This is a genomic window from Legionella shakespearei DSM 23087 (assembly GCF_000373765.1).
GTDB classification, from domain to species: Bacteria; Pseudomonadota; Gammaproteobacteria; order Legionellales; family Legionellaceae; genus Legionella; species Legionella shakespearei.
On record NZ_KB892415.1, the window covers coordinates 115,343 to 173,013 of the forward strand.

Here is a 57,671-nt window from a genome sequence, read left to right on the forward strand (position 1 = left end):
ATTAGCAGTCGCAACAGTTATGCGTGAGAAATTTCCCGAGTTAACTCTTATTCTTTGTGCAGATGATGATTTTAAGGTAGATGGTAATCCTGGGCTTACTAGAGCGACTGAAGCTGCGCAGCATGTTAACGGTTTATTAGCAGTGCCAACGTTTGATACTAACAGGCCAGATAATAAAACAGATTTTAATGACATGGCTGAATTATATGGTCTTGAAACTGTACAGAGCGCAATAGCGAATGCAATTGAACCCATGATCAACGACACCTTAAAGAACAAAGTTTTTAATATCTGGCCAGATCCACAGCCAATAAAATCGAGTATTGCAGCGGAACCATACCCCTTGGATGCCTTGCCTGACACTATAAGAAAAGCTGTTATAGAGGTACAGAGTTTCACAAAGGCACCCATTCCACTTGTTGCAGCATCTGCAATTACTGCACTCTCATTGGTCGGTCAAACTTACGTTGATATAAAACGTGCTGAAAAACTATCTGGGCCTACCGGACTGTTTTTAATCACTATTGCTGATTCAGGAGAAAGAAAATCAACTTGCGATGGTTTCTTTACCCGAGCAATTCATGATTACGTGAAAAACAAAGAAGATACCGCCAAACCATTAATCAAAGAACATAGCGCAAAATTGACGGCCTGGCAGTCTAAAGTGGATGGTGTCAAAACCAAAATACGTCAATTAGCTGGAGCAGGTGATGATACTTCTATCCAAGAAAAAGAGTTACTCAATCTTGAATTTATTAAACCAACGTTGCTTAAAGTTCCCAAGCTTGTTTATAGCGATATTACACCAGAAGCATTAAAACTTAATTTAGGTACTACTTGGCCATCTGCCAGCATTGTATCAAGCGAGGGTGGTATTGTATTTGGTGCTCACGGTATGAATAAAGACTCAGTAATGAGGAATCTTGCAACATATAATCAATGCTGGGATGGTAAAAGCGTTCCCACTGATCGCATATCCTCTGCGTCATTAGGTACACAAGAAGTCCGACTGACTATGGGTATTCAGGTTCAGGAGGCAACAATTAGAGAATTTACATCACAATTAGGCAATTTAGCTCGTGGTACGGGATTCTTTGCCCGAGTATTATTTTCTTGGCCTGAATCAACCCAAGGCAGTCGGTTCTATACTGATCCACCAGATAATTGGCCATGTTTGGTGGAATTTAATCAGAGGCTCTCCAGAATATTAAATACATCGCCCCCCATTGATAGTGAAGGAATTTTAACGCCTAAATTAATGACATTAGCAGCTTTAGCAAAATTAGCATGGGTAAGATTTCATGACGGCCTTGAAAGTGAGTTACATAAAGGAGGGGAATTATATGATGTTCGTGATGTAGCCAGCAAAGCTGCTGACAATGCAGCACGATTGGCGTGTCTATTTCATCTACTTGAGCATGGGTTTAATGGGGAAGTAGGTGACGATTCTTTTGACAGAGCCAGTCTGATTATATTGTGGCACTTAGGAGAAGCTCAACGATTCTTTGGAGAATTGACATTGCCTCCTGAGTTAGCAAATGCATTACTTCTCGAGGAGTGGTTAATTGCGTATTGCCAGAAAGAAAAGATTAAGCAAATTCCTTTTTCTAAAGTACTACAATTGGGCCCAAACCGTCTTAGAAAATCATTAATATTAAAAGCGGCATTACAAGAGCTTGAAGATCTTGACCGTGCCAGATTAATTACTAGTCAGAAATATAATTATATTGAAATTAATCCGGCATTGCTTATTGGTTCGGTGAGGAATAAAGATGACTATTGACTCTCTACGAAAAGAAATTAGAACACGAACTGCTATTGCTAATTCTGCTAAAATTGCTAAGGAATTTATAGTAAGCCCTTCCTCCTTAGCAGAATTAGCAGTTTTAGCAGTAGTTCCACCTTCAGAACTAATACCAAAAATAGGATCACAGAATTCGGTTTCAGTTGGAGAGCAACCCGATTTGCAAATGGTAACTTGCAATACTTGTGAACTATTTACACCTGATAAAATTGGTGATGGTGCGGGTATTGGTAATTGTGAATTAGGTATAAAATGGACTCAAGAGTTTACAGGACGCATGCCTTTATATCGTTATTCTGAAAGGCACTGCAAGCAATTCAGTAAAAGTTAATGGATTAATTTCAAGCTAAACAAGGAGTATAAAATGACTGAATTATCAGTGAAAAAAGGTAGACCAACGAAATATAACGATACTTTGGCAAATGAGATTTGCGATACTATTGCTTCCTCAAGTAAAGGTACAAAGAAGTTATGTTTGGAGCACTCACATTGGCCTTGTCAAGATACGTTATTCACTTGGTTAAAAGCATATCCTGAATTTTCCGAGCAATACGCGCAAGCCAAAATATGCCAGATTGAGTTGCTGGTTGATGAAATTTTAGAAATTTCTGATGATGAATCCCAGGATCAGTATGTGAATGAGCTAGGGGCATTAGTCCCTAATCCATCGGCTATAAATAGAGCAAGGTTAAAAGTAGATGTACGTAAGTGGTTGGCATGCAAGCTAGTGCCGAGGGTATATGGTAATAAAATTGACATTGAAAGCGATAGCCGAATGTCTGAGGAACTACGGCAGTTAAGTGCTGATCTTGATGTTAAATATACCCGCGACTATTAGACTCAGCGGTTAGGTAACTAAAGGTGAAACTGATTTAATTTGAATTACAGTTTTCTGTTTTCATGCAGTGACAATAATTTTTATCTTGGTTTATGTTGCTCTCTCTATTAGCGGGATGTAATGTAAACCAGATGTTACTTAATAAAGACATAATGGATAAAAATATTAACAGCCAAAGTTTTCTATTCAGGGATCGCGATGACTTCTTCATATCAATCAAATCGTTGCTCATAATGACCTCATAAAACTAATTTTAATTATACAAGATATAAGTTATACAACGACGAATAGCTATTTTTGTTAAATGTTCTTAAAACTTTCGATGGGTGGAAATAGCTCGCCTACTTCCACATTAAGAGCTTGAGCAATTTTAATTAAATTAAGAGCAGCTATATTCCTTTCGCCACGTTCTACACTACCCATATAACTGCGGTCTACCCCTGATTCAGAGGCAAAAGCTTCTTGAGAGAACCCATGTGCTTTACGCATTTCTCGAATTTTATTACCTAATTTTAGGAGCTGTGGGTCTTTTTTCATGTTTGATAATTTAAGACAAAGGTGATAATGTCACCACGGACTATGAGCACCATTTTTGTGTGCTAGTCTTTGGTGGAAGGTTTTTATTATCGTTTTGTCTCAATTTGCAGGGATTCAAATAAGCACTACACAGGATGAGATTTAACCAGTCATTGGTTATATGAGGCCGTTGATATACTGAAAATCCTTCAATTAGTTAAATTAATTATTAATTACTAAGTGAAGTATGAAAATGAATTCATTAGCAGAAAAAGCTCCTCATTTAATAGAGGAATGGCATAAAAATAAAAATACCATGACACCTTATGAGGTTTCATATTCGTCGAACAAAAAGTTCTGGTGGATATGTAGAAAAGGTCACGAATGGGAGGCTGCTGTAGGGAATCGATACCGAGGAACCGGGTGTCCAGTTTGCAGTGGCAGGAAATTGTCTCAGGAGAATAATTTAGCAGTTAAATGTCCTCATTTGCTCAAAGAATGGCACCCAACTAAGAATGAGCCTTTAACTCCATTTGATGTAACCCCCAGAGGGAAAAACATAATATGGTGGCAGTGTGAGAAAGGTCATGAGTGGCAGGCTACAACAGGGAACAGATATATGGGTACAGGGTGCCCTCAATGCGATGGAAGAGTGGCTACATCAGAATATAATCTTGCTGTTAAAAGCAACCAATTAGCCCAGGAATGGCACGTAGAGAAAAACAACCCTTTAACACCTTTTGAGGTTACACCAAACAGTCAAAGAAGAGTTTGGTGGCAGTGTGAAAAAGGGCATGAATGGAAAACTAATATTGCCGCTAGGTTTAAAGGAACTAATTGCCCTTACTGTATGGGTAAAAGGCCTTCTGCAGAATATAACCTTGCAGTAAAGCACCCTCATTTAATTTCAGAATGGCATGCAGAGAAGAATAAGCCTCTTACCCCAGACAACATAACCCCCGGCTCAAAAAAAGTAGTGTGGTGGCAATGCAAGTGGAATCATGAGTGGCCAGCCGTTGTTCATACGAGAGCTAATGGCCATAATTGTCCAAAGTGCAACATCAGAACCTCTCGTCTTGAAGTTAGACTTTACTGTGAGTTAAAAAGCATCTTTGAAGATGTATTGTGGCAAGAAAAAATTCATACGAGAGAAATCGATGTCTACATTCCCCACCTTACACTAGGGATTGAGGTAGATGGCTTTTATTGGCACCAGAGCGATGAAAGAAAAAAGGCTGATAATGCCAAGCAAATTTTACTTGGTAATAATGGGATTACTTTAATTCGTGTTATGGATGATCGATTGGAAGTAAACGAAAGTAATTCCATTCCTTATGTAAATAACGGAAATCCCCTCGCTGTTATTGTTAATGTCTTAACCTTTATAAGGAGGACATTGGAGCTGACTGAAATTGATGCAAAAAAGATTGATGAGTATATAAGTGCAAATGAATATCAAAGTGAGGGGGAGTACAATGCAATTATATCCGCTCTCCCTAGCCCCTTAATAAAAAGTTCTATTGCAGGGAATCCAGATTTACTTAAAGAATGGCATCCCAATAAAAACAGTTATCAGCCAACACAGTTATCCTATGGTTCAAAAATCAAAGTTTGGTGGCAATGTGGGAAGAAGCATGAATGGGAAGCAACCCCAAATAGCAGAACCCGACCACAAGGCACCGGTTGCCCATATTGTAGTGGGAAACAACCAACTCATGATAATAATTTGGCAGTACAAAGTCCGGAGTTAGTTAAGGAATGGCATCCAGCGAAGAATAATGAACTTAGACCAGAAATGTTTCTACCCAAGAGTAATAAAAAAGTTTGGTGGTTGTGTAAACATTTACATGAATGGCAAGCCACTATTGATAATCGATTCAATGGAACAAATTGTCCAAACTGTTGGAGTGCTAAGAGTAGCTAAGCTATTAGGTCTACATCTCAGTCAAGGTAACCATTTCACCAGATGACACGTGAGTATGTATGAGTTTTAGGGGGGGGTATGTCCCGTGACAAAGCCTACCCCCTTTGTTGAGCATGAGCCTCTCCCTCTTGATAGCCGACGCATTTTTTAGTTATCGGCTCAATTTTAGCATTCTAAAAAAGCTGTCTATAATTTTGCTTTGGGACTAAACGATGATTTTAACTGGGATTTTGATTTGTTGTGTAATGGGCGTGTAAATATCAATATCGGCTTCGCACTCCAAGCTAATGATAAGTGAGTAACGTACTTTTTGTTCTAGCCGGGGATTTTCTTTTGAAGGAAATCCTACTCGATACTTCCACCAACCACCTTGAGGGATTATCGCTAAAATATTTTGATTTGCTAATTCAGCTCCTGTTCCTGTCCATATATCGCTAATTAATGATCCACGGTCGCGTGTTTTTGGTCCAAGTAACCAACTATTTTTACCTCGGCTATTATTTATATTTTCCTGTGAGTCTATTTCTTCTCCTAATGTCAGCTCAGCATTAATCCTCTGTAAAAATGCCTCCGTGGTTTCATTCGCCCTTTTAAGTTTGAAACGGAGCTCATGGGATGCGTATCCATGTTTTGTTTTAGGTGGTAGTTCAGATGGGCTAGGTTCTATGAAATATGACAAAGTAGCTCTTAAAGTTACTTTTTGATCAAATAATTGCTCTAGCTGTTCTTTTGGCCAGGGCAACTCATAAAAATTCATTTCATCATATATGGCATCACTTCCTTTTTTGTGCCCTAATTCATCGATACTTAATTTAAAGGGTTTTAAGTAATCTTGGATAATAAGGCAAGGTTTGTTTTTAAAGCTGTTTAATAAAAACTCTTCATTAGGGACACCATACCCAAACCGCCTTAATAAATTAATTTTTTCCTGCATATTGGCATTATTTATAGGATGGGTTTGAGCTTGGGCAAGCATCGCATCAGTCCATCTTGCACTATGAACAATGAGTCCTCTTACCGTTTCAGGCCAATAATGGGGATATTCTGCCCTTATTATTGCACCTAAACGAGCAGCTTGCGCATTAGCAGCACTTGTATCGGAGCTGTGACAAAATGGCGTTTGTTTCCCAGTAGTTAATACGTGCAAATCAGGGTGGTCTTCTGGAGGAAAATTATCTTTACCAATATGGTTTCCACCTTCCAAAACAACATCAGGTTTAATAGGCCAAGGAGTTTTCCCCCAGCTAACACTTGTGCGTGATCTAGGGGATAACTCACCTGCTTTAGCAATAGGCTCCCAGCTGTCATAATTTGGATCATTTACCCAAATTTTATTTGTATATGCACCAACAGTGATGGCATTCCAGGATTGTGCAGGCTCTTCTATTTCCGACAGATCATTATAATCAAGATAAGTTGTATGTTTTAATTGATCCCTAATATTGCCAGCAGATATAAAGAATAATCGCTTCATTTCATCATCAATTTGCCATTCATTGATATAATCTACAGCAAAAGCCATTTGATCAATTTTTGCTGATAAAGCTGTGGGCTGGCCATTGAGCATAGTTAATGGATACACACCATCTAATTCAAGTGAAATAGTCCAGGATAGGCAAAATACTCTATCGAATTTCGGAGCATTAGTTTCGGCTCTATAAATAGACTGCTCGGTGATAAAGCCAATATGTTCAGGCACATTTTTTCCGTAGGGTGGAAAAACTTTTACTGATTCAAGATAATGTAGAATTTCAATAGTATCATCAGCTTCTAATATGGGTGTTAAGTCACCTAAAAGAGCAAGACCTCCCATTCCGGTACCATGCCCATCATGATCATCAGTTCCCCAATCAGGATGATAAGTATCTATAGTTTCTGGTTTAATAGCTGGCTTAAGTAAGCTATGCTCACTATGTAATCCTGTATCTACTAGACATACGCTGCTGTTTTTCATGTTATAAATAATTCGTTTAGCAAGATTTTCCTGCCATTCCTTTTGCTCACGAGGTTCAAGAGAGTCAAAAAAACTTGATTGTGTACGATTATAACGAAAGCCAGTGAGAGTATTTGTAGCTAATTGTAATTTTTGAAGAAACTTTAGATTACAAGCAATGGTGCATATTTGGCGATCAGGGAAACATAAGTGGTGGGTGGAAATAATAATATCGTCCGCATCTTTTATGAAGGCTCTTACTTGTTCAATACTGCCTTCTCTAAGCCATAATTCCCAACTGCAATATTTATCTTCTATTGGAAAGGGTAAATTATCGGCCCAAAAATCCTTTAATTCTGCAGCAACTATCTTATCAATAGTATTAAAAAGTTCCCGATTCCTTGGGTGTCCATTTTTTGTTTTTTTTGATTCGTCTTGATAGTCCAGAATTTTATTGGGAAGATTATCCTTTTTAGAAGGAGGAATATAAATTACAGCACTACTCGCAACCCCATTCTCATCATACTTTACATTTAATACCTCAATATGTTCTTTGCCTTGTTTATTTTCAAGTCTAATATATTCTAGCCCAATCCCCTCCGGAGCATTAACTTCAATAGCAAATCCTTTATCACCTACGGCATCCTTTATACCATTTTGTTCGCATAAAAGCTGGTAGTTTTGTAACGCTACGGAATAGGCATTTTTTAAGACATTACCATGAATAGCAGGTATTTGATCTGGGATACTATAATCAGATGAACTACCTCCTGCCTTGGGCTTATAAGATTGTGTCTGTTTAATCTCAGGCAGGAGTATGTGAGGAAATTTTTGATGCGTCATTGCTTAATTCTTCTTGTGGCTAGCGGTTTTTCGCTCTTGAATCATAGAGAAAATTTCTTCAGTGGTAATTAAACCATTTTTTTCTAAAACAGCCATTTTTGCTGCATCATCGCATGCTCTTGTTATTTCTGCATGGCTTAATCCACTCGCTTCCCTTTCTATAACAGTCCAATCTATCTCTGGCATTTTGAATTTATAAAGACGATTCTCTATAATTGGTCTGATTTTACTTTTTTCAGGCAGTTCATAGGGAATAACATCATCAAAACGGCGAAAGAGAGCAAAATCAATCGACTCAATATAATTTGTTGCTGCAATAATAAGGCTGTCAGAAGTATCTTCTTCCATAAATGTAAGGAAAGAATTTAAAACACGTCGAATTTCCCCCAAATCATTAGGTGAATGTCTATGGGAGCCTATTGCATCAAACTCATCAAAGAAATAGATCCCTTGTGCAGTACGCATAGAATCAAATACTTGTCGAAGTTTGCTAGCGGTTTCTCCCATATACTTCGTAATTAACCCATCAAGTCTGATGGTGAATAATGGAAGATTTAATTCACTTGATAAAGCAGATGCTGTAACAGTTTTTCCAGTTCCTGGTGGCCCGTATAATAGGAATTTACGTCTTGGATGTAGGCCGTGTTCTCGAAGTTTACTTTGTTGTCTAAATTCTAAAATAATCCGTTTAAAAGTTAATTTAATTTTATCTGAGAAAGTAAGCTCATTTAATTTTATTGTAGGTTCACTTATCGAGAGGAATGCCTCTAACTCATGGGTATGTCTAACAAGGTTGATAACTTTATTTTTACGTTCATTCTTTGATTTGGCTTTATCGATTAATTGTTTTAATTCTTGGGCGAGTTTAGAGTGTCCCATGCGAGCTTCGTGGGCGGCTACTTGCATTGCCACAGTATAAAAGTACTCATCGTTACCTTCTATATGGCTTCTAAGTAATTGAATTAATTGTTCTGCTTTAGCCATTTTGCGCCAATTTAAGTTTAATCTACATTATAGCTATATAATAGTATCCCTGAAGATAATTCACTAGTACTATTTATATCCCACATGAATAAAGAGTCATGTTTGGATAGTTACGTCTACTGTCTAAATACTATGAATTAAGAAAGTAACAATTGATTGAATTCACCCTGGCGTACTTACAATCGAGTATAAGATTTCATCGTTGGGGGCAACTTTGGGGGCAACAAAATTTTTTATAAATTTAAAAGCATTAAATAACAATAGGTTAATCGATTAGTTCAATAGCCGCCGCCACCACTTAACTTGTTAATTATAATAAGTTTATTTAAAAAATGAAAAATTTCTCTCAATTAAAACCATTTATAAAAAAATCTAAAAAAGGATTTAATGGCTATCCTACTGCCTCTATGGCTTTTTATGGTCCAACAAATCACATGGCAACAAAGTTGGTGGTTGGCATTTCCTATAGTGAAGAGAGCGAGCCGATGTTATTCAAGTGGTTTAATGAAGCATTTGATATCAGATCCCATGCCAGGATTCTCGGAGAAGTCACAAAATTATTTGCCAGCCATAAAATCAAATCGATTACTTTAATGGAAAAAATATTTGGTTGCCCACATGAAGAAGGCATTGATTACCCCGAAGAAACACAATGCCCACAATGTACCTATTGGCAAAATAGAGATAGATTTACTCATTTAAAAATTGATAATCCCGCAAATAAGTCCGTCATACTTGCACATTTAGCTGCTTCAATGCATCAAGGTAATGATTGACAGGTATCTTCAGGAAAAATGAAGGTTGTTGGAAAACATTATTTTTCATGAAATTAAAGCTTAACTCAACACAGGATTGCTCTTTATATTGTTGAAGCATGGCATGGTTATTCAATAGCGAACTATAACTTCTGTAATCGAACTAACTGCCCATTTCAATCGATCAGAATTAAATGGAAACGGTAATAGACGATTTCATTTTTGTTATTTTTACGTATTTTTCCATTATATTTTTTACCTCTCTTTAATTTCCACTGGACATTTATTGGTTTTTTTATAAACTCCGAGAGTTAGGATTATAGGGGTATTGGTTCTTGTTAAGACTGTACCGACACAAGGAGAGTGCTAATAAAATAAATAAAAAGAGAAATATAATGAAAGTAACTTGTTTTGATAACAGACCAGAAATCATCCAAATATGTGCTGACTATTGGGAAATTGATAATAATGGGGAGTTTTTGCATAACACCAGCGCAATCGGAAAGAAATACGGGCTCTCTGCCAATAAAATCACTCAAATAGCAAAAGAGTATAGCTGTGCCTATTCAAGCACACTTTATTGCTCTTCTTGTTCGATACCATATCAATATGTAAATAGAACAGATTATCAATCTACGACTGAAATAAACTGTTGGACTTGCAATGATTGCCTGGCCAATGAAAAAATGCTCCTTAATGAAAAGAAACAAATTGTTTTATCGCACGAATTTACTAAACAACAGGAAAACCATCCCCTCTCAATTGAGCGATTAAACGTAAGATTGTCCATACTATTGTTGTCTCTAATTCGTTATGGTGCTAATGAAGATTTAACGTTTATAAATGAATATTTAACAAATAGAACAGATCGTCTTTCTCCTGATGACGATGATGATATCGATTTTATACGAGAGCTCTACAGGGGTGGATGTATATCAATAGCTCCATTTTCTCACCCCGATACACTCACATTAGCAGAAGATAATAATTTTTCTTTTTACCCCAAATCTGTCAAATGGCTTTTACCTTTATCTGAAGGACAGACTTTTAGAGAGTTTATCATGCTCCTAGAAGCTAAATTAGCATCAACAGATTATCTTGAAGCTAGCTACGATGAAGTTTTAGACTTTTGTAAAGATATTTCACTGAAAGAATGTTTAGCCTATTTAAAATATAAAATGGATGAACATAAGCTTCCTTTTACACCTGGAGACAAAACCAGATTAGTGTTGAGTAAGGCTCTTGAAATGTATTCAGTTGCACAAGTCTATGGTTTTATATGGACTGCTGTAAGTAGTACGGCTGCTTATTATATGAGGACTCAAGGGAGTATTAGTAAAAAGCAAGCGGCTAATGCAGTAGTTGGTAACATAGAAAAAAATTTCGAACGTGCATATACCCAAAATTGGGATGTGAAAGGGTATCGAAGAGATCATAATTTGCCCCAATCAATCATTAGTCGAATATTATTTAATGTACTTTTGCATACTGATGATGGCGGATTTTATTTGCCATTAGGGAAAATTATGAATTTAGAAGATACACTCAGCACCTAAAATTGAAATAGCTTATTTGGAAAGACCTTCACGGTATTCCTCGGCAGTAATGACCGTTTCATACAAACCAACGCTTTCATTTTCGTGTCGGTTAATACCCGTGTATATTAGACTTGCGTCCTCATACCGCTTGAATTTGTAAACAACATCATTCATGAGGGCGCTATTAAATACTCCCAGACTAACTAAAAGCTCAAAATCTTTGACGATTAAGCCGGTTACCTTTTTGAAAGCTCTGGTTCAAGTTGGGTAATAACATCCTTAAGGCTTTTCTCTCTATCATCGGTCAAGAGGTAGGGGTCACCCATTAGAAAGTCTTTTGATTGGCGATTTTTTATATATCTAAATTAATTGTAGAATGCTGTATATCAGCCCATAGAAAACACACTGGCATAACCTAAATATTTAACACAATCGACCACTTCATCGTCGATAATATTTCTATTGTGTTGGAATTAAAATACGCTAATCAAAAGATTTGACCCCGTTTCACTTTCAATCGGTGAAAACTTGTTCATAAATTAGGTCGGTACAATTGTTTTGGTATAAATGCAGAATATCGTCTGTTTTAACTATGCTCCAATATTTTTTCTTCATTAAGGTTGAATCTCTGCTATATTTCCATTATTTTCTCTAATTTTCCATAAACAAGAAAAATTAAGTTCATGAAAGATGAGATTATGCTAATCAAAGAATTAGCATAATATTTGCAAAATTGATGAATGATCCCAAATTCCATGAGGTAGCTGCCAGCTATTTAGTAAAGGCCGTGTATGAGCGAGTTCGTAATCAAAAAGGGGTAGAATAATTATGCATGTAGAAGTAAATAGTCGTCCTGCTGATTACTACAAGGATTTGATTAACGAACTTCGTAAACTTCCATCGGAAACAGAGTGGCTTGAATTTAAACATAATAAAGCTGAGCCAGAAGAAATCGGTGAATACTGTTCAGCCTTGGTTAATTCTGCTTTGCTTTTAGATAAACCATGCGCATATCTTGTCTGGGGTATTGATAATAGTACTCATGATATTGTTGGAACTACTTTTAAACCGAATGGAACAAAAGTTGGTAATGAAGCATTATTAAGCTGGCTTGCAAGGTTGTTATCGCCCAAGATAAATTTTCATTTTGTCAGTATCAACATGGATGGTAAAGCACTGGTTATTCTTGAAATAGAAGCAGAAACCAGCCATCCCGTTCAATTTAAAAATCAAAAATTCATCCGTATTGGTTCATATAAAAAGAAACTTAGCGATCACCCGGAAAAAGAGAAGGCGTTATGGCGGGTATTGGATCGCAAACCTTTTGAGGATGGAGTAGCAGAAGAAAAAGTATCTGATGAAACCGTTTTAATGCTAATTGATTATCCAGCATATTTTAATTTGTTAGGATTACCTTTGCCTGATGGGCGTGCTGCTATATTAGATGCACTAAAAACAGAGAAACTGATTACTCCCTGTGAAGCTGGCGGTTGGAACATCACAACCCTTGGAGCAGTATTATTTGCCAAAAATCTTTCAGATTTCCTTAAACTAAGGCGAAAAGCTTTACGCATTATTCATTATAAAGGTAACAATCGAATAGAAACTCAGAGGGAGCATATTGAACACAAAGGCTATGCTGTTGGTTTTGAAGGACTTATTGAATATATTATGGCTTTAATACCGACCAATGAGGTTATTGGAACTGCACTCAGAAAGACCGTCCCCATGTATCCAGAACTGGCAATACGTGAACTTGTTGCCAATGCTTTAACCCATCAAGATTTCAAAGTTACGGGTGCTGGACCAATGATTGAAATTTTTGATAATAGAATGGAAATAACTAATCCCGGGTTACCCCTTGTTTCAACCGAAAGGTTTTTGGATACACCGCCTAAATCACGTAATGAAGCATTGGCAGCATTAATGCGCCGTTTTGGTATTTGCGAGGAACGGGGAAGTGGAATTGATAAAGTAATCTCTGAAATTGAGTACTACCAATTACCAGCGCCTATTTTTGAAGCCGTTGAAGAGCATACCCGTGTAGTATTATTTGCTCATCGAGATCTGAAAGATATGGATAAGCAAGATAGGATATGGGCTTGTTATTTGCATGCCTGTCTTCGATATGTAGAGCGTGACTACATGACTAATTCCACCTTGAGGGATCGTTTTGGTATCGATCCGAAAAACAGTGCTATGGTCTCTCGAATCATCCGAGATGCATTGGGGGCTGGAAAGATCCGATGTTATGATGACTCGGTTGGAAGTAAAGCTAAAAAATATCTGCCATGGTGGGTTGTATAGAGTAGGTTAATTTGTTTGACTGTTGTTTGATTGGTTGGCAACATTTTTACTATATTTTTTGTAAAAAGCCATGATTTACAATATGTTAGTGAATTTAATTTGTTTGACTGTTGTTTGACTGTTGTTTGACTGCCATGACATTGTTAGCCAAATGAAAAAGGCACCATACCGGCACCATCTTCTGACAATTAGAGATAACCAAAGACAACAGACTGCTTTAAACATTGGACAGATAACCCCTTATTTCTTCTTGTTTTTCGTGGTCTTTGGTTGTCTTTTATGATCATCATCAAAATCCTGTGTAGCGGGTTCGATTCCCGCCGCCTCCACCATAAGTTATTGATTTTAAATGGTTTTATTTTGTATTTTCTTCTCAAAGGGTTCAAGCGGGCTTATTCTATTTAATCCAGAGATGTATTTTTCGTTAAAATGGGTTTGTAGTCATAGCAAGCGTGAGCTTCTTCTAAAAATTCTCTTAATTGTTCTTGATTCTTCATGACAGATAAAAATATATCAATTGCATTTGTAAAATTGTGTAACACCAAGGCAAGTGACTTTTTATCTGCCTGAGCAATATACTGCTCTAATAGGGAGAAACCAGCTTCGATAAACACTTGATAACCTCTACCACAAGCATTATCTCGAATCGGACTATCACAGGAATTTTTTAAGTTCTCAATCGTCTTGACTATAAATGCTTCTAAAGCTTTGACTTCAGTAGGGCGGACAAGCTCCTGATCATTAAAAGCGTTGTCCTTCAAATGAAGAGTTTTAAGTCTTTGCAATTCTATTTGAAACTCTTTAAAACGTTGTGCAATAAATTCATTATTCAAAAAGATGGGGAGCCACATTGGATCTAGAATTTTTTTAGAGGTGAAGTCAAATGATTTATCTTTAGGATGTATTGATGATTGTGAAAAAGAAAACCAAAAAACAGCGGCTAGTGCTTGCGGAAGATGTGATGTTAAAGCACAGATACTATCATGTTCTTGGGTGGTGGTGTTAACTAATCGACCTCCCAAGCGCTCTATTAACTCTTGTGTATGTGCTCCTTGGCAAGTTTGACTGCTAGGAAAAGTAAATATAGTTTTTTTGTCGAAAAATTGAGCCGAGAACCCTTCGTAATCAGAGACAATAGTTACCTTATTGGTTACATTAAGCGCGGACCCTCCAACCATCGGATGGATAGGAAAATAGTTATTTGGCAAATGTTTTCTTATTAAATCAACAGATTGAGATTTTCTGGAACCAACGTCGACAACTTCAGTCTTATCACCCACTTTATCTTGTAGATATTTAGCGATATTTTCAAATGAATCAATAGGAGTGCAGATAAATATGACATCATATTCAGAAAGTGAAGCTGAATCGGGCATATTATCATGTAACTTAGAGAAACAACCAAGTTGGGATGCTAGGCCAGAATCTAATGTAGGATTCTCATCATATCCATCAATTTCAATCTTTTTTTCATCTTTATTTAATGCATTTATAGACTTAGCAATACTTCCACCGATACGGCCGCAACCCCAAATTAATACCTTCATAGTAACCCTTACACTCTTGGATGTGTTAATTGTACATTATGAATCATTTTAAGGCAAATTGGGCGGGTATTAGATGTTCTTTGCATTATTGTTGGAGATTAGAACAAATGGCACCAGTAACTTGCTTACATATAATATTTTCCATTTCAATAACTTAACGATAGAATCATACATTGAGCCTTATGAATAAATAAAAAGGGGTTGTTGTGTTAGAAATAGTAATATATACCGCTAAAGATGGGCATATTGAGTTGGATGTCAATCTAGCCAATGAGACCGTTTGGCTAACCTTAAATCAAATGGCTCAGCTATTTGGGCGTGATAAATCCGTTATTTCACGACACTGAATAACATTTTTAAGACCAGCGAATTAGAGCCAGAATCAACTGTTGCAAAATTTGCAACAGTTCAAAAAGAAGGCGATCGTGAAATTGAACGTGCTATAGAATACTATAATCTAGACGCGATTATCTCTGTTGGCTATAGGGTAAACTCTAAAGAAGGTGTTCAATTCAGAAAGTGGGCTAGTCATGTGTTGAAAGAACACTTGGTGCGTGGCTATACAACCAATGAAAGGCGTTTAAGTCAACAAGGCATCCATGAGTTACAACAGGCTGTTGAGCTATTACAAAAAACTTTAATCAATCATGAGTTGGTTAATGATTTAGGACGAGAAGCCATTCAAATCATCGCATATACCAAAGCGTGGGATTTGCTCTTGGCTTATGATGAGGGTGAACTGTCGTTACCAACAAAAGAGAAACAAACAACGCAGACATTAACCTATCAAGTTGCTTTATCGGCAATTGAATCATTGAAACAAGAACTAAGGGTTAGAAAAGAGGCTACTGCTTTATTTGGCAAAGAGCGTGATGGTGGGTTGGATAGCATTTTAAATAATATTGAGCAAACCTTTGGCGGCGAGGCTTTATATCTTAGTCTAAGTAAAGGAAAAATTTGTCATAGCATAACGACAATGCCATCAATATCAATCGGTCAAACTCATCACGGTTTTCAAATTAAAGATCAAAATCAGGCACAGCTAAACTTATTGCTTGGGTGAATGAACTCATTAAATTATATTGTTAAGTATATTGATGAAACTAAGGGTACGATTGAAGGACCTTTAAACGACAAAGGCTTCCGAAGAAGCCTAAAAATGGCGTCAACATGGATTGTCGTCTCCGTTTGTTGGGCCAGCTGCACTGGGCGGACCTTTGTGCAGTCTTGAATGCCTGATTGCCGAGCAGGTAACACTTATATTATATTCATTTTTAGGGAAAATTACAAATAGGGTGTTAATCGGGATAAATTTAATCCATGTAATATACACGTATAAATTTCTTTCAAAAGAAACAGTATTTCTTTAAGCAGTCAGTTCCAAAAGCTCTTTTCCTCATTCCAAAATATGGGAATTGAACCGGTTCCAATTTTGGGACGACACCTCCACCAACGTATTGATTTAAAATAAATTTTCATTAAATATTTTCCTGACAAATAAAATTTGCTCCTAAAGTCAGGATCATTCCCATAAAACTATTTTACCGTTGTATCTAATTATTGATAGAATAGTTCTTGTAGTGTGAAATGACTTTTTATCTTCTCGTTCCCTCCCGGATAAAATATTCTGATGGTCATTTCAGCCGAGGGATACCTTAATAACGATTAATAAAAGGTATCCATATGTCCCAAACTATCCTTGAAAATGATAAAAGTTATCCATCCAATAAAGAATTACTTGATGAGTTTCATTCTCATGGCGTGATTACCCTCGAAGATTATATAAGTGAGACAAGGGTTGATGAAATATTAGAGGAAATACAAACTGTTACTGACAAAGCCCAACAAGACCTGATTAATGATTGGAACAATCAGAAGATTTGTTTTTATTCAGTCCAAAAGCATCATAAAAAATCTCCTGATGAAGACTTTGCAAATAAGCCCTATTTTCTGGAGTCTAAAGATAAATCACATATTTTCTATGAAAAAATTGCCAATACCTATCAGATAAATCGTATCGGTCACGCCTTACATAAAGAAACCAATTATCCTGGCTTAGGTTCTTTAATTAATGACAAAATGATTCAGTTTTTAAAAGCTTTAAACTATCTTAGGCCCGTTTGCCATTTAAGTGTTTATATTCCAAAATATGGTTTTGGCCTCGGAAGCAAAGTAAAACCTCACCAGGAAAATACCTTTGCCTATTCAGAACCCACCAGTGCTCTTGTCCTATGGATTGCGCTTGAAGATGCCACCATCGAAAATGCATGTCTATGGGGGATACCGGGTAGCAACCATTGGCCTTTGAAATATATCTCAAAGCTAGATTCACATCGAAAACAAAGAACTTTCTATCAAATCAATGACGTTGAAATTCCAAACTTTGAAACGGAAATAGAGCGATATAAACCGCTGGAAGTGAAAAAAGGAAGCGCTCTCATTATGCATGGTAACTTTGTGCATGCAAGCCCCGCCAACTTTTCATCTAAAAGCCGACAAAGTATCTCGTTGCAATTTTTGGAAACAGCCAATACACACTATCCAAACTTTAACTGGATATGGCCAGGGCGTACTGATTACCTTTACGACCTGACCAATGATATCAATCAGGAGTTTGAATATGTCAATTTATAATCATCCAAGCTACTTTCAAACATATCTTGAACATGCCAGTGAAAAAAAGGTATTGGCCGACATGCTTCCCTCCCGAATCCTGCGATTATCTCAATTCAACAACTTGTTGGATGTTGGTTGTCATACTGGAGATCTTTTAGATAAGATATTATCTCAAGAAACAATAACAACGCCCTTAGAGCGAATCGTTGGTATCGATCCTGCCAATACTCGAGATGAGTTTTTAGAAAAAATTAGTCATTTGAGTCGTTCAACACGTTTTATACAGATGTCATTAGAAAACTACTTTAAACATCATCAACAAAAATTTGATGTTATTCTGGCGTCTCAATGTTTATATTGGTCTGAAGATTTAGCAAATGATTTGATATCCATTAATAAACATGGCCGTGCCACTTGTATTGTCATAAGAAGCGACACTGGGATTTATCAAATTCAACATGGATTAAAGCGTTATTTAGGTAACAAACAAGAGAAACTGTATTACAGTCGACATATTGAAACAACACTGAATAGAAACAATATCCTCTTTCAAAAAGATGTGATTGAGAGCCCAATTTATATGCCCCAAAAAGGAAGCCAGGAATGGTTATCCATGTTGTCTTTTTTCCTTCAGAATGACCATAGCAATTTTTCAAATGAAGCACTAAATGAAATTAATAACTTTTTGGATAAATTGATAATGCCCAACAATATCATTAAGCATGAAGTAGTATTTTATTGGTTAGGAGAATTTATATGCTAGAAAAAAACAAAGAAATTGTGATGAATTTTTTCGAATTAACATTCAATCAACATCAACCCAGAGAAGCTGCAATTCGATACTTACATGAATCCTATATTCAACACAACCCAAATGCACCTGATGGACGTGAGGCATTTTACACATTATTTGAGAAATACTTTCAAGACTATCCCTTAAGCCATGTAGAAATTAGGCGCATTATTGCTGATGAAAATATGGTCGTACTTCATGTGTTGGCAAAAAAATATCCAGATGATTGTGGGGAGATTGTGGCAGAGTTTTTCCGTATAGAGGATCAAAAAATTATAGAGCATTGGGATGTTATCTCTGCGCTCCCTGAACATTCCATGAATTCAAATGGTGTGATATAAAAAATAGATATCCCCTTGCTGTAGGAGCCCAAACAACGAAATGGTAATATCAGGTAAAGACATTGAAATGAAAAGGCACCATAGCGACTTTAACAGGATATACAACAGTCAATGACTAGTCCTCGCCGTTGACTGGCCAATTGAAAAATAGTCCCAAGTAATTTTCTTGATTGGGTTTTGATTCTAAAGCCTATTTAACCTTTTGGACTCAAACAAAAACCTTTAAATACAATAGGTTGAGGAATTGTTATTTCTTGACTTGCATTTTGTTCCGATGCAAATTAGATTCTAACTTCTTTGAATCTTCATGTTCAAAAGCTGAAGCCATGCGGTCAATCTCCCTTTTTGTCAAACCAAATTGGGTAGCAACAGTTCGCCATTTCCTTACAGCTAGCCCAACCTCTTTTATAATTTCAAGTGCTCTTACTTTCTTTATCCGAAACTCATCAATGACAGAAAGCGCCAAATCAATAGAAGCCGTTGGATCATCATAATCTATCGACGTTGATAACATCCGTGCTTTAATTTCAACCGGTGTAGGATTGATATCATAGGCTGGTGACAATCGCCAACCTTTATGACGTTCATATAAAAAACCATGATTTCTTAAATGATCATCTGTGTTTGAAATCAGTACGGTGAAAATGATACGCCGCCACAGTTCTTCTAAATCACTGTTTGGACTTGCGCCGTGTTGAGTAATGGCATAAGCGATTTCAAGATAGCTGTGCGGGTCATTATCCTTTGCACCTAACATACTCATTGCAGATAAGAATGGAACACGCTGACCTGCGTGACGGTCAAAACGGCGCAGAATCAGAACCGGTTTGTCCATGATTGTTTCCAGACGCCAATCGGTTGTTTTAATTCCCGCTTTTTCTGCAAGAGTCAGCGTAACCGCTTCCCAGACAACCACGTTACATTCATCATCTTTTTTTGGAAATTTAGCAATTGCAAGATGACCATCTTTATCTCTAACTGATGCTTTCGGCCGCGCTCCACCAAGAGATGACCCAGGGGCTAATAATATTTTCAGATCTTCAGCTGTTTCCTCGTCATTAAGATAATGTTCAGTTGCAGAAAGTAATCGAGGCAGATCGATTAAAGGTGGTATGCTTTCTTTATCTTTGGGGGTTAAGTAGGGTCCGCCATCTTTTAGCGAGAAACGTAAAGCGCCCTGACGAGCTTCATCATTAACACCTAACAGATAATCGACTTCTGACAGTGTTCTTGCTGACTCTCCAATCGATTTTGCACGCACACTTTCTGCTCGGCGCATCAAAACACGACCCCAGCGATCAGGAGTCGAATCACCAATAGCACCGAATAATATCTGGTCTGGTGTGGTATGAAATGCGCCAGAGGTTAATTGAAGAGCAGGATCAAGAGCAAATTTTTCTGAATGTTTCAGCCAGTCAGGATCATATTCAAAAGATGCACTTTGCCTGGCGCCACGCTGATGAAACCATAGCTTGCCAACCTTGTGCGTTTTTTCGCCAAGATCAATCGAAACATAAATTTCTTGGCTACTCATGTGCTCCCCCTTTATTGCCTTGTGGCGTTCTGATTCTTTTAGGGAGGCTTTCTTCTTCAAGTTCGCGCCCGACAATATCGTGAGAGGCATCAGCAACACACGCCAAATGATCAGACATGCCTAAAACAAAAAGAGCAGATGCATACGAACCCATGGATACACTTGGATCGCCTTTTTCAATTTTGGATAAAGTGAGGCGAGAAAAACCACAACGTTCAGACATTAGCTCCATAGCTATACGACGACGCCGGCGCGCATCACTAATATTCTTGCCCAATATTCTTAAAACTTTCTGTACTGGAATGGGTAAATGTGTTTTTTTGCTCATGCTATAACCTTTAATATATTTTATATTTTACATTATGTTGTTTAACGAAAATAATAAGATACATTAATAAAAAAAGCAAACAATAGAAATTTTAATGCATACTATAATTATCATTAAAGTCTTTAAAGCAAATAATAATATACATTAAACAATTTATTACAAGATGCCTTGCATAAAATAGTGTTGCCTTTGGTTGTCAACTAATTCAAATAATTAGTTGCCTTTATAATAAGTAAATTGCATAAATTGAGAAACTGTTTAAGGTTAATAGACTTAAATGTGAGATCACGGCTTATAATTTTAAGTGATGGAGAAGGAGCATCAAAAAAGTCCCATTGACGCCCTAGAATTAGTAATTAAAAAATTAAGAACATATAAATCAATAAGTTAAGATAAATTATCGCGGGTTCGATTTCCACCTCCCCATAATATATTTAAACGATGTAGCCTTGATGCAGCGATAGCGTAATCAAGGTTTTCATTAAATAACTGAATTTCATTTCATATTCCTTTCTTCCAAAATACAAATCATGCAAATAACAATAAATAAAAAACACATCACCTACGAAATAGCATCAAAGCTTATCCAAGCAGCCATTGACCATGCAAACAAAATTAACCTATCAATATCCGCAGCAGTTACCGATCCCAGCGTCAATTTAATTGCCTTCACAAGAATGGATAATGCTGTTTAATCGGCATAGGCATGGCTCAGGGAAAAGCATACACGGCCACAAAAAGCGGATTAACACCCGTGAATTCCCACATTAATGACTTCTAAAAAAATCAGGATGATTCTCTAGGAGGATTCATTTCATACTATAAAAGTGCGAAGTTCGAATTAATCCAATATTTTCCTCATAAAATGACAATCTCGATCATCAACCCATTTTGATATCGTACCCACACATTGAAATCCTAATTTTTCATAAAAAGGACGCGCCTGAAAATCAAAGGTATCCAACTGAATATAATGACATCCTTTCATTTTACTAAACTGTTCAAGTTTCCAAATTAATTTTTTACCTAATCCCTGGCTGCGGAAATGTTCATGAACCCAAAATAAATCAACACGAACATATTTCCCTCTATAAAAACCTGTTAAACCTGCTATCACGTCTGAGTTACTGTCTTTTATGTATATAATAAAGGGTTGTGAAGGATTGGAGCCGAAGTAAGGCGTATTAAAGTCAACGATTCCCTGCTTTATGATCTTATAGATAGCTGAGTTCTCTGTTTCATCGACAATTATATTTTCATCTGGAATATAATTCATGGCTCTTTCACCTGTTTAATTTTACAGAAATAGGGGGTTGTGGAGTTAAGTTTTATCATCAATCGATGAATAAGTAATTATCAGCAGCCCCTAATGAGACAGAATAATCATATTTTCATACAGAGAAATATATTCTATCGCCAAGTATTAGAAAACGACCGTTTTATGAGACTTTTAAATTAATCAAGATTTGAATTCGAAGTACGTGATAAATCCTTCTTTGTTTCAAGGTTAAAATTTATTAAATTGTCATATCCTAATCAAATAATCTAAAACCCATTAAATTTAAAAGTTTTTAATAAAATATGAAAAAAATGATTGGTTACCACACATCTCTTGGACTACATAGACTAAGTTTAAGTTTCTTTAGTAGATGAAAATCAGTGTAGACTTCATTCTACAATTATGGCTTGGGATTGTATTTATTTAATTGAGATATTTTATCCTTCTCTTCTTTAGGGGTTTTGGTGTTAATACAATGATTACTTAAATTTGAAAGATTGATATGTTCTCTATTTAAATCGAAATAAGTATCACAATTAAGATAGTAAGTCTCGTAATTGTTATTCTTATATACAAAGATAATTTTATCGTCAGAGAGTTTCATCTTGGGTTCTAAAATCGTTAAAATTTCTTGTTGGATAGATATTATTTGTGTTTTGATTGTTTCAGAAATCTGTTTGTGAACAGATGAAAGGCATTCAATATATTGCTTGATGCAAAAGGTTAGATGAAATTTATCATCAGGGGACGGTAGGATATTCTTTTTAATTTTTTTATTTTTTCTTAAAATCTCCGTGTCTACGATTGGATTTGTATAATGTTCCGAATTTGCCTGAGTTGTCTGATATTCTCCTCTCCATTCCCCTCCTAAAGTCAAAAGCGACATAGGATTATCATTATGCTGTGCATGATTTCTTAAAAGGTCGATTAAGCGAAAACTAAAGAAGTTGTCATACTTTGAAGAACATAAGTCATCAAATAACTTCTTATCTTTACATAATTTATTTACTAAACTAGGACTTTTATCTCTATATGCCTTAAAGGTAGAGAAAAGATTTAATAATCTAACATTGATCTCTGTAATATATTTATTGAATAGTGCTCTATCAAAAGTAATGTTTGCCATATCCTTAATAGATATTTTAGCGATTGTAAATTCATATTCAATATAATTGAATATGAGAAATTCAAAGTTCCTTTCGAAAGCTAAAGCATTCTGTAAATATTCTTTTGCATTTTTTAAAACATTAAGCTCATCATTACTAATTTCAATTCTATTGTCCCATGAAAAGGTAGCACTTATTTGTGGCATGTTTGAATCCGGTATTTATTTATATTAGAAAATTATAGGATAGGTTTTCATAAACTTTTTAAGGTAAATATTTTGGCGTGGGATTATATTTATGGTGAGGATAATTGTTCTATAGAAATTCTCAACTTAAAAAGCCCAAGGTTTGAAATGGATAAGATTTATTTATTGCTGCTTCTTAAACTTGGAAATTTTTTTGTCTATACTGAACTGGAGCACTAAATTGATTATTCTCTAACGCTTAGCAAGCCTCAAGTTATTAATCTCTAAAACAACCTTTTAATCAATCGATTCTAATCTTATGATCTGCGTTTCAAAGCATATGTAAATTCGTATATAAATTTTTCTGTTAATTGCATAAAATCTCCGTCATGAGTAACAAAAACTTAATAAATTAAGATTTAACAGTTTATTTATGGAGTAATTATGTATAAAAAAATCATTGCACTGCTCACAATATATTTAATGCATCATTCTGTAGCTTTCTCTCAGATGACTAAAATTGAAATTGACAATATATATAAAAAAAATATCGCTTATATCAAGAAAAACTTAGGTGATTATTGCTCAGATCAGGGCAGTAATCTATTTTTCAAACTTAACTATGCTCATGATCAACTCTTTCTAAAAGATCGCGCTTTGGAGGCAGTTTTAAAGAACATAGAAGTATTAGAAGCCATTGATCTATATCAAAGACCAGGGGGATGTAATTTCAGTATCGTAGCTGTTTACATGGTGCCTAAACTATATATGCAATACTATTTTGATGAACACACTCTTTCTGTTAACAAGAAAAGTATCATAACTAAAATATCATTAACTGAGGAAGAACGTACCGACCTAAAAAATAGTTATAAGTTTGCACATGACACTATGAGGACCTTATGTAAACAAATATCTTGTGCATATAATGAACCAGCAGCTTTAATTGGTTATTTTGAGGCAATGAATGCTGAAATTCAGCGTACGACTCCTGATTACATGGATTTATTAAATATGGCTCGCACTGTCAGACATATAATAATTAATTCTTATTTAACTAATAAAATTCCAGATGAAAGGTATTTCACAGCAATATCTAAGATCAATCAAAACATGCGGATAATGTTTTTAATTCCCAAAAAATACCTTTATGATTTAAAAGAAAGACCTTTATTCAGAGATAAGTACCTTTCAAAAATGGTCGAATATATGATGAATGTTGATGATCATTACTCCAAGAACTACATATATCTTTCCTCTTATTTTTCATATATATATTATGAATCAGATGATGATGAATTGTTGGAAATAATCTCTGATACACAAAGGATCTATGAGGCTTTCACCCATTCCTCTGTTAAAAGTAGATTTGATCATATTGAACCATGGATTACAGATTTACCTCTTGAATTTTCACGAGAAGCTAAAAATATAATCAAGAAACTTCAAACAAGTAGAAATGGAATTCCGATTTAATAAATAAGGGGTGTGGTAAATGAGGTTTGAAGTCCTGTGCAGTGCTTTATAATCGGTAGCGACTACACTCTACTGTGCCCCTACACCATACAAATAGGCACTACCGAACATGTATGGGCACAATTTCATGTTTTGGAAGCCCCAAAAGATGGTCGATTGTTCATTTTCTAACTCAACTAATGAAGTTTTAGAGGCCATCAATTTTTTTTGCGCTCCCAAAACGTTATATCCAGTTATCATGATCTCAGCTTCAAACATGTCTAACTTTTTATAAGTTGGTGATTAGCAAATTCTATGTCAATTTAAAGTATACCCTAATCTGATGTCAGGTTCCCTCATAATTTATTGTCAGAATAGATTCATATTTTGCATTAATTGACACACGGATTAATAGGTCTTAGAATCTAACTTGACAAAAAATTGAGAATATCATGCCAGGACAAAAAATTGGGTACATCAGAGTCAGCACCTTAGATCAAAGTTTTGAGCGTCAGTTAGAGGGAATGGAGCTTGACCAGGTATTTACCGATAAAGCTTCAGGTAAAGATACTAAACGCGAGCAACTCGAAGCGATGCTTAAATTTGCAAGAAAGGGCGATTCTATACATGTTCACAGTATGGATAGGCTGGCACGTAACTTAGATGATCTAAGAAAAATTGTTAAAGATCTCAACGGAAGGGGTATCGCTATTCAATTTGTTAAGGAGCAACTAACATTCACTGGTGAAGATTCGCCAATGGCCAATCTGATGTTATCCGTCATGGGGGCATTTGCGGAGTTTGAACGTTCATTAATTAAAGAGCGCCAAAGAGAAGGGATTTCATTAGCAAAAAAGCGAGGGGTATACAAAGGAAGAAAACGTTCTTTATCCTCAGATGAGATTAATATATTAAAGAGAAGGGTGGTGCAGGGTGATACGAAAACAAAAATCGCCCAAGATTTTGGTATTAGCCGTGAAACACTGTATCAATATTTAAAATTAGAAGAAACGGTTTAGAGCTTAAGTTATATTAAGTTTTACCAAACAAAGATGATTAAATTACGAATAGACGTTTTTTGTTAGCCATTGACCATGCATATAAAATTAACCTATCAATATCCGCAGTAGTTACCGATCCCAGCGTCAATTTAATTGCCTTCGCAAGAATGGATAATGCTGTTTAATCGGCATAGGCCTGGCTCAGGGAAAAGCATACACGGCCGCAAAAAGCGGATTAAACACCCGTGAATTCCCACATTAATGACTTCTAAAAAAAATCAGTATGATTCTATAGGAAGATTAATTTCATACTATAAAAGTGCGAAGTTTGAATTAATCCAATATTTTCCTCATAAAATGGCAATCTCGATCATCAACCCATTTTGATATCGTACCCACACATTCAAATCCTAATTTTTCATAAAAAGGACGCGCCTGAAAATCAAAGGTATCTAACTGAATATAAAGACACCCTTTCATTTTACTAAACTGTTCAAGTTTCCAAATTAATTTTTTTTATCAAGTCCGTTTTGTCAATAAAACATCGCATAAAACCAGATTAATTTACATGACGGAAGTTTTGCTGGCACGACATATGATTCATCATCCTGAATTAGACAGCGTATCGCATTGCAAAAATCTTCCAGGTGTTTGTTACAGGATGTGGAGTCAATCTCTAACTCTCACAAAAGAACAATATCACTTTGTGTTCTCTACAGTAACGCTGCAATTTTTAAATGCTAAGCGTATTCCCTCTTTACTAACGGAGTTGCAAGAGGCAACAGCAAAGAATGGTTGTCATTTTTTGGTTTTTCCTGTTCAATCAGAACTCTATTCATTACCTAATTCATTTACCTTTTTACCAAAACACGAGGAGCTTTATCATTTTTACCAGAATCGTGGTTGGTCTGTATTGAAGTATAAAGAGTCGGTAGGCCAATACCCGGTTTATTTGGTGTGCTGCTCGCTCAAAAAATTATTTGATTGAATCAATCCTGGTTTTTTGTTTATTGATTGATTCTCAGCAAAGCAAATAACTCGTTTTTATTGTGTAATACATCTGCCAAAGTGTAGCGTTCCAAAACACTGATAAAGGCGCTTTGTGCCTCATGTAAAATACTTTTGAGTTTGCATACCGGAGCAATGCAGCAATTTGCTTTTTCTTTATTAAAACAAGGAACCAAATCAAAGTGTGGCTCAAGTTTAATGATCAACTCACCCAAATTAATGGTTTCGGGAGAAGCTGCCATTAGAATTCCGCCATTCTTGCCGCGTATGGTCTTAATCAGCCCAAGTTTTGCTAAATTATGGATGATTTTGATCATGTGGTTGATGGAGATGGAGTAAGCTTCTGTAATGTCTTTAATAGTGCATGAGTTTTTTCTTAGCGCAATATAAATTAAAGCGCGTAACGTGTAATCGGTAAATTGAGTCAGTTGCATAAAAATTCCTGTTAAATTTATTGACACCTATTATTTCTTTTTATAAGATGCATTTCAAATACATCTTATAGGAGTATACCATGTCTGAGTCGCTATTTGACCGATTAGGCGGACAAAATGCTGTCAATGTTGCAGTAGATATCTTCTACCGCAAAATGTTACTGGATGAAAGAGTAAACTATTTTTTCGATGATATTGATATGGAGCATCAAATTCTCAAACAAAAAGGATTTTTAACCATGGTTTTTGGTGGACCCAATCACTACACCGGAAAGGGCATGCAAGAAGGGCATCGTCATTTATTGGAACGCGGATTAAACGATTCACATGTGGATATTGTGCTTGAACATTTGGGGGCAACGTTAAAAGAGCTGGGTGCTCATGATGAAGACATTCAAAAAGTTGCTGTCATTGCCAATAGTGTTCGCGATGAGGTTTTGGGGCGTGCCTCATGAATACAGTAGAATTCAACCATCAGTCGTACACTTTGGCGCCTGACGAAAACCTTTTACAGTGTTTCTTGCGCCATGGAGTTGATTATCCTAACTCCTGTCAGGCAGGAATTTGCCAAACGTGCTTGATTAAAGCCAAAGAGGGTGAAGTGAACCCGGTATGGCAAGAAGGATTACCCGAAGTGCTTAAAGCTCAAGGTTATTTTCTTGCTTGTCTTGCAAAACCAGCCGCACCGCTTTATGTGACCTCACCTGATGCAGCAGAATGTGAGGTGTATGCTCAAATCATAAGCCTGGAACGACTCAATCATAATGTGATACAAGTCAAACTACAGGTTGAGCAGCTTGACCTTTGGATCCCTGGACAATACCTCTCCCTTATTAATTCTGAGGGAACCATGCGCAATTATTCAATTGCTAATATTCCTGCCCAGGATGGATATATTGAGTTGCATATTAAAGTTTATTCCCATGGAGCTATGGGGCAATGGCTTTCGCAAAAAGCAACAAAAGACATGTCAGTTACGCTTAGAGGACCTTTTGGTCAGTGTTATTACTACAACCCGGATAATCTTTCATTTAATTTATTATTAGCAGGAACAGGAACAGGTTTGGCCCCGCTCATTGGAATTATCAAAAGTGCATTAAGCCAAAAACATGAAGGAAACATCACCTTGGTACATGGAGGTTTGGTTGATGAGGACATTTATTACAAAGAAGAGCTTGAAACATTGTCTTTGTTATTTCCTAACTTTTATTATGATCCCTGTGTACTTCAAAGTCAGAGAGGATGCTATCCCGAAGCTTCAATTGAAAAAAGGGTATTGACCCACTTGAATGATCCGAATCAAACTCAAGCGTATGTGTGCGGCCCTAAAGAGACGACCAACAAGTTAAAAACACGACTTTTTCTTGCAGGAGTCCCTTCAGCAAAAATTTACAGTGATGTTTTTCTGTAATACGACATCTGAGATTATGGTATTGGCAATTATTTGCTGATTGCTCTTTTGTCTTCATCGTACTTTGTTATCTGTTACTTTAATTGAGCTCGTTTATTGTTTTTAGGCCTCATTTGCAGATTGAGGCTCTATGCGTTTAATTTGTGCTAATTTTGGGAAAAAAGGTTTTAATTTTATAATAAAATCGTAGGCCATAAACAAGGCGCCTAGCGCAAAAACAACATCTCCTGGCAAGCGTAACCACTGCCACAACAACGTTGTATTATAAAACTCAAGACTTCGTGCATGGGCAAATCCATGCTCATAAACATCCATCAATTGTGCCCATCCGATAGGAAAGAAATTCAACACAATCCACAGGACCAGGCCTATGTTATAGAACCAAAATACCCAAGTGCCTAAACGGTCACTCCAGGGAAATCGATTACCCGCAGCATAACGTAAATAAAAATAAATCAATCCCAAACCAAGCAGACCAAACGCACCAAACAAAGCATTTTAAAATATTTGAAACAGGATCGATTTGGTTATTAGGCGTTCCATTGCTTGCATCGCATTGACTCATTAAATTTCTTCCCTTGGTGCTTTTATTATTTTTGCATGAGGGTGTGATTTTATTTTTATAACAAAATAATTCGTTATACCCAACCCAAATGACTCAAATTGCTCTATCTATTGACAATAGAACAAAACAAGTTATTGTTTTATAATAAGATATAATATCATCAATAAGAAATAGTATAAATTTTATGGTATTCATTTTGAGATGAATTATGTGTACCTGGAACCTCATCGAGTACTCGTGAATTTCTTTATTTTAAAAGAGATACAAACCTTGTGGCTATAAGTTGTATTTTAAATGCAACTTTTGTATTATGAATGTAGTTTGGTGCAGAGATTTATAAGGAGACAAAACCATGCATCTTGATCCACTTATTTTGTCACGCCTGCAATTTGCATGGGTTATTGGCCTTCATATTCTGTTGCCCGCGTTCACTGTAGGACTTGCTTCTTTTATTGCTTTACTTGAAGGCGTTCATTTTATAACAAAACGCGAAATTTATTTTCGTATTTCAACCTTTTGGACGAAAATTTTTGCTATTTCTTTTGGAATGGGGATTGTTTCGGGTATTGTCATGCCTTTTCAGTTTGGTACCAATTGGAGTCGTTATGCAGATTCCACGGCCAATGTTCTCTCACCACTTTTCGCGTATGAAGGGCTTACCGCATTTTTTCTTGAAGCAGCGTTTCTAGGAGTGCTCTTATTCGGTCGTAAATTGGTTCCTCGTTGGGCTCATTTTGGGGCTGCATTGATGGTCGCATCCGGTACACTCATCTCCTCATTTTGGATTCTGGCAGCGAACAGTTGGATGCAGACTCCAGCAGGCTATAAGATTGTGGATGGGCGTTTCTTTCCGGCAGATTGGTGGAGTATTATTTTTAATCCCTCATTTCCCTACCGTATTTTGCATAATGTCACGGGCTTTTACATCACTACCGCTTTGGTCGTTATTTCTGTGGCTGCTTATTTTATTCTTAGAAATAAATTTGTATCCGAAAGTCGCGTGATGCTTTCAATGACATTCTGGCTTTTAACGCTTCTTGTACCGCTGCAAATCGTCTTAGGCGATCTACACGGGTTAAACACATTGAAATATCAACCGGCAAAGCTTGCAGCAATCGAAGCGCATTGGGAACCAGAAAAACGGGCTCCGCTTATTTTGTTTGCTCTTCCTGATGAAAAGAACGAAATGAATCGTGCGGTGATTGAAATTCCATTGTTGGGGAGCCTTATTCTGACGCATGAACTCAATGGAGAGGTCCCAGGACTAAAACAATGGCCGGCTAACGAGCGCCCTCCAGTCGCAATACCATTCTTTTCATTTCGTATTATGGTGGGTCTAGGCATTATAATGCTTGTCTTGATTGCCATCAGTTTATGGTTACGAATACGTCGTCGTTTGTATGATACTCCTTGGTTTTTACGTACCTGCCAGTTTGCGGCTCCTCTTGGCTTTCTTGCAGTACTTGCAGGTTGGGCAACCACGGAGGTAGGTCGCCAACCATGGACCGTTTATGGGTTGCTGCGCACCTCTGATTCGGTTACTCCTTCACTGACAGGTAGTGATGTTCTTCTTTCTCTGCTTGGTTACATAGTTGTTTACCTTATTATATTTCCTGTCGGTGCTTTTTTAATGGCACGAATTGTTCGCAAAGGATTTGCCGAACCAGAAGACATTGAATTACCTATAGAAGGTGGTCAACATGCAAGCCCTATTACTTTCACGGAGCACCTATGATGATAATTGATTTTGTTCCTTTATGGACTATTCTTCTTGCTGCTGCAGTGTTTTTCTATGTTTTGCTTGATGGTTTTGATTTAGGCGTGGGCATGCTTTATGGCCTGGCTCCAGACACAAAAACCCGTAATTTAATTATGAATTCTATTGCACCTATTTGGGATGGCAATGAAACATGGTTGGTATTTGGTGGTCTTGGCTTACTTGCCGCTTTTCCACTGGCCTTCGCCATTATTATTCCCGCTGTTTATTTTCCCATTTTAGTCATGTTGTTGGCCTTGGCTTTTCGTGGTGTTGCCTTTGAATTTCGTTTCAGAGACGCAGCTCATGTGACCTTTTGGGATCATGCGTTTTGTTACGGCTCAATGATTGCAACGTTTGCTCAGGGAGTTGTGCTGGGAGCATTTATTCAGGGTTTTAAAGTCGATGGGCGTCATTTTGTGGGCAGTTCTTTTGATTGCTTCACCTGGTTCTCTGTATTTACCGGTGTTGCACTCGTCTTTGGTTATGGTTTGTTGGGTGCAGGGTGGTTGATTCTTAAAACTGAAGGTGATTTGCAACAAACTGCACGTCGGCAAGGACGCTGGTGTTTTCTGGGCGTACTTGTAGCAATTGTTATTGTAACTCTTTGGACGCCACTGATGGATGAGGACATCGTACATCGCTGGTTTTCCTGGCCCAATATGGCTTATTTGTCACCTATACCGGTTATCACCATTCTCCTGGCCGTCTTTGAATGGCGGATGTTAAACAATAACTCTGAAATTGGCTCTTTTATTGGTGGGGTTGGATTATTTTTTATTTCCTACATTGGGATTGGTATTAGCTTGTACCCCATGATTATTCCGCATCAATATACTTTATGGCAAGCAGCATCTCCTCCGGAAACCCAAACGTTCTTAATTGTGGGAACAATGTTTTTATTGCCTGTAATTCTTATGTATACCGCTTGGTCCTATTGGGTATTTCGTGGAAAAGTTCGGGCTGATGTTGGCTATCATTAATGGAGGTTTTTGCAGATATTTTAAAGCATTAACATTTAGGCTTTTAATCCAAAAAATTTCAGAAAATATCAGGTGCCCCATCGTCTTGAGATTTAAATGCAGGTGTTTGTGATGAGCGAATTGACTAAAAAGCATATTGAGAAACTGGTAAAACATTTTTATCTCAGGGTACAAAAAGATGAATTACTCGGTCCCATATTTAACGACATGGCACAAGTTAATTGGGATCAACACATCAAACTGCTTTCTCAATTTTGGAGCAGTATTATGTTAAAAACCCATGAATACCATGGCAATGCGTATGAAAAACATGTGCTCATTGGGCAAAAAACTCCTATTTATGAGGCACATTTTAGTCGTTGGCTCGATTTATTTAAGCAAGAAGCAGTAAAATACCTTCCCTCTGATGCCGCCAATGAAATGATACAAAAAGCTTCATTAATCGGAAAATCATTACAGTTTGGCATGGTAGGGAAATCATGAAAAGTTGCGGGTGTGATTCTCAAAAGAACGTAATAAGATAATGCTTGTTGTTTGCGGATTAAATCATAAAACGGCACCAATTAATGTACGTGAAAAAGTTGCCTCATCTTCGGCTATCCAAGATTTTTTGCTCCATAGCCTATTGAGTCTTCCTGATATTAATGAAGCGGCAATTTTATCTACCTGTAACCGCACAGAAATCTACTGCGATACCCATAATCCGCAAGTCCTTGCTCCCTGGCTTGCACAAACAAATCAATTGCCCCTTGAATCCTTAGCCCCTTTTTTATACCTGCATCAACATGACCAGGGAATAAAACATACCCTCCGCGTTGCGAGTGGCTTGGATTCCATGATGATTGGTGAACCTCAAATTTTGGGGCAAATGAAACAGGCTTATCAACAGGCATGTAACTTTGGCGCAATTAAAACCAAATTACGTCCTATTTTTGAAACTATTTTTAGTGCTTCAAAACGTGTGCGCACTCAAAGTGGGATAGGTATAAACCCTGTTTCCATTGCCTATGCCGCAGTTCAATTAATCGGTAGGCTTTTTAAAGACTACAAATCGCTCAATGTCCTTTTGATTGGCTCGGGTGAGACAGCCTCCTTAGTTACAAAATATTTACATCAACAAGGTGTTAATCGTTTTCTAATCGCCAGTAGAACAATAGAACATGCCCAAAAACTTGCCAACGATTTTAATGGAAAAGCCATTGCACTTCATGATCTATCACATTTTCTACCACAAGCAGATGTAATTGTTTCTGCCACAAACTGCCCCATCCCTTTTATTAATAAAAGGCTGGTAGAAGATGCTTTGTTACAAAGAAATGATTCACCCATGTTCTTTTTAGATTTAGCCGTTCCTCGTGATATTGAGCCTCAGATTAACGAATTAGCACCAGTTTATCTCTATAATATTGATGATTTGCAAGTCATAATCGAAAAAGGAATGGATGAACGACACCAAGCGGCATTACATGCGGAGCAATTGATAGAAGATGAATTAAATCTATATATTCAGAAGCAGCGAGCTCTTAAAGCCAAAAATCTGATTTGTGATTATCGTAACCAAATGCACTATTTAGCACAAAAAGAGTTGGTTCAGGCGTTGAAAAAACTTTCTTTGGGGCTATGTCAACAGAGTGTTTTAAATGAATTGAGTGAGCGTTTGGTGAATCAACTCATGAATATCCCTACTGCAATGAGCATAAGACATAGTCTCAAAGAAGACCACGAAGAGGTAATGAGCTTAGCACATTATCTTTTCAGTAAAATATAGAGTGGTTTACTTAACAACTTGGTACTCAGTCTATACTAAATTTAAACCTAACTATCAGATGGTCTAAGTTAATAAATAGTTTCCTAAAGGATGAGCCATGAAAAAATCAGGAGATAAACAGGACGATAAAAAATTACAGTTAAATGCATCCAAACTTAGTCTGTCAGATTTTTTGCATTGTGTTGCAAGAGGCGAACAGGAAGAAGCCGTGCGTCTATTGAATATACCAGTACAAAAAAATGGCAGCTATGAAAATCTGTTGTTAGCACAAGAAACATTCACCGATTATTCAGATCGAACATTTGCATGTACTGCTTATGAGTATGCCTATTGGGCAAAGGATACACACATGTGCCGGATGCTGGAACAACATATGAACAAGAATACAAAGTCAGAACTGTTAAAACGCTGCAAAGCGGTAGAGAAGGATGGATTGAAGTACAGCCAAGAGTTTACACCAGTTGATGGAGCCCCACATGTTATGCAGTATTGTACAAAGCATTTTGACTTTACTCCACTCAAAACAGCATTGGAACAATATATTCAGGGATTTGCCCACTGGAATTGGGATGAGAGAAAAAAGGCCTGGATGGCGGTAGGGGTAGCCCAGCGTGATCTTCCTGTTCATGTGATTAATGAATATTGCAGGCCGGATCGGACGTTTTATCCATTGCCGCTGTTTGACGAAGATAAATTACCTAGAGTTATCACCTATTACGATCATCATATACGCTGTGATGTCTCATTGTATCCTTTGGTTATTTCTGACTCTTCTGGTCTTGGTGTTGATTTTGCGTTGATTCGTGGCCGGTTTCGACCAGCGGCAGTGCGAGTTCGGCGCTGTGGCTCGGCACTGCGGGCCGTAAATGAATTAGAAACCATTTGCCGTCTTGATGAAGTAAGAACTGCTGATCTCAAGCAATCACTTAAAAACCTGGGTAATCTTTGTTAGCGTAAACGTCAATAAAATTCTATAAGGCTTTAAAATGAGAGCTGAGCGAATATTAAGTTCACAATCTTAGAGTCCTGGTCTAGCTAATGGTTATTTCTATGTTCACGTTACTATTAATTGAGTTCGAAATAAAACAATATTCATGTGCTTTTTCACGCATTTTATTTAGAGCATTGTCGTCAGGAAGTTTAGCGCCACCAAATTTAATTTTGGGATGTAATGTAATTTCTGTAACACTAATTTTTCCATGTTCATTTTTATTAGTTATACCAATAGCTTTATCAATATAACTATCAATGAGATAACCACTATAAATTCGTTTCACATGAATATTCATTGTCTCTGACCCTGGGAGATGGCATGGCTTATTAAGTTTTTAACATTTCTCTTAGTACATAGTGTAAAATTCCGCCATTTTTGTAGTAATCTAATTCATTTAAAGTATCAATTCGCAAGATTAGATGAACCTCAATTTGAGTATTATCTTCTTTATGGATAATAACTTTTACTGGCATACGTGGTTTCATCTCCTCAGTAAGACCTACAATATCAATGAGTTCAGAGCCTGTAATTTGCAGTGTTTTACGGGTAACCCCTTCAGGAAACTCTAAAGGCAGAATTCCCATCCCAATCAAATTTGAACGATGGATTCGTTCAAAACTTTCTGCAATGACGGCTACCACACCTTGAAGCTTTGGCCCTTTTGCCGCCCAATCTCGAGAAGATCCCGTTCCATATTCTTTCCCTGCAATGATAACCAATGCGGTGCGCTCCTTTTCATAACGCATTGCGGCATCATATATGGGTAGGATTTCATTACTGGGAATATGTTTTGTAAAACCTCCCTCAACTTCCGGGGTCATTTCATTTCTAATACGGATATTAGCGAATGTTCCTCGCATCATGACTTCATGGTTTCCGCGACGCGATCCATAAGAGTTAAAATCTTTGATTGAGACTCCTTTCGATTGTAGGTATTTTCCTGCAGGGCTGTCCGGTTTAATGGAGCCTGCAGGTGAAATATGATCGGTAGTAATACTGTCTCCAAAGAGTGCTAAAATTCGAGCTCCTTTTACTTCTTTAATTTTTTCGGGGCTCACATTCATTTCATCAAAATAGGGTGGGTGTTGAATGTAGGTTGAATTCTCTGGCCAGGCATAAGTAGCTGATTTGGAAATTTTCATCGCGTGCCATTCATCTGTTCCTTCAAATATATGTGTATAAGTGTCATGAAACATGTTTCTGCTTATTTTTGCTACTTCACATGCAATTTCAGCATTTGTTGGCCATATATCTTTTAAATAAACAGGATTTCCTGATGCATCTTTTCCAAGTGGGTCTTTTGTCAAATCAATCAATGTGGTCCCTGCAAGTGCAAAAGCCACAACAAGCGGTGGTGAGGCAAGCCAATTTGCTTTAACAAGCGGATGAATACGGCCCTCAAAATTACGATTACCTGAAAGGACCGCTGAAACAATCAAATCATGTTCAATTACCGTTTTTTCTACCGATTCGAGAAGTGGTCCGGAATTTCCAATACACGTGGTACACCCATAACCTACCAATGTGAATCCTATTTCATTAAGATATTTTTGTAAGTTAGTTTCCTCCAAATAGCGAGTGACTACTTTAGAGCCTGGCGCAAATGAGGTTTTGACCCATGGTTTTCGTGTTATTCCTTTTTCCACCGCCTTTTTTGCTAACAATCCTGCTGCAACAAGCACATTGGGATTAGATGTATTGGTACAACTGGTAATTGCAGCAATAACTACATCTCCATGATGCATTTCAAAATTTGAATCGGTAATAAACGATTTTCCATTTTCTTCAGTACGGTTATTTTCTGTTAAGAATTGATTAAAAGTACTCGTCAGATAGGACAATTCAACGCGATCTTGTGGGCGTTTTGGGCCAGCAACACACACTTTAATCGAGGATAAATCCAGTGTCACTATATCGGTATAAACAGGTTCAAGATGAGGGTCATGCCATAGTCCTTGAGTTTTCGCATAAGCTTCAACAAGAGCAATGTCTTGTTCCTCTCGTCCACTTAAACGTAAATAATCAAGAGTTATTTCATCAATAGGAAAAAAGCCACATGTAGCACCATATTCAGGTGACATATTACTAATCGTTGCTCTATCTGCAATGGATAAATAACGTAGCCCATCACCAAAGTATTCAACAAATTTACCAACGACCCCTTTTTCACGCAAAAGATGGGTGATAGAAAGCACTAAGTCAGTTGCTGTTATTCCCTCTTGTAACTGTCCTACCAATTTTACCCCAATGACTTCGGGAATGAGCAATGAAATGGGCTGTCCTAACATAGCCGCTTCTGCTTCAATACCTCCAACTCCCCACCCAAGTACCCCAAGACCGTTAATCATGGTCGTATGACTGTCTGTACCTACTAGCGTATCAGGGTAGGCATATATTTTTCCATTGATTTGCTTTGTCCAAACCGTTTTAGCCAAGTATTCTAAGTTGATCTGGTGACATATTCCGGTATCAGGCGGTACAACGCGGAAATTTTTAAATGCTTTTTGTCCCCACCGTAAAAATTCATATCGCTCATGATTTCTTTCCATTTCCATCTGTGCATTGACTGTAAACGCATTTGGAGTAAGGAATTCATCAACTTGTATGGAGTGATCAATAATCAGATCAACAGGAGAAAGTGGATTAATTTGTTCTGAGTTTCCACCAAGCTTTTTAATAGCAGCTCTCATTGCAGCGAGATCGACAATAGCTGGAACACCAGTAAAATCCTGCATTAAGACACGTGCAGGACGATAAGCTATTTCATGATCGGACGATTTTAATTTTAACCACTCAATAATTGCTTTGAGATCATCTAGTGTAACGGTGTGTCCATCTAAATGACGAAGTAAATTTTCCAATAGGATTTTTAAAGTGAAGGGCAGTTTGGATAAATCCTTCAATCCTCCCTGTTCTGCCTTCTTCAAGCTGTAGTAATGATATTCATTTCCGTTGACTGAAAGGATTTGTTGTATGCTTCTGTGGAGTTCATGGGTTAGAACAAGGTTTGATGAGGTTCTATGATGTTTTAGGTCATGTGTTCCAGCTGCCCAAGAGGGTGGGTCGCTTGCTGGAAAGGATTCCTCTGAAGACTCATTTATAATCGCCTGATTTCTTTCCAATTTTGAACCCATGATCCAATTTATCCATCTTTTGATTTGCAACATGGCGCCATCCTTATCGAAAAATTTTGCATGATAAAATTTTAGAAGCTACATATATATTATAGTTAATTATTTGTACGAATAACTGACTCAGTATGCAAGAAAAGAATGTGTATAATTAATAGTTATAGTTGCTTCGAATAACGAGTGTGTGTATCGCCTATCCGTTTATAATTTACAATTTTATTTGTATGACGAATTTATTTATTTTTATTCAATAGACTATAATTATCAGCATATTACTATGCATTGCTTGTAAAGGGTAAAGATGTCATCAATAATTACAGAAAGGTGGAAATATGCCATTTTCAGAAGCATTTGTAGAGGAAATAGTCCCTGTAGCGCAGAAACGTCTTATAACCATTAGAGATGATGCTCCTTTATTAGAGGCTGCTAAATTTCTTGATGGCCGACACATCAATCTTGTCGTGATTTGCGACAAGGATGGAGCAATGGTTGGTATCATTACTCGAACGGATGTTGTTCGCATGATGGCAGTTTGCCAGGGTTGTGGTTGTACCGTCTCTGTTGCGACGATGATGACTAAAGATGTTATTTGCTGCCGTCCAACCGATTTGTTGCGAGATGTATGGACGACTATGAAAGAACAAAATCTTTTGCATGTCCCTATCGTGGACGAGAATTTCAAACCGTTAGGGGTAATTAACGCACGCGATGCTCTTTTGGTTCTTATGGAAAAAGCAGAGTTTGAAAGCTCGCTATTACGCGATTATGTTATGAACGTTGGATATAGATGATTTTGTGACGATAGATTTAGAATCTAACTGAGAAATTCATCTATACTATTTTAAAATGGACTTAAATAAGAAATTTAAAATTAATGAATAATAAAATCATTTCTGATGAAAATATGATTAAACTGGCGGTGCTTATAGATGCAGACAATGCACATGCTTCAGGTGTTGAGTATTTATTAACCGAAATAGCTACCTATGGTGAAGCAATTGTAAAACGGATTTATGGTGATTTTGCGTCTTCTCAGAGTACACAATGGAAAAAAGTGCTTAATAAACACGCAATCAAACCAGTACAACAATTTGCTTACACGACTGGGAAAAATGCCACTGATAGTGCTTTGATTATTGATGCCATGGATTTACTTTACACTCATCGGTTCCATGGTTTTTGTATTGTATCAAGTGATAGTGATTTTACGTGTCTTGCAAATCGAATTCGGGAGGAAGGATTGCAGGTTTACGGTTTTGGAGAAAGAAAAACGCCTGTTTCTTTTAGAAATGCATGTAACAAATTCATTTTTACAGAGATTTTATTCCCTGATCATTCTAAAAAAACGATACCCTCTGATAATTCGGCAAAGTTAAAACCATCTTCAAATGAATGCAAATCTCCAGATAGCTCATCTATTTTTCCTAAAGATTTTCTCATTGAGGCTTTGAATAATTCATATGATGACAGTGGATGGGTATATATTGGAGCTTTTGGTAATTATTTGACAAAAGTAAGGCCCGAATTTGATTCAAGACTCTATGGGTTCAAAAAACTTAGTGATTTAATAAGGGGGATGCCGGATCTCTTTGAAACGGAGGAGCGAATTCATCCCAGATCAAAAACTTCAGTGTTATTTCTTCGTGCAAAATGATTTTGTAGTCGATAAGTGGGTTCAAAATATAATCCGGTTAGAGGTAGCGGATGCATATAAATATAACGGTTTAACAATAGATTAGGATTTTCATTAGATCGATCCCGGCTGCAAGCAGACCGGGCTACAGCATCTGCTTTTTTAACTTAGTGCCATTCTAGTCGGACGTCGATTTGACGTATGAATATAAATTCACAGTTATTGATTGTAAAACAAAGTACCACCGGTTAGGATCCGGTGACGAGAATATTCGCTGCACATTACGACAGGCTTTGATTTATGAAAATACAAGCGCCAAGGATATTAAAAGACTTAGAAGTTTTTTTACAGTTTATTGAGACAAATCATTTAGACGTATCCGGAAATAAAGGGTTGTTACCTAACACGGTGATCCCTGCCCTTAATTCATTAATGAGCAAGCCTCTTTCCCTGAAGTTAAAAAGACAACAACAAATTTCTTATCCTCACATTAACGGTTTGTATTTATTAGCCCGAACAAGTGGGCTTTTGCAAATTAAAGCGACCAAATCCAAACGCCATTTGGCAATTAATGAACCCGTTAGAAAGGCCTGGAACGAATTAAACGATACTGAAAAATATTTTAACCTGATGCAAACCTGGTTTTTTCGTAGTGATGATCGGCTTATTACTCGTGATTGCCATTCACGTCATGCAGTTCTTGACGATATATTAACTTTTTTGACTAAAAATTTAAAAAAGTCGCTGCTATTTAAGAAACCTGTTGATCAACAGTATGGGCTTTATCCAATTAAAATACATGATGTTGCTTTATTGGAACTTTTTGATCTTATTGAGGTAATAGATAATAGCACAGCCGATGTTCCTGGATGGTCCATTTCAAAGATGTCCATTACCGAAGCAGGTAAGCGATTCACTTCTTTATTTAAAAAAGAGTTAATAGAGAGTGACGAACAGTTTATTGAAAAACTTTTGGAAAGTATGAATTACTTAAATAACAAAGAAAACCAGGCGGATGATTTTTTTCAGCGCTTAAAACCTTTTTTCCCGGATTGGAACATTTGCATAAAGCCGCTTAGAAAAACAACGGATAAAGGAGGTTATTTCATCAAAGCATCTTTATCTGACACCATATGGCGGCGGATTAAAATTCAAGGTACAGAAAGTTTAGATACTTTGGCACTAGCTATATTAGACGCTTTTAATTTTGATGATGAGCATTTATATCAATTTAGCTATACCGATAGTTTTGGAATAGTTCAAATCGTTGCCGATCCGCGCTGTGAGGAGGAACCTGATGCCTGTGAAGTGCTGCTTGGTGATATCGATATTCTTCCGGGTGATCTCATTGAATTTCACTATGATTTTGGTGATGATTGGAAATTCAAAGTCCAGATAGAAAAAATAGATCCTGAATTAAAGATAAAAAAGCCAACGGTGGTAGAAAAAGAAGGCAAAGCGCCAAAACAATATTCCTATTATTAATTTTGAGAGGTAATAACACGTGAAGAATCAGCAGCAGTTAACCCTTAAAATTGTTAACCTGGCAAGCCATATTCTTGATGAACATCAGTATGTTTCTACCATAGACATTTTATTGGGGTTAGGTTATTTATCGCCCTCTATTTTGGAGGATTGGTATCGTGGGCGCCTTTCTTATCTGGAAAATGGTCTGCAAGTCGGCTCAGAAAAACTAAGTTTTGCGATCCAATTTTTTCATCAGTGGGCGAATCAAAAAGGATTAATTCCGCGGGAAAGAAGCTATATTCAGAAAGCGAGCACTAGTACTAATTATTTAACATTTAGCAAAAACGCAAAGAACGAGACTGAACAGTATTATAAAACATATTATATCTCTCCAATGTTGTCAGATAAAAAACAACAAAGCCTTATTGAAAAGATCGAAAAAGCCCCTGAACCTGTCGTTTATGTAGTAGTCAAAGATTCCAGGTGTTCTAAATGCCAAAAGGAGATACCAAGAGGCAGTTTTTTAATGATTGATAATAGCGAACCCTTTTGTATGACCTGTTCCCCGTATAAGGATCACGTATATCTTCCGGCAGGAGATGCTTTATTAATAAGACGGGCAAAAAAATATTCAAAAAATTTTGCAGTGGTAGTCAAGTTCAGTCAAGCCAGAAAACGATATGAACGCCAGGGACTGTTGATTACAGAAGATGCTTTACGCCATGCAAGTGATCAGTCTTAAAGGAGTGCTTCTCTTCTTCGAAAGCCATGATGATTTACCGATGTTGCGTATTTTAACTGACAAGCCGCGGGACGGCGGAGCTCCTTGACTTAACGTGAGTTTGGGATAAGGAGAGGTGATAGCCTCGTCTCGAACTGAAGTAGCTCTCCGAAAATGATTTATTTATCAGCAGTACCTCTTCCCTAAAGAAAAACCGAGCCGCGACCGTGAGGGAGCGGAAATTTTGGATGTACACCTAATGAGTCAACAACAATGGAGTGTATCGAACTGTTCCGCTTCCTCACGGTCGCGGCTCGGTTTTCTTAGCATGATGCTCTTTTGCACTCTTGATTAGCGAATCACAATACAGGCTCAAGGGGGAAGTTCGTGGGGATTCCTCGGCCCGAACGGCATCGAAGTAACGACGGGATAAACAATCTTCTTATCCCGAACTCATGTTAACTAAGTGTCATTCAGGCCTGAGCCATTGACGCTCGGTAAAATTATTTGGAAAAAAACAAATCATATGTTCTATAATTAAGCCATAAGATTAACTTTGATTCATGGTGGGCATATGAAAGCAAAGCATGAGCCTTTGGATGCAGAAGGTTATCAAACAGTAGCTATAGGTACTGGACCTATCGGACTTGCTGCAGCTCTGTCTGCTTTAAGGCATTGTAAACAAAATGAAAAAGTGGCTATTGTTGCTGATCGTCTTGAGGAGCTTGGTATTCGTGAGCAAATTTTGTATATAGATCAAGATGTTTTGGATTTTTTGACGAAATTGGTAGGAACCGATTTAATCGAACTATATAAAGCCGAACTGACGATCACTCCGGGAAAGCAAAGTGGCTTTTTTATTACTACTGGAGATTTAGAAAAATTATTGTTTACAGCACTGAAAAATAATTACCAGGAAGGAGTACATTTTGACCTGTTTCAAGCAAAAAAAATTGGGCCAGGTCAAAAAAGTGCTGATGCAATCCAAATTGATCAGCAAAATACAACAATCACAATGCAAACTATAGGCACGAATGGAAAAAGTACTGCTCCGACTGAAACTACATTAAAATTTAAATACCTTATTGGGGCTGATGGCGCTAAAAGAAGTATTGCAAAATCTTTAGGTGAAGATGAACCAATATTTGATGTGACAACACAACATCCTCTACCGCATACCAAGCATGTGGTGGCAATATTTAGAATTCCTGAAGGTACATCACCACAAGCATGTGTTCACATGAAAGTAGCTCCAGAATCAACTGGTCCGGAACGAAAGGTTGTGGAAGCAACTGGTAGTTTACCGGAAAGAGTAATAGACCCTTGTCCATTGTCTGAGTTAAGAGATAAATATGGTTGGCAAGCCTACAATCGTCCACATTCCCAGGTCTTGGCAACGCGCGATGTAATCTATATAGGGGCAGAAATACCGGCTCATTTGTCTAAAGAGGAAGCAAAAGAGTACGGGAAATTGTTAATGAGAGATCATTTACCCCAAGAATACATCGATCGTATACAAGACACAGCATACGATGTAACTACATCATTTGGAAAAAAGCAAGATCAGTTAAGAGTATCGATGTTTGATATTCTGTTGGGTGATCTCAACCAGACATTACGGGTTTGTGGCGATACTGCTCATGAGGAAACGACCGGTGCCATGTTTTTTATGGGCGACTCTCGGAAAAATCCTTTATATACTACAGGAACAGGCGCACAGACAGGAATTAGAGAAGCATCAAGTTTTGATGAGTTTTTAAGTTCTATGAGCATGCCTGACGCTGAATTAGGAAAATGTTTAGCCGCCTATCATGCTCATGCCCGTGCTATTTTAGACAAAGTTGGAGAAACACAAGAGAAGTGGATTTTAATGCGTGAAGGAAGGGTGAAAGATGCTGTAAAAAACTTTGAAGATTTCAACAAACATAAGGGGGATATTGCTTCCATAAGTCTTTTGATTAAAAAAGTAAATCAATGGCGTGACGAGACAGCTGAAAAGGCTGATGAGCACTCCGATTTTCTGGACGAAGTCCATAAAAACTTAAATGAATTACTGGATAAATATAAAAAGGTTTTTGAATGTTGTAAAGACCCGGATGATATCACGAGTTACAATGGGGTGAATGTTAGAGAAATGTTACAACATTTTAAGGAAATGAGAGAAGCACTTTTTTTAAAATACCCTAAAGAAAATATGGATATGACTTCACAAGCTGTTGCAGACATATACCAACAATTAAAATCACAATTAGCAGTTGAGCCAAGAAGTCAGTATGCATTTTTCAGCAGTAAACAACCCACTCAACCAGCTGCAGGTCCGGCTCCAACCCAAGGAACGAAATCACCATGATAACTAACGGCTCGTTTTTCTCCGCAGACCAGGATTTGGAATATTATCAGGAACAACCAACACAACCCAAGACTTTAGATGACTTACGTCATTTAACTTCAAGCTCGTTGAGTTCAATACATACACGATTATTTATTGAGAGAATTGGCTGGGGCAGTGACTTATTAAATAGTGTTATTAATGATGACGTTGTTCTTTTTGCAAAAGAAAGCAACAAATGTTCTCCTGATGATTTGAAAGAATTGCAATTAATTGCCGCATTTTTTTCTGCAAAAAATGTATTATCAGAGTTGCATGATAATAGAGGGCGCATATTAAATATAGAAACATTAAATATTGCATTATTATCGGGATCTTATATTGGTGATGCATTGAATCAATTTGTTAATGATCAAGTCAGGCCCACTTATAATTCAATTCGATACGCCATTCGATCTGGACAGGTAGATGTGCTTAGAGATGTTTTGGACAGATATAATCTAAAGCCAGGAAATGAACATCTGATTGGCGCCGCATTGATTGGAAATAATGCAATGCTTCTCGAATTAATTAACAGAGGGGCGGTGCCAGAGCATGATTTTTTATATGTAGTTGCATCCCGACCTGGAAATGAGAAAATTATGGATACTTTGCAACATCATTTTGGAGATGCTGATTCTCAATCCTTAGAATCAAATAACACCAATGGGGACAGACTCGATTGATATTATCAGGAAATCAATCGAGTTTGACCCGAATGACACTTACTTGGTTTTTTTAACTCTATGCGTAGCCCGGTCTGCTTGCAGCCGGGATCGAAGTGGTAACCAGAGGAAAACCTTGATTACGCTGTCGGGGAGCTATTTTCTTGTTTTTTAACCAATAAAAATACCGTATTTTATACGTTATTTGGTTGTGGCTGAGAGTGCGTCCATCAACCGTGCTTTTATTGATAGTGGTGATGTCACTGTTTCGACAAATTGAATATGGCTATCAATAGAGTCATGGATGGTGATTAATTTGCCTTCTAACCCTGGCATCGAATACCAACAGCCGGCAAATTCGCCTTTAAGCATGCCATTAGCATCCAGACAAGGAAACGACACCTCTTGACTCATTCCTGTGAACTCGTCCGGATGCAGCGCAACCCACAGGGTAACAACATCACCTAATTGGGTGGCTTTGGTACTAACCTTGCTGGCACTTTTCCAGTTTTTCCAGTCAGTTACAATGGTCTTACCCAATTGGGATGTAGTCATTTTATCAAAATCATCGAAATCCTGAGGGGTAATGTAAAAATCATTTTTTTCAATGAACGCACTGGAAATACAAACCGTTTTTACCTGGGACAGTACCCGTGCAGTGACGTCCGGAGCAATCAGCCAATTATAGCCTTTGGGATAATTACCGCCCATGGAATACAGGATGATGTTCTCTTTGATGCTATTATCGAGTTGCAGCGCTTTATCAATATTATGCAGGGGGCCAATGGCGACAATAGTCAGAGGATGATCCGGAGAATATTTTTTTGCCAATGCTGCTATGAATTCGGGAGCATTTTCTTTTTCAACTGTGGATTGCTCAAATAAATCACCATAACTTGCCCTGTAAGCAACAGACTGATTTTCATACCATTTTTTTTCGCCAGGGTCTGGATTGGGGTAACCAAAGAAAGGCGGCCATAACAGATTCATGCGTATAAACGCTTCTTTGGGCGCATCATACTTAACTCCTTCTCCGGCATAAACGGGAATATTCCCATAGCCTGTTTCACTTAAAACTAACTTGGCAATTTGGGCTTTTTCAAGAGGAGCAATGTGTGATGTGGTGACTGCAAGGGGTTTGCTATCACTATGGATTGCAAGTAAAAGTGCCAGGACATCATCTATATCCCCGCCTATATCTGTATCTATAATATAGGGTATTTCGGCAGGGTGATCCGCATAAATAGAAGGGCTGTAACCTGATAAGAACAATGTTGTAAACAATAAACAACATCGAATAATTCTATGCACCATAACCATTCCCTGGAAAATGAGGATAATAATATGCCTCAATTTGAAGGCATGCATAATAACACAGGCTGGTTATGTGTCCAGACACAATTATATAGGCTAGTGCTTTAATTAATAATCGCATATCATCGATGAATTCAACAATCCGCTGTTTAGCACCAATCATTTAGGGAGCGTTATGATTGTTATATTCGTCCATGGCTGGAGTGTCACCCATACCAATATTTATGGGGAACTTCCCCAATGGCTGGAAAGCCAGGGCAAAAACGGAAGTCTGAATATACAGGTGGGGAATATCTATCTCGGGCGCTATATCAGCTTTAATGATACAGTAACCGTTGACGACATTGCCCGAGCCTTTGATCATGCTGTTCGCGATGAAATTGCGGACAAGCTGGCTGATGGTGAGCGTTTTGCCTGTATTACGCACTCTACCGGCGGGCCTGTGGTACGAAAATGGATGGATTTATACTTTAAAAATCAGCTATCCCAATGCCCACTGAGCCATCTTATTATGTTAGCTCCTGCCAACCATGGTTCCGCTTTGGCTCAACTGGGTAAGTCTCGATTAGGGCGTATCAAAAGTTTTTTTGAAGGTGTAGAGCCAGGACAACATGTGCTTGATTGGCTTGAACTTGGAAGTGATATGAGCTGGCAACTGAATGAAAGCTGGCTTGATTACGATTGCACCGCTCATGGAATTTATTCCTTCGTGCTTACCGGGCAGAAAATTGATCGCCATCTTTACGATGCACTTAATTCCTACACCGGCGAAGTCGGTTCTGATGGCGTGGTGCGGGTGGCTGCTACCAATATGAATTACAGTGTGTTGCAGTTACATCAGGAGGGAAATAACGGTGAAAGCCTTGTAGTTGCCAACATGAGGCGGACAAATCCTATGGCATTTGGAATTTTGCCTGAGTGTTCCCATTCTGGTAAAAATTTCGGGATCATACACAGTGTGACTATGGCCAATGCGGCAACTCATCCCACAGCAACATGGGTTTTACGCTGCCTGCAGGTAAAAAATCGGAATTCGTATCATGCTTTGGCAAAAGAACTGGACAAGCTTACAGAAGAAACCCAGAAAAATGAGCATGTAGAAGCAGTTAATACACTAATCTATAAGCGCGAATATATAACCAACCGCTATTCCATGATTATTTTTCGGCTTATTGATGATCGGGGCAGTCATCTTGTCGATTATGATCTTTATCTCACAGCCGGTCCAAAATTTAGTGAGGGGGCGCTGCCAAGAGGATTTTTCGTAGATCGCCAGAGAAATCAGCATAATCAGGGAAAACTGACTTATTACCTGGATTATGATGTTATGGAAGAAGGAATCAACACCCCCGCAATGCAGGGTAATCTGGGATTTCGTATCAAGGCATACCCTGAGGCAAGCAACCAGGCTTTAGCCTATTATAGATTACTTGATTTCCATTCTTCGCTCGCTGACATTAACAAGATTCTTCATCCCAATGAAACGGTAATGGTTGAAATCATGCTGCAACGACGGGTGGACAAGGCAGTTTCCCGTATTACTAATAACCTAATCCCAGAAAAAATCAGCGGCAAACCTACAGGTAAACGAGTGGATTGAAGTTAACCTACGGTAATTGAGTGTGCTTCTTCATGCATATCCATTAATAATTCATTTCCCGATGGAGTTAATTTTTAGTCAATGTCCGTTTACGATCATTACTTTTAGATAGAAAAATAATTAAAATGATCAATATTGAATCTATATTGTTTTTTTAACCAGGAGTAATGAAATGCGTTTTACACATGATGAGCTATTATCACAAATTGAAGCATATATGGGAAAAAATTGCCCAAAGGAAGAGATTATTGAACGTTTCAAAAAAGATTTGGAAACGTTTGGTGCATTAAAAGGAGTCTATGGCGTATACAATAACCCATTAACTGCCGGGGCTCTAATAGCCTATGAAATGGCTGAATATGTTGTTAAACATTTTGATGAATTAGAAATTGACTTGCTTCACAGGAATATATTATCTCCAGACAAAGAAATGCTAATGACAATTATTTTCGCCTATGCAGGGGAAAATAACACACGTGATGTAGTTATTAAAAGGCTCGAACAGGAATTGCCACTGTTAGGAATGATAGCGGGGGTAGTCGGAAACAATCAGGCTTCAGGCCATGCCGCAAAAGAATACTACATGGTTCGTTATGCCATAAATCATTTTGATGATTTGCAAGATGATTTAGTTGCAAAAGGCATAATGACTCCTTCAGCATCCTCGACCATGTCGAAATGGTAATGAATCCTACGCTGACGCTAATGCGGGCTACAAGTCAGGCGAAACCCCTGTCGATTCGTAGCCCGTATTAGGCGTTAGCCGTAATACGGGAATGAGTTAATTGCCACTTCGATCCCGTATTACGCTTCGCTAATACGGGCTACAAAAGCTTAACTTAATGGCAGTACGTACCGGACTGTCCCCTTTGAATTAATAATAAATTAGGATAGGATGATTAAATCAGTTAAGGGATTGTACGCGCCTTAAGTTTTGCACTGGATGGCAATTGAATATTAAGGAGAATTAGCTTGCAAGCTGATAAAAAGACATGGGTTGTCGCCCTGATAGGGGTAATCGTTGCTCTGATTTATGTGGCTGATGCAATGTTAGAACTCGAATCGTTTATCTTTGTGGTCTTTCCCGTGTTAGTTGGTCTTTTATTCGCGCTGTCTTATGATGGGAAGAACAATTTGCAGCTATTGGCCAGCAGTATTTTTGTTGCTTTGGTATTGTCTGTGCCTTTTCGTGTTGATGGAAATGCTACTCGTCAAATTAATCCCGGTATTTTCTACTCCATCCTGGTCTACATGGTGCATTGTTTTCATTATGCCTACCATCATAATGGCAGCCAGTGGAGTTTTAAGTATTCACTGCTCTTCGAAGCAGCTTGGAATACCTTCTTCGTCTTAATTATCGCAACCCTGTTTATGCTGGCGAGCTTTCAATTTGTCTATTACATCTCCCTGCTATTGAACAGTATAGAAAATCCCCTTTTATTTATGATTCTGGATCAAAGCCGAGTCATTGCTACTTTATTTATGATCATACTATTCTTTATTGGTGTGGCTATTGCCCAAAGTGCGATTGACGAACTGAAAGGCTTCCGTACAGTACTTTTAAAGAGCATGAATTATTGTCTGCCATTTTTAGTGTTCAGCGTCATCGTGTACTTCATTTTCTTCTGGTTTAGCAACAATCAAAGCGCAAATGTCATTGTCACTGCGTTTTTAATCCTGATTGCGATCAGTTTTTTATTCTTAAATCTCTACTATCAGGATGGAAAGGAAGAGTACCGGGGGATGGATTGGCTTACAGTGATTTTACAGGCTTATAAAGTTCTTTTGCTCGTTATGATTCTTATTGCCTGCTATTATGCCTTTGGTAACTTGTCTTTGGCATTCCATCAAATAATCTATCTGACCATCGCTCTCTTTTTAGGATGGGTGTACGCCTATAGCTCTTTCTTTTCTGATGAAAAGGCGCAGCAAATAATTGAAGATGGGAATAAGGGGCTGGCTATAGTCTTTATTGTTGCCATCTATATTGCCCTCTTGCCTTATTCACCGGTTAATTTTACCGTGAATAAAGGAAAAACGCCCTTGTCTCTCTGGGATGGTGCGGAATTCATCTTGAAATTCAGACTTCCACCAATAGAAAAGCCTGTCGATAACGCTTTCGGAGAAAACGCAGTCTCTAATCAGAATGCATCACTCTCTGCTAATTAAGTTAAGAGAATTAATTTAAAATAGGTGTAGCCTTGATGCAGCGATAGCGAAATCAAGGTTTTCATACAGGTGCCGATTATCAGAACCTGCATAATAAAATACTTTTGACCACAGGCAAGGGGCTTGATTGAGCTTTGATAGCCGTCGCGCCAGCCCTGATTGATCTATATAATAGCGGGTACATCATCAACCTCAGAGATCAACATGCTATCAATGTTTGCAATACCTAATTGTGATACGGTAAAAAAGGCCCGTAATTTTCTTGCAGAGAATAAAGTGGCCTATGAATTTATAGATTTCAAGAAATCACCGCCAACACCTGCCGAAATAGAAGCCTGGAGTGCTTACTATGGTGAGCTTCCTGTCAATAAAAAAGGCACCACCTATAGAAAATACAAAGATCAATTTGAGGCTTTGGACAAAACAGAACAGATCAATTTTATCATAGCAAACCCATCCATCATCAAGAGACCTGTGTTAGTCCAAAACGGGAAGACAATTGCAATGGGTTTTGACGAAGAGCAGTATAAAGAAGCACTGAACCTCGCCTGAGAATTGATGTTTGGTCTAAATTGATCCATCCGTCTTCATACAGTTATCTGGAATTTAAAGAAAACCGAGCCGCGACCGTGAGGAAGCGGAACAGTTTGTAGCCTGTATTAGCGGAGCGTAATACAGGATCGAAGTGGCACTTTTCCGCATTACGCTTCGCTGATATGGACTACGAAACTGACGTGCCTGTTTCATCAGGATCCAGGAAATTGCCCACCATACCCCACAAGGCCGTAACCTCCCACGCCATACCCGCCAAAGCCTTTTCCACCCAGGCCATAGCCCAGATAGTCTACTCGCTTGGAGCGTAAATTGTCGTCCTCTGTATAAATATAAGCCGCCTTATAATTAGAGTTCATTGACGTCTGGCTGGCGCAACCAGTCAAAAACATAAAAGAGAATAATAAGGAACTTAGAATTGTTATTTTCATAATCATCCTTGGAGTGTTTCGTAACTTAATTATACTCCAAGATTACAAAATGCGCATAATGACTCTAAAAAAGATATTGGGCGCAAGAAATATTCCCACAAAATGATTTATTTATGAGTGCTAAATTTCATGCTTGCTTTTATGGGCATTGATGAAGCCTTCGTTGACTATCTTGTCCTTTAACCTACAAAGTATTTTTTGATTTATACAACCCGATTCTTTGAACGGTGGCATTTCGAGTCTATACTCAACTTATCTAACCTCGATTCTTACGTTGAACTGAGGTTATCTATGCCAGGGGAAACAATAGTGTTTATTAGGAAAATTCTGAATCGTTTTCGTTCCAAATCCGGCATCAAAGAAAATGATGCCCAAATACAAAATCAAAAAAATATTGCTTTAAGGTATCTATTAACATTTGCTCGCGATCGCTCCCCTTGGTACAAAAAACTATTAAAAAATGTACCAATACAATCCTTTACTCAGAAACATTTGATGGATCTGCCAATCCTGACCAAAACAACGCTTATGGAACACTGGGATGAAATTGTTACGGACAGATCGTTAAACCTGAATAAAATTATCAAGCATTTAGATAAAATGAGTCAGACAGAAGAGGTACTGCCGCTAGATAACAAATATCTTGTTCTATCTACAGGAGGCTCTAGCGGAAAAAAAGGAATATTTGTCTATGATTATGAGACAGTTAAAAAGACGATTGAGGCACAAGAGAGATTTTCGAGAAAAAGACTGCAAGTATTTTTAAATCTTGAGCCAAATGAAAGACCTAAAGTAGCTCAGGTTTTGGTTAAAAATTCTGTTCATGGAATGTATGCCTTCTCAAAATTATCCAATCAAAATGATCGAGTCAATTATTATTTTCCTGTTACCAGACACATAGAAGAAATTATAGAAGGATTAAATCAAACGCAACCTCACATGATATCCGGTTTGCCCTCAACCATTCGAAAGCTTTGTCAAAGTGCTAAAAGTGGTCATTTAAAAATCAATCCAGGGGTAATTTCTGTTTGCGCTGAACCTTTGTACGAACCAATAAGAGAACTGATCTATCAAACCTGGCCCAAGGTTTTGTTATTTAATACTTATGGGACCACGGAAGGTGTTGTGGCAACAAATTGCAAACCTAATATCTTATACATGCATCTTTACATTGCCAATAGGATGTTTTTTCCAGTAACCAAGAACAATCAAACTGTCAATATGGGCGATTGGTGTGATAAACTTATTTATACAAACCTTAATTATTTTACCATTCCTTTAATCAACTACGAAATAGAAGATCGAATTCGATTCATGTCGGAGCCATGTTCCTGTGGAAACCCTCATCCTGTAATTGAAGAACCGAAAGGACGTACAGTAAATGACTTTGTATACCCAGGAAATATCTCCGTTCATTATTTAAATTTTTCTACTCCGCTTCTGGCTGATGGTTATGTTGTTGAGTTTCATGTGATGCAAACAATTAATGGGGTTAAAATCAATTTGGTTTCCAATGGTCCAGTAAAAAAAGATAAAATTATTAATTCCATTCAACAATCATTTAGCAATTTAGGTCTTGGGAATGCTAAAGTTGAAATTGTTGAGGTATCTAATATTAACTATCTTCCTTCTGGAAAATTACAACGATTTACTCCCCTTGACTAAGGCAGGAGCCGGATACGTTAGAAAATTCGTTCACGAAGCCTATGGCATTACAACTTTCTATTTCTTATGATGTTTTTACTTATTTTATCTAATAGCTCGTTAACGTTTTTATAAGTGAGTTCTCGGTGAATATAAAAAAAAGGCTGGCTTTGAGTTATAAAATCGGGGGTGAGTCCCTTATTAACGATGAGAACGGGTACAGCCTTTTCTCCTTCTAATAACAAAACAGGCAGTGTGTAGATCTTGATTTTATTATTTTTTGTTAGCTTAAACACCCCTGTGCCATGCCAAGGCTGAATGGGATCACCCGTTGCGGTAGTCGTTAATATTGCCATCTGCCCTGATTTTGCGTGTATAGTCCAACGGATGTGATCTGTAAAGCAACTTGAGATTGGATCCACCGCAAGATCGCGATCCGATCTGATTTCAGCAATATAATTAATGGTCGCTTGCCAAACTTCTTTCAGCATCGCTTGCCGTAAATATTCATAGCATTGAATTTGAGTGACTCTACTTTGTTGTTGAGGATTTGTAATAAATGTTTCGACCCGTGCCAGATCATCCTCTTTTAGCTGAGTGTAAGGTTCAAACAGGTGTTTGGTAATATCAGAATATAAAGCCAGATAGTGCTCTTCATTCTGCTTCGCATATCGTATTAAGATCTTATATCTTATTGTATAAATAAGAGACTTAAATAAAGGAATAAATCGACCTTCTGCATTGCAAGACTCAGGATCCGGATCCAAACTAATGGCTTTAGAGAGTGTTTGAAGCATATTCTGAGGGTTAAGCAATGGAACCATTAAAGTATTATAGAGCTGACGCACTTCGTCTCTGATACGCTTTTTTTCAAGATACAGCTTTTTAGAAAGATAATTCTCCATAACGAATTGATAGTCCAGAATCTTAATAAAATTCGATAAATTTAATTTATTGATCCACCAACGCAGTTGATCTTGATATGCTTTTATTGCTTCTTGCGGCTCATTTAAAAAAGTATTAAAACGAGAACCATCGGAAATAACTGTAAATATTGCCATGGTTTCATTGGTCGTTGTAATTTTTTCTTTATAAATTAATGACATTGTTTTAACAATTTCAGCCAATCCAAGTAAAAAACTAATTTCCGAGAGATCAGGGGACGTTCCTCGTGATTTTAGAGGTGAAGACGATTTATAGGGTAATGCAGGAATAACTAGTTTTATAACTTCTTGTTTTTCAACAGATACCTTTATTTTTTCTGCCAAAAGCAGTCGTGAACAATTTAATTTTGGACCTTTTAAAAATTGTCTGTCAAACATCACCTCAGTAATCAATTCTACAAGGCCTAGTTCATTAGCATTGCTAACTCCATATTCTTTAAAATTTTTTCGGGCTCTGATTTTTGTGGCAGATACCCGCTTTAAAATAAACTGTTCTGAAGCTGCTAAAAGAGAAGGTATTAATTGTTCTATGAGCTGGTTCGAATCTAAGACCAAGGCTCGTTTGGAAAATTCAATAGATTGATAACGCTCTAAATTTAAATCTTGATTGATTCTATGCATAAAGTGATCGCTAATTACTGCCTCACTCTCTCGATTTAAACCTGCTTTATAAATCATAGGGGCTAACCATGATGCTACTGCTGTACTTTTTAATTTCCTGGACAGTTCTGCACCCTGTTAATTTCATAGCCATTTCAAATTCATCTTTTAATACGGTCAACATCGATAAAACCCCCTCTGTTCCATTTACAGCCAGTGCCCAAAGAACGGGACGGCCTATCAGGATCGCATCTGCCCCCAGAGCTATTGCTTTTAATATATCTGTTCCGCGTTGAATAGCTCCATCTATAAGTACGGTAGTTCGTCCTGCCGCAACCTTAACAAGATCAGGAAGAACCTTGATTGCAGCCTCTGCTGTATCAAGTTGCCTACCTCCATGATTAGACACTACAATGCCTGAAACCTCTAAACGACACGCTTCTTCAACATCCAAAGGATTTAAAATTCCTTTAAGAACAATAGGTAATTGTGTCTTGGTTTTTAGCCATTCAATATCGTGCCAGGTTAATGAAGGGTCTAACTCTTCTGCTGTAAAATCATAAATAACCTTGTCGTTTACTGTACTTTTAAAATTGGCTGTTGTCAGTGGTAATTGAAGAGAAAATTGATTTCGAAGATCACGTTCTCTTTTCCCACTGCGAGGGACTCCCACAGTTAACACAATCGCTTTAAAACCTGCCTCTTCTGCTCGACGAATTAAGGTCTCAGTGAGTGCTCTTTTTTTAAAAATATAAAGCTGAGCCCACAATTGATGATGTAATGATTGTTCGGCAATTTCCTCAAAAGAGCGGTTGGACATGCAACTGACAACCATAGAACAGTTACATAATTTAGCTGCTTTTGCGGTGCTTATTTCTCCATCTTGATTGACTAATTGATGAAAGGCTGTAGGTGCTATCATAATCGGGGAAGCGTGTTTAGAACCTAATAAGGTAACCGTTGTATCTATTTTAGAAACATCACGCAAACATAAAGGTCTTAAGCTTATTGAATCCAAAGCAGCTCTATTATTTTCCTTGGTTATTTCATCGCACGCTCCGCCATCGATAAACTCAAAGATACTCTTTGAAAGAGTTTGCTTTGCCAACACCCTAAAGTCACTAACGTTCACCGGATTCATTTAAGATTTTATCCCATTTTAAAATATTTCGCGCGGGTTTCCTCCCGCGCAGGCGAAATCATCACAGGAATAAAAACACCCCGCTGGCTTCTAGTATACATGCTGTATACAATATAATTAGCATGAACTTAGGTTATGTGTAAATGGCTTTTGAGGAGCTTCAGAGTTAAGAGCGTTGTAAAATCTGTAACACAGGAATTACTGTTTCGACTCCATGTTTCTTCTTTGTTCCCCTTTCAAAGCATCACTGTCATTGATTTTTTGATAGATGGTAATACGGGGACACAGTAGCAATGAGCCCTAACGCGACGGTGAAAAACCAGGTGTCACAGGTAAGAAATCCACCAGAATTTTTAAGATCAAAGCAATAACAACTATTCCTGCAGCAACTCCTGCAGGTGAATAAACCGCAGATTTAAGCTGCTGGGTATGCAGATCACATAAATCATCATAAATCCCTGACATGATGTCATAGACACTTTTACATTGCTCTAATAGCTCAGCGAACTCATCCTCATTCAGCTCAATATTGTCTATTTGTTTCATCATATCCTGATAAACATTGAGTGCCGATAAGCGTCCTTCAGGTAAAAACGGATAAATTCCGGAAAAATCATATTGATTCGCTGGTATTTTGTAAGCAGTTAATTCATTACTGGGATCAATATATTTTTTTTGAATGATGTTTCCACCATGCATAAAGCCGGCAACATGCAGTAAAAAATGCGCCAATAATGCTTTTGATGAAAGAGTTTGTATCGTTTGAAGGTAGGCATTAGTTGTTTTTGCGATTTCACCTTCCTTAATTTCATCAGGTGAAACGCCTAACTGTCTTAAATCCTCTGCTATGCCGGGAGTCCGCCATAATTGCTCCAGATAAGACAGGGCGAAAAAAGCGCTGATTTCATCAGCCTGAGCAGTTTCTGGCAATTGCTGTAACCGTGTTTCCAGAGCTTTAATAATCAGAAAATGCTGAATCAGACGAGAGACATAAACATTTTTAGGAATCGCAGGATTTTTAAATAAAAACTCTGATTTAAAACGATGGTGTTCCGCCTTTTCATGTTCTGCAGTGAGTTGTCCTGGCCTGCCGTTTTTGTATGTGGCATTCATTAACGCTTTGCTAAACATCAGATCAATTCCTTATAAAAAAATAAAAACACATGACATTGTGATTAATTGTTGATCATTGTATAAAGTTTATGTTGGGTAGGCAAGGAGAGGATTATATGTAATGATATCAATAACAACAGGCATAGAAATTCAATCGGACGGTCTATATTACCAAGGAAAGTTACATGCGTTTTGCGTCTTTAGTAATCATGACGTTTTTATTTTATGGTGTTCAGGCAAATACGACACTAAGCTTTAAACAGGCTTTGGAAATTGCCTACAGCAACAATCCTGAATTGCAGGCAGAAATAGATAAAGCGCAGGCCATGAAAGGCTTGTTTATCCAAAGTAAGCTTTATCCTAACCCGCAATTGGCTTTAACAGCTGAAAATATTGGCGGCTCGGGAGCTTATTCGGGCTATGAATCGGCTGAAACCACCTTATCCATCACTCAACCCATTCCTTTAGGACGCCGGCTTAAGTATTTGCAAAGAGCGACCTATGGTGATTACCTTGCTTCTTTAGCTCGAATTAAAGTAAATAAAACACAACTGTATGTATCGGTTGGCAATGCGTACATTGATGCTTTATACGCTGACCAATGGTACCAGGTCACCAAAAAACTGACCCAGGTCAATGTGGACATAGTGGCTGCCATCCAGCGTCGCGTTGATGCAGGTGCGGGAACAGAGCTGGATTTACGTCTGGCACAGGTACGTTTAGGGGATGTGCGAATTCAAAAAAATAAGGCAGAACGAGAGGCGTTGATTCAACATGCCAGACTTGCCCGTTTTCTGGGGGCTGATTTTAAGACAGGAAAAACCTTGACGGATGCAGGATTGCAACACAGTCATTGGGCTTGGCCGAAGTTAGAAAAAAGCATGAACCAAAGCCCGCAAATTTTGGAAAAGCAACTGCAAGCCAATGCAAAACGCGCCACCATTACTGCAGTCAAAAAGGACGTGATACCCGATTTAAACATTCAGCTGGGTGCGCGCCACTTTTCCGATGACGATGAGAACGCGGCAGTAGTTTCCGCCTTTGCCCAGTTGCCTGTTCATGATCGTAATCAGGGTAAAATTGTTAATGCAGAGGCTCAATTCACTCAAGCTATTCATGAATTGCGAGGCACCCAGCTTGAAGTAAAACAAAATTTATACACAGCATTCTTACAAGCCGAACAAGGACGTTATGAATCCAATCTGGTAACGAGCAGTTTATTGCCACTGGCACGCAAATCCTTAGGGCTTGCCAAAGAAGGCTACCAAATGGGACGCTATACCTATATAGAACTATCTACAGCGCTGAATACCTTGTTTGAAGAAGAACGACATTATCAGCAGGCACATGCTGATTATCACAAAGCTTTAATGCAGATTAACGGGATTTTAGGCTTTGACAGCCAATAGGGAGAGCAATTGAAACGAGTATTATCATTGACGCTTTGGATAAAATTTTTCGTGTTGCTAAGCTGCCTTATAAGTTATCCCTTGTGGGCTAGTGGGGATCATGCAACTGAAGAAGAAACCGAACACGAAACCGTGATTCGCGGGCCTCATGGTGGCCGCTTATTTCAACAAGATCACTTTGCCTTGGAATTGACCGTTTTTGAGCGAGGCATGCCTCCCCATT

General features: G+C 37.7%; 53 protein-coding genes and 1 pseudogene (2 of these 54 running past the window's edge). 35 read left to right on the forward strand and 19 right to left on the reverse strand.

Annotation, left to right across the window (positions count from 1 at the left end):
• The 3 genes in view from B094_RS17025 to B094_RS0111425 are tightly spaced (at most 33 nt apart) and all read left to right on the forward strand, a layout consistent with a single transcriptional unit that may run on beyond the window.
• A protein-coding gene (locus B094_RS17025; protein WP_018577946.1) for a DUF3987 domain-containing protein crosses the window boundary here: on the forward strand, positions 1-1,783 show its 3' portion. It extends 659 nt beyond the left edge of the window; 1,783 of the gene's 2,442 nt are visible here — the last part of the coding sequence; the start codon falls outside the window, past its left edge; its stop codon occupies positions 1,781-1,783.
• Entirely contained in the window at positions 1,773-2,135 is a 363-nt protein-coding gene (locus B094_RS0111420) for a hypothetical protein (protein WP_018577947.1), read from the forward strand. Before B094_RS17025 ends, B094_RS0111420 begins: the two co-directional genes overlap by 11 nt.
• Before the next feature lie 33 nt (positions 2,136-2,168).
• Positions 2,169-2,642, forward strand: coding sequence for a terminase small subunit-like protein (locus B094_RS0111425; protein ID WP_018577948.1), 474 nt, complete (start codon positions 2,169-2,171; stop codon positions 2,640-2,642).
• 300 nt (positions 2,643-2,942) lie between these two features.
• On the opposite strand, the gene B094_RS0111430 is transcribed toward B094_RS0111425, so the two are convergent.
• Entirely contained in the window at positions 2,943-3,179 is a 237-nt protein-coding gene (locus B094_RS0111430) for a helix-turn-helix domain-containing protein (RefSeq protein WP_006870620.1), read from the reverse strand.
• A 232-nt stretch (positions 3,180-3,411) separates the two neighbouring features.
• On the opposite strand from B094_RS0111430, the gene B094_RS16545 reads away from it, so the two are divergent.
• Entirely contained in the window at positions 3,412-5,082 is a 1,671-nt protein-coding gene (locus B094_RS16545; RefSeq protein WP_237762267.1) for a zinc-ribbon domain-containing protein, read from the forward strand.
• Between the two features lie 205 nt (positions 5,083-5,287).
• Here the strand turns inward: B094_RS16545 and B094_RS0111440 are convergent, their stop codons facing one another.
• Entirely contained in the window at positions 5,288-7,858 is a 2,571-nt protein-coding gene (locus tag B094_RS0111440; RefSeq protein ID WP_018577950.1) for a S8 family peptidase, read from the reverse strand.
• 3 nt (positions 7,859-7,861) lie between these two features.
• The gene (locus B094_RS0111445) at positions 7,862-8,842 is read right to left on the reverse strand and encodes an AAA family ATPase (RefSeq protein ID WP_018577951.1); all 981 of its coding nucleotides are present in this window, start codon (positions 8,840-8,842) and stop codon (positions 7,862-7,864) included.
• A gap of 332 nt (positions 8,843-9,174) precedes the next feature.
• Between B094_RS0111445 and B094_RS16150 the strand changes: the two genes are divergently transcribed.
• The 3 genes from B094_RS16150 to B094_RS0111460 all read left to right on the forward strand — a co-directional run bounded on the left by B094_RS16150 (position 9,175) and on the right by B094_RS0111460 (position 13,442).
• Positions 9,175-9,618, forward strand: coding sequence for a hypothetical protein (locus B094_RS16150; protein ID WP_018577952.1), 444 nt, complete (start codon positions 9,175-9,177; stop codon positions 9,616-9,618).
• 374 nt (positions 9,619-9,992) lie between these two features.
• Positions 9,993-11,153: a hypothetical protein gene (locus tag B094_RS0111455; RefSeq protein ID WP_018577953.1), complete on the forward strand. Its 1,161-nt coding sequence runs from the start codon at positions 9,993-9,995 to the stop codon at positions 11,151-11,153.
• 810 nt (positions 11,154-11,963) lie between these two features.
• Entirely contained in the window at positions 11,964-13,442 is a 1,479-nt protein-coding gene (locus B094_RS0111460; protein ID WP_018577954.1) for an ATP-binding protein, read from the forward strand.
• A 401-nt stretch (positions 13,443-13,843) separates the two neighbouring features.
• Here the strand turns inward: B094_RS0111460 and B094_RS0111465 are convergent, their stop codons facing one another.
• A complete protein-coding gene (locus tag B094_RS0111465; protein ID WP_018577955.1) occupies positions 13,844-14,989 on the reverse strand; it encodes a prephenate dehydrogenase in 1,146 nt (381 codons plus the stop codon).
• A gap of 442 nt (positions 14,990-15,431) precedes the next feature.
• Between B094_RS0111465 and rhuM the strand changes: the two genes are divergently transcribed.
• From rhuM to B094_RS16160, 4 genes are all read left to right on the forward strand, one after another.
• Entirely contained in the window at positions 15,432-16,052 is a 621-nt protein-coding gene (gene rhuM / locus B094_RS17035; RefSeq protein ID WP_237762270.1) for a RhuM family protein, read from the forward strand.
• Between the two features lie 620 nt (positions 16,053-16,672).
• A complete protein-coding gene (locus B094_RS0111475) occupies positions 16,673-17,623 on the forward strand; it encodes a phytanoyl-CoA dioxygenase family protein (protein ID WP_018577958.1) in 951 nt (316 codons plus the stop codon).
• Complete coding sequence (locus B094_RS0111480) at positions 17,610-18,368, forward strand: class I SAM-dependent methyltransferase (RefSeq protein ID WP_018577959.1); 759 nt, start codon at positions 17,610-17,612, stop codon at positions 18,366-18,368. Before B094_RS0111475 ends, B094_RS0111480 begins: the two co-directional genes overlap by 14 nt.
• On the forward strand, positions 18,362-18,739 hold the full coding sequence (locus B094_RS16160) for a nuclear transport factor 2 family protein (protein WP_018577960.1): 378 nt from the start codon (positions 18,362-18,364) through the stop codon (positions 18,737-18,739). Before B094_RS0111480 ends, B094_RS16160 begins: the two co-directional genes overlap by 7 nt.
• A 247-nt stretch (positions 18,740-18,986) precedes the next feature.
• On the opposite strand, the gene B094_RS0111490 is transcribed toward B094_RS16160, so the two are convergent.
• Positions 18,987-20,333, reverse strand: a complete 1,347-nt coding sequence (locus B094_RS0111490; protein ID WP_237762266.1) for a type II toxin-antitoxin system HipA family toxin — start codon at positions 20,331-20,333, stop codon at positions 18,987-18,989.
• The gene (locus tag B094_RS0111495; RefSeq protein ID WP_018577962.1) at positions 20,266-20,601 is read right to left on the reverse strand and encodes a helix-turn-helix domain-containing protein; all 336 of its coding nucleotides are present in this window, start codon (positions 20,599-20,601) and stop codon (positions 20,266-20,268) included. Before B094_RS0111495 ends, B094_RS0111490 begins: the two co-directional genes overlap by 68 nt.
• A 530-nt stretch (positions 20,602-21,131) precedes the next feature.
• Between B094_RS0111495 and B094_RS17715 the strand changes: the two genes are divergently transcribed.
• Positions 21,132-21,296: a heme-binding protein gene (locus tag B094_RS17715; protein WP_081621094.1), complete on the forward strand. Its 165-nt coding sequence runs from the start codon at positions 21,132-21,134 to the stop codon at positions 21,294-21,296.
• A gap of 146 nt (positions 21,297-21,442) precedes the next feature.
• Here the strand turns inward: B094_RS17715 and B094_RS0111500 are convergent, their stop codons facing one another.
• Together B094_RS0111500 and B094_RS0111505 are read right to left on the reverse strand one after the other, a co-directional pair.
• On the reverse strand, positions 21,443-21,877 hold the full coding sequence (locus B094_RS0111500) for a GNAT family N-acetyltransferase (RefSeq protein WP_018577963.1): 435 nt from the start codon (positions 21,875-21,877) through the stop codon (positions 21,443-21,445).
• Between the two features lie 403 nt (positions 21,878-22,280).
• Positions 22,281-23,192: a peptidoglycan binding domain-containing protein gene (locus B094_RS0111505; protein ID WP_018577964.1), complete on the reverse strand. Its 912-nt coding sequence runs from the start codon at positions 23,190-23,192 to the stop codon at positions 22,281-22,283.
• 423 nt (positions 23,193-23,615) lie between these two features.
• Between B094_RS0111505 and B094_RS0111515 the strand changes: the two genes are divergently transcribed.
• Complete coding sequence (locus B094_RS0111515) at positions 23,616-24,647, forward strand: hypothetical protein (protein WP_018577966.1); 1,032 nt, start codon at positions 23,616-23,618, stop codon at positions 24,645-24,647.
• Positions 24,648-24,716: 69 nt separating this feature from the next.
• Here B094_RS0111515 and B094_RS0111520 read toward each other — a convergent pair whose 3' ends face one another.
• A complete protein-coding gene (locus B094_RS0111520) occupies positions 24,717-24,887 on the reverse strand; it encodes a hypothetical protein (protein WP_156412810.1) in 171 nt (56 codons plus the stop codon).
• Between the two features lie 191 nt (positions 24,888-25,078).
• On the opposite strand from B094_RS0111520, the gene B094_RS0111525 reads away from it, so the two are divergent.
• Positions 25,079-25,645: a recombinase family protein gene (locus tag B094_RS0111525; protein ID WP_018577968.1), complete on the forward strand. Its 567-nt coding sequence runs from the start codon at positions 25,079-25,081 to the stop codon at positions 25,643-25,645.
• Positions 25,646-25,960: 315 nt separating this feature from the next.
• Here the strand turns inward: B094_RS0111525 and B094_RS17675 are convergent, their stop codons facing one another.
• Positions 25,961-26,134, reverse strand: coding sequence for a GNAT family N-acetyltransferase (locus tag B094_RS17675; RefSeq protein ID WP_337589150.1), 174 nt, complete (start codon positions 26,132-26,134; stop codon positions 25,961-25,963).
• 61 nt (positions 26,135-26,195) lie between these two features.
• Here B094_RS17675 and B094_RS16170 point away from each other — a divergent pair, with 61 nt between their 5' ends.
• Positions 26,196-26,615: a class I SAM-dependent methyltransferase gene (locus B094_RS16170; RefSeq protein ID WP_237762265.1), complete on the forward strand. Its 420-nt coding sequence runs from the start codon at positions 26,196-26,198 to the stop codon at positions 26,613-26,615.
• 19 nt (positions 26,616-26,634) lie between these two features.
• Here B094_RS16170 and B094_RS0111540 read toward each other — a convergent pair whose 3' ends face one another.
• Positions 26,635-27,069 carry an Rrf2 family transcriptional regulator gene (locus tag B094_RS0111540; RefSeq protein ID WP_018577970.1) on the reverse strand — a complete coding sequence of 145 codons (435 nt, stop codon included), beginning with the start codon at positions 27,067-27,069 and terminating at the stop codon, positions 26,635-26,637.
• An 80-nt stretch (positions 27,070-27,149) separates the two neighbouring features.
• Between B094_RS0111540 and B094_RS0111545 the strand changes: the two genes are divergently transcribed.
• A complete protein-coding gene (locus B094_RS0111545) occupies positions 27,150-27,524 on the forward strand; it encodes a group I truncated hemoglobin (RefSeq protein ID WP_018577971.1) in 375 nt (124 codons plus the stop codon).
• Positions 27,521-28,480: an FAD-binding oxidoreductase gene (locus B094_RS0111550; protein WP_018577972.1), complete on the forward strand. Its 960-nt coding sequence runs from the start codon at positions 27,521-27,523 to the stop codon at positions 28,478-28,480. The genes B094_RS0111545 and B094_RS0111550 overlap by 4 nt, the downstream gene beginning before the upstream one ends.
• Before the next feature lie 102 nt (positions 28,481-28,582).
• On the opposite strand, the pseudogene B094_RS0111555 reads toward B094_RS0111550, so the two are convergent.
• Positions 28,583-28,975, reverse strand: a pseudogene (locus tag B094_RS0111555) (nitric-oxide reductase large subunit); the annotation flags it as partial.
• 422 nt (positions 28,976-29,397) lie between these two features.
• Here B094_RS0111555 and B094_RS16175 point away from each other — a divergent pair.
• The 5 genes from B094_RS16175 to B094_RS0111580 all read left to right on the forward strand — a co-directional run bounded on the left by B094_RS16175 (position 29,398) and on the right by B094_RS0111580 (position 34,504).
• Positions 29,398-30,780, forward strand: a complete 1,383-nt coding sequence (locus B094_RS16175) for a cytochrome ubiquinol oxidase subunit I (RefSeq protein ID WP_018577974.1) — start codon at positions 29,398-29,400, stop codon at positions 30,778-30,780.
• Positions 30,777-31,784: a cytochrome d ubiquinol oxidase subunit II gene (gene cydB / locus B094_RS0111565; RefSeq protein WP_018577975.1), complete on the forward strand. Its 1,008-nt coding sequence runs from the start codon at positions 30,777-30,779 to the stop codon at positions 31,782-31,784. Before B094_RS16175 ends, cydB begins: the two co-directional genes overlap by 4 nt.
• Before the next feature lie 111 nt (positions 31,785-31,895).
• A complete protein-coding gene (locus B094_RS0111570; protein WP_026254001.1) occupies positions 31,896-32,267 on the forward strand; it encodes a group III truncated hemoglobin in 372 nt (123 codons plus the stop codon).
• A 37-nt stretch (positions 32,268-32,304) separates the two neighbouring features.
• Positions 32,305-33,552, forward strand: coding sequence for a glutamyl-tRNA reductase (gene hemA, locus B094_RS0111575; protein ID WP_026254002.1), 1,248 nt, complete (start codon positions 32,305-32,307; stop codon positions 33,550-33,552).
• 97 nt (positions 33,553-33,649) lie between these two features.
• The gene (locus B094_RS0111580) at positions 33,650-34,504 is read left to right on the forward strand and encodes a hypothetical protein (protein ID WP_018577978.1); all 855 of its coding nucleotides are present in this window, start codon (positions 33,650-33,652) and stop codon (positions 34,502-34,504) included.
• 79 nt (positions 34,505-34,583) lie between these two features.
• On the opposite strand, the gene B094_RS16180 is transcribed toward B094_RS0111580, so the two are convergent.
• Together B094_RS16180 and acnA are read right to left on the reverse strand one after the other, a co-directional pair.
• The gene (locus tag B094_RS16180; protein WP_018577979.1) at positions 34,584-34,841 is read right to left on the reverse strand and encodes an OsmC family protein; all 258 of its coding nucleotides are present in this window, start codon (positions 34,839-34,841) and stop codon (positions 34,584-34,586) included.
• A 31-nt stretch (positions 34,842-34,872) separates the two neighbouring features.
• Positions 34,873-37,713 carry an aconitate hydratase AcnA gene (acnA, locus tag B094_RS0111590; RefSeq protein ID WP_018577980.1) on the reverse strand — a complete coding sequence of 947 codons (2,841 nt, stop codon included), beginning with the start codon at positions 37,711-37,713 and terminating at the stop codon, positions 34,873-34,875.
• A gap of 296 nt (positions 37,714-38,009) precedes the next feature.
• Here acnA and B094_RS0111595 point away from each other — a divergent pair, with 296 nt between their 5' ends.
• The 6 genes from B094_RS0111595 to B094_RS0111620 all read left to right on the forward strand — a co-directional run bounded on the left by B094_RS0111595 (position 38,010) and on the right by B094_RS0111620 (position 44,552).
• Positions 38,010-38,468: a CBS domain-containing protein gene (locus B094_RS0111595; RefSeq protein ID WP_018577981.1), complete on the forward strand. Its 459-nt coding sequence runs from the start codon at positions 38,010-38,012 to the stop codon at positions 38,466-38,468.
• Between the two features lie 83 nt (positions 38,469-38,551).
• On the forward strand, positions 38,552-39,331 hold the full coding sequence (locus tag B094_RS0111600) for an NYN domain-containing protein (RefSeq protein ID WP_018577982.1): 780 nt from the start codon (positions 38,552-38,554) through the stop codon (positions 39,329-39,331).
• Between the two features lie 279 nt (positions 39,332-39,610).
• Entirely contained in the window at positions 39,611-40,795 is a 1,185-nt protein-coding gene (locus tag B094_RS0111605; protein WP_018577983.1) for a plasmid pRiA4b ORF-3 family protein, read from the forward strand.
• A 19-nt stretch (positions 40,796-40,814) separates the two neighbouring features.
• Complete coding sequence (locus tag B094_RS0111610) at positions 40,815-41,519, forward strand: hypothetical protein (RefSeq protein WP_018577984.1); 705 nt, start codon at positions 40,815-40,817, stop codon at positions 41,517-41,519.
• A 553-nt stretch (positions 41,520-42,072) separates the two neighbouring features.
• On the forward strand, positions 42,073-43,848 hold the full coding sequence (locus B094_RS0111615; protein WP_018577985.1) for an FAD-dependent monooxygenase family protein: 1,776 nt from the start codon (positions 42,073-42,075) through the stop codon (positions 43,846-43,848).
• The gene (locus B094_RS0111620; RefSeq protein WP_018577986.1) at positions 43,845-44,552 is read left to right on the forward strand and encodes a hypothetical protein; all 708 of its coding nucleotides are present in this window, start codon (positions 43,845-43,847) and stop codon (positions 44,550-44,552) included. The genes B094_RS0111615 and B094_RS0111620 overlap by 4 nt, the downstream gene beginning before the upstream one ends.
• A 180-nt stretch (positions 44,553-44,732) precedes the next feature.
• Here the strand turns inward: B094_RS0111620 and B094_RS0111625 are convergent, their stop codons facing one another.
• On the reverse strand, positions 44,733-45,845 hold the full coding sequence (locus tag B094_RS0111625) for a nucleoside hydrolase (protein ID WP_018577987.1): 1,113 nt from the start codon (positions 45,843-45,845) through the stop codon (positions 44,733-44,735).
• Between the two features lie 175 nt (positions 45,846-46,020).
• Here B094_RS0111625 and plaB point away from each other — a divergent pair, with 175 nt between their 5' ends.
• The 4 genes from plaB to B094_RS0111650 all read left to right on the forward strand — a co-directional run bounded on the left by plaB (position 46,021) and on the right by B094_RS0111650 (position 50,166).
• The gene (gene plaB, locus B094_RS0111635; protein ID WP_018577989.1) at positions 46,021-47,445 is read left to right on the forward strand and encodes a phospholipase PlaB; all 1,425 of its coding nucleotides are present in this window, start codon (positions 46,021-46,023) and stop codon (positions 47,443-47,445) included.
• Between the two features lie 172 nt (positions 47,446-47,617).
• Entirely contained in the window at positions 47,618-48,130 is a 513-nt protein-coding gene (locus B094_RS0111640) for a hypothetical protein (RefSeq protein WP_018577990.1), read from the forward strand.
• Positions 48,131-48,417: 287 nt separating this feature from the next.
• A complete protein-coding gene (locus tag B094_RS0111645) occupies positions 48,418-49,614 on the forward strand; it encodes a hypothetical protein (RefSeq protein ID WP_018577991.1) in 1,197 nt (398 codons plus the stop codon).
• Positions 49,615-49,818: 204 nt separating this feature from the next.
• Positions 49,819-50,166 (forward strand): arsenate reductase family protein, encoded by a 348-nt coding sequence (locus B094_RS0111650; RefSeq protein WP_018577992.1) that lies wholly within the window; start codon positions 49,819-49,821, stop codon positions 50,164-50,166.
• 194 nt (positions 50,167-50,360) lie between these two features.
• On the opposite strand, the gene B094_RS0111655 is transcribed toward B094_RS0111650, so the two are convergent.
• Positions 50,361-50,597 (reverse strand): hypothetical protein, encoded by a 237-nt coding sequence (locus B094_RS0111655; RefSeq protein WP_018577993.1) that lies wholly within the window; start codon positions 50,595-50,597, stop codon positions 50,361-50,363.
• Between the two features lie 291 nt (positions 50,598-50,888).
• Here B094_RS0111655 and B094_RS16185 point away from each other — a divergent pair, with 291 nt between their 5' ends.
• Positions 50,889-52,262 carry a phenylacetate--CoA ligase family protein gene (locus tag B094_RS16185; protein WP_018577994.1) on the forward strand — a complete coding sequence of 458 codons (1,374 nt, stop codon included), beginning with the start codon at positions 50,889-50,891 and terminating at the stop codon, positions 52,260-52,262.
• A 47-nt stretch (positions 52,263-52,309) separates the two neighbouring features.
• Here the strand turns inward: B094_RS16185 and B094_RS0111665 are convergent, their stop codons facing one another.
• The 3 genes from B094_RS0111665 to B094_RS0111675 all read right to left on the reverse strand — a co-directional run bounded on the left by B094_RS0111665 (position 52,310) and on the right by B094_RS0111675 (position 56,057).
• Positions 52,310-53,863, reverse strand: coding sequence for an L-tyrosine/L-tryptophan isonitrile synthase family protein (locus B094_RS0111665; protein ID WP_018577995.1), 1,554 nt, complete (start codon positions 53,861-53,863; stop codon positions 52,310-52,312).
• Positions 53,853-54,926, reverse strand: a complete 1,074-nt coding sequence (locus B094_RS0111670; protein ID WP_026254004.1) for an alpha-hydroxy acid oxidase — start codon at positions 54,924-54,926, stop codon at positions 53,853-53,855. The genes B094_RS0111665 and B094_RS0111670 overlap by 11 nt, the downstream gene beginning before the upstream one ends.
• Positions 54,927-55,226: 300 nt before the next feature.
• Entirely contained in the window at positions 55,227-56,057 is an 831-nt protein-coding gene (locus B094_RS0111675) for a biliverdin-producing heme oxygenase (RefSeq protein WP_018577997.1), read from the reverse strand.
• Between the two features lie 167 nt (positions 56,058-56,224).
• On the opposite strand from B094_RS0111675, the gene B094_RS0111680 reads away from it, so the two are divergent.
• Positions 56,225-57,448 (forward strand): TolC family protein, encoded by a 1,224-nt coding sequence (locus B094_RS0111680; protein ID WP_018577998.1) that lies wholly within the window; start codon positions 56,225-56,227, stop codon positions 57,446-57,448.
• A gap of 9 nt (positions 57,449-57,457) precedes the next feature.
• Positions 57,458-57,671, forward strand: partial view of an efflux RND transporter periplasmic adaptor subunit gene (locus tag B094_RS0111685; RefSeq protein ID WP_018577999.1) — the 5' portion only. It continues 1,040 nt past the right edge of the window; the window shows 214 of its 1,254 coding nt (coding positions 1-214); the start codon lies at positions 57,458-57,460; its stop codon lies beyond the right edge, outside the window.

Excerpts from the sequence above, each read along its gene's own strand:
- B094_RS0111420 (WP_018577947.1), top strand. The coding sequence starts at position 1,773 with ATGACTATTGACTCTCTACGAAAAGAAATTAGAACACGAACTGCTATT.
- B094_RS0111425 (WP_018577948.1), top strand. The coding sequence starts at position 2,169 with ATGACTGAATTATCAGTGAAAAAAGGTAGACCAACGAAATATAACGAT.
- B094_RS0111430 (WP_006870620.1), bottom strand. The coding sequence starts at position 3,179 with ATGAAAAAAGACCCACAGCTCCTAAAATTAGGTAATAAAATTCGAGAA.
- B094_RS16545 (WP_237762267.1), top strand. The coding sequence starts at position 3,412 with ATGAATTCATTAGCAGAAAAAGCTCCTCATTTAATAGAGGAATGGCAT.
- B094_RS0111440 (WP_018577950.1), bottom strand. The coding sequence starts at position 7,858 with ATGACGCATCAAAAATTTCCTCACATACTCCTGCCTGAGATTAAACAG.
- B094_RS0111445 (WP_018577951.1), bottom strand. The coding sequence starts at position 8,842 with ATGGCTAAAGCAGAACAATTAATTCAATTACTTAGAAGCCATATAGAA.
- B094_RS16150 (WP_018577952.1), top strand. The coding sequence starts at position 9,175 with ATGAAAAATTTCTCTCAATTAAAACCATTTATAAAAAAATCTAAAAAA.
- B094_RS0111455 (WP_018577953.1), top strand. The coding sequence starts at position 9,993 with ATGAAAGTAACTTGTTTTGATAACAGACCAGAAATCATCCAAATATGT.
- B094_RS0111460 (WP_018577954.1), top strand. The coding sequence starts at position 11,964 with ATGCATGTAGAAGTAAATAGTCGTCCTGCTGATTACTACAAGGATTTG.
- B094_RS0111465 (WP_018577955.1), bottom strand. The coding sequence starts at position 14,989 with ATGAAGGTATTAATTTGGGGTTGCGGCCGTATCGGTGGAAGTATTGCT.
- B094_RS0111475 (WP_018577958.1), top strand. The coding sequence starts at position 16,673 with ATGTCCCAAACTATCCTTGAAAATGATAAAAGTTATCCATCCAATAAA.
- B094_RS0111480 (WP_018577959.1), top strand. The coding sequence starts at position 17,610 with ATGTCAATTTATAATCATCCAAGCTACTTTCAAACATATCTTGAACAT.
- B094_RS16160 (WP_018577960.1), top strand. The coding sequence starts at position 18,362 with ATGCTAGAAAAAAACAAAGAAATTGTGATGAATTTTTTCGAATTAACA.
- B094_RS0111495 (WP_018577962.1), bottom strand. The coding sequence starts at position 20,601 with ATGAGCAAAAAAACACATTTACCCATTCCAGTACAGAAAGTTTTAAGA.
- B094_RS17715 (WP_081621094.1), top strand. The coding sequence starts at position 21,132 with ATGCAAATAACAATAAATAAAAAACACATCACCTACGAAATAGCATCA.
- B094_RS0111500 (WP_018577963.1), bottom strand. The coding sequence starts at position 21,877 with ATGAATTATATTCCAGATGAAAATATAATTGTCGATGAAACAGAGAAC.
- B094_RS0111505 (WP_018577964.1), bottom strand. The coding sequence starts at position 23,192 with ATGCCACAAATAAGTGCTACCTTTTCATGGGACAATAGAATTGAAATT.
- B094_RS0111515 (WP_018577966.1), top strand. The coding sequence starts at position 23,616 with ATGTATAAAAAAATCATTGCACTGCTCACAATATATTTAATGCATCAT.
- B094_RS0111520 (WP_156412810.1), bottom strand. The coding sequence starts at position 24,887 with ATGATAACTGGATATAACGTTTTGGGAGCGCAAAAAAAATTGATGGCC.
- B094_RS0111525 (WP_018577968.1), top strand. The coding sequence starts at position 25,079 with ATGCCAGGACAAAAAATTGGGTACATCAGAGTCAGCACCTTAGATCAA.
- B094_RS16170 (WP_237762265.1), top strand. The coding sequence starts at position 26,196 with ATGACGGAAGTTTTGCTGGCACGACATATGATTCATCATCCTGAATTA.
- B094_RS0111540 (WP_018577970.1), bottom strand. The coding sequence starts at position 27,069 with ATGCAACTGACTCAATTTACCGATTACACGTTACGCGCTTTAATTTAT.
- B094_RS0111545 (WP_018577971.1), top strand. The coding sequence starts at position 27,150 with ATGTCTGAGTCGCTATTTGACCGATTAGGCGGACAAAATGCTGTCAAT.
- B094_RS0111550 (WP_018577972.1), top strand. The coding sequence starts at position 27,521 with ATGAATACAGTAGAATTCAACCATCAGTCGTACACTTTGGCGCCTGAC.
- B094_RS16175 (WP_018577974.1), top strand. The coding sequence starts at position 29,398 with ATGCATCTTGATCCACTTATTTTGTCACGCCTGCAATTTGCATGGGTT.
- cydB (WP_018577975.1), top strand. The coding sequence starts at position 30,777 with ATGATGATAATTGATTTTGTTCCTTTATGGACTATTCTTCTTGCTGCT.
- B094_RS0111570 (WP_026254001.1), top strand. The coding sequence starts at position 31,896 with ATGAGCGAATTGACTAAAAAGCATATTGAGAAACTGGTAAAACATTTT.
- B094_RS0111580 (WP_018577978.1), top strand. The coding sequence starts at position 33,650 with ATGAAAAAATCAGGAGATAAACAGGACGATAAAAAATTACAGTTAAAT.
- B094_RS16180 (WP_018577979.1), bottom strand. The coding sequence starts at position 34,841 with ATGAATATTCATGTGAAACGAATTTATAGTGGTTATCTCATTGATAGT.
- acnA (WP_018577980.1), bottom strand. The coding sequence starts at position 37,713 with ATGTTGCAAATCAAAAGATGGATAAATTGGATCATGGGTTCAAAATTG.
- B094_RS0111595 (WP_018577981.1), top strand. The coding sequence starts at position 38,010 with ATGCCATTTTCAGAAGCATTTGTAGAGGAAATAGTCCCTGTAGCGCAG.
- B094_RS0111600 (WP_018577982.1), top strand. The coding sequence starts at position 38,552 with ATGAATAATAAAATCATTTCTGATGAAAATATGATTAAACTGGCGGTG.
- B094_RS0111605 (WP_018577983.1), top strand. The coding sequence starts at position 39,611 with ATGAAAATACAAGCGCCAAGGATATTAAAAGACTTAGAAGTTTTTTTA.
- B094_RS0111615 (WP_018577985.1), top strand. The coding sequence starts at position 42,073 with ATGAAAGCAAAGCATGAGCCTTTGGATGCAGAAGGTTATCAAACAGTA.
- B094_RS0111620 (WP_018577986.1), top strand. The coding sequence starts at position 43,845 with ATGATAACTAACGGCTCGTTTTTCTCCGCAGACCAGGATTTGGAATAT.
- B094_RS0111625 (WP_018577987.1), bottom strand. The coding sequence starts at position 45,845 with ATGGTGCATAGAATTATTCGATGTTGTTTATTGTTTACAACATTGTTC.
- plaB (WP_018577989.1), top strand. The coding sequence starts at position 46,021 with ATGATTGTTATATTCGTCCATGGCTGGAGTGTCACCCATACCAATATT.
- B094_RS0111640 (WP_018577990.1), top strand. The coding sequence starts at position 47,618 with ATGCGTTTTACACATGATGAGCTATTATCACAAATTGAAGCATATATG.
- B094_RS0111650 (WP_018577992.1), top strand. The coding sequence starts at position 49,819 with ATGCTATCAATGTTTGCAATACCTAATTGTGATACGGTAAAAAAGGCC.
- B094_RS0111655 (WP_018577993.1), bottom strand. The coding sequence starts at position 50,597 with ATGAAAATAACAATTCTAAGTTCCTTATTATTCTCTTTTATGTTTTTG.
- B094_RS16185 (WP_018577994.1), top strand. The coding sequence starts at position 50,889 with ATGCCAGGGGAAACAATAGTGTTTATTAGGAAAATTCTGAATCGTTTT.
- B094_RS0111665 (WP_018577995.1), bottom strand. The coding sequence starts at position 53,863 with ATGATTTATAAAGCAGGTTTAAATCGAGAGAGTGAGGCAGTAATTAGC.
- B094_RS0111670 (WP_026254004.1), bottom strand. The coding sequence starts at position 54,926 with ATGAATCCGGTGAACGTTAGTGACTTTAGGGTGTTGGCAAAGCAAACT.
- B094_RS0111675 (WP_018577997.1), bottom strand. The coding sequence starts at position 56,057 with ATGTTTAGCAAAGCGTTAATGAATGCCACATACAAAAACGGCAGGCCA.
- B094_RS0111680 (WP_018577998.1), top strand. The coding sequence starts at position 56,225 with ATGCGTTTTGCGTCTTTAGTAATCATGACGTTTTTATTTTATGGTGTT.